The organism is Bradyrhizobium sp. 61 (assembly GCF_023073075.1).
GTDB classification, from domain to species: Bacteria; Pseudomonadota; Alphaproteobacteria; order Rhizobiales; family Xanthobacteraceae; genus Bradyrhizobium; species Bradyrhizobium barranii.
Map to the genome: position 1 here is coordinate 1 of NZ_JADPIU010000047.1, position 56582 is coordinate 56582.

At 64.8% G+C, this 56582-nt stretch carries 54 protein-coding genes (1 of these 54 running past the window's edge); 26 read left to right on the forward strand and 28 right to left on the reverse strand.

What is annotated here, in order from left to right:
* Positions 1-271: 271 nt before the first annotated feature.
* The 7 genes from fabD to gmk all read left to right on the forward strand — a co-directional run bounded on the left by fabD (position 272) and on the right by gmk (position 6972).
* Entirely contained in the window at positions 272-1231 is a 960-nt protein-coding gene (gene fabD, locus IVB46_RS13405; protein ID WP_038931867.1) for an ACP S-malonyltransferase, read from the forward strand.
* A 12-nt stretch (positions 1232-1243) separates the two neighbouring features.
* Positions 1244-1981 (forward strand): 3-oxoacyl-[acyl-carrier-protein] reductase, encoded by a 738-nt coding sequence (fabG, locus tag IVB46_RS13410; RefSeq protein ID WP_028147729.1) that lies wholly within the window; start codon positions 1244-1246, stop codon positions 1979-1981.
* A gap of 307 nt (positions 1982-2288) precedes the next feature.
* Entirely contained in the window at positions 2289-2528 is a 240-nt protein-coding gene (locus tag IVB46_RS13415) for an acyl carrier protein (protein WP_008130699.1), read from the forward strand.
* Positions 2529-2636: 108 nt separating this feature from the next.
* The gene (fabF, locus tag IVB46_RS13420) at positions 2637-3902 is read left to right on the forward strand and encodes a beta-ketoacyl-ACP synthase II (RefSeq protein ID WP_247311400.1); all 1266 of its coding nucleotides are present in this window, start codon (positions 2637-2639) and stop codon (positions 3900-3902) included.
* 125 nt (positions 3903-4027) lie between these two features.
* A complete protein-coding gene (gene mltG / locus IVB46_RS13425) occupies positions 4028-5305 on the forward strand; it encodes an endolytic transglycosylase MltG (protein ID WP_208086427.1) in 1278 nt (425 codons plus the stop codon).
* A 116-nt stretch (positions 5306-5421) separates the two neighbouring features.
* Positions 5422-6309, forward strand: coding sequence for a YicC/YloC family endoribonuclease (locus IVB46_RS13430; protein WP_063983695.1), 888 nt, complete (start codon positions 5422-5424; stop codon positions 6307-6309).
* Positions 6310-6312: 3 nt separating this feature from the next.
* A complete protein-coding gene (gene gmk, locus IVB46_RS13435; protein WP_166095982.1) occupies positions 6313-6972 on the forward strand; it encodes a guanylate kinase in 660 nt (219 codons plus the stop codon).
* Here the strand turns inward: gmk and IVB46_RS13440 are convergent.
* The 17 genes from IVB46_RS13440 to lptF all read right to left on the reverse strand — a co-directional run bounded on the left by IVB46_RS13440 (position 6905) and on the right by lptF (position 21738).
* Positions 6905-8152, reverse strand: a complete 1248-nt coding sequence (locus IVB46_RS13440; protein WP_247342951.1) for a hypothetical protein — start codon at positions 8150-8152, stop codon at positions 6905-6907. The genes gmk and IVB46_RS13440 overlap by 68 nt on opposite strands.
* A gap of 151 nt (positions 8153-8303) precedes the next feature.
* Complete coding sequence (locus IVB46_RS13445; RefSeq protein ID WP_247311394.1) at positions 8304-8804, reverse strand: hypothetical protein; 501 nt, start codon at positions 8802-8804, stop codon at positions 8304-8306.
* Positions 8805-8832: 28 nt separating this feature from the next.
* Positions 8833-10179, reverse strand: a complete 1347-nt coding sequence (locus IVB46_RS13450) for a caspase family protein (RefSeq protein ID WP_247311389.1) — start codon at positions 10177-10179, stop codon at positions 8833-8835.
* Positions 10180-10365: 186 nt separating this feature from the next.
* Positions 10366-10587: a hypothetical protein gene (locus IVB46_RS13455; RefSeq protein ID WP_247311386.1), complete on the reverse strand. Its 222-nt coding sequence runs from the start codon at positions 10585-10587 to the stop codon at positions 10366-10368.
* 60 nt (positions 10588-10647) lie between these two features.
* Positions 10648-10824 (reverse strand): hypothetical protein, encoded by a 177-nt coding sequence (locus IVB46_RS13460; protein ID WP_166095994.1) that lies wholly within the window; start codon positions 10822-10824, stop codon positions 10648-10650.
* A gap of 36 nt (positions 10825-10860) precedes the next feature.
* Positions 10861-11052 (reverse strand): hypothetical protein, encoded by a 192-nt coding sequence (locus IVB46_RS13465; RefSeq protein WP_063983688.1) that lies wholly within the window; start codon positions 11050-11052, stop codon positions 10861-10863.
* A gap of 106 nt (positions 11053-11158) precedes the next feature.
* Positions 11159-11374 carry a hypothetical protein gene (locus IVB46_RS13470; protein ID WP_063983687.1) on the reverse strand — a complete coding sequence of 72 codons (216 nt, stop codon included), beginning with the start codon at positions 11372-11374 and terminating at the stop codon, positions 11159-11161.
* Positions 11375-11422: 48 nt separating this feature from the next.
* Positions 11423-12133, reverse strand: coding sequence for a Crp/Fnr family transcriptional regulator (locus IVB46_RS13475; protein ID WP_247311383.1), 711 nt, complete (start codon positions 12131-12133; stop codon positions 11423-11425).
* Positions 12134-12375: 242 nt separating this feature from the next.
* The gene (locus IVB46_RS13480) at positions 12376-12612 is read right to left on the reverse strand and encodes a hypothetical protein (RefSeq protein WP_028157550.1); all 237 of its coding nucleotides are present in this window, start codon (positions 12610-12612) and stop codon (positions 12376-12378) included.
* Positions 12613-12682: 70 nt separating this feature from the next.
* Positions 12683-12844 carry a Flp family type IVb pilin gene (locus tag IVB46_RS13485; protein WP_247311380.1) on the reverse strand — a complete coding sequence of 54 codons (162 nt, stop codon included), beginning with the start codon at positions 12842-12844 and terminating at the stop codon, positions 12683-12685.
* A gap of 168 nt (positions 12845-13012) precedes the next feature.
* Complete coding sequence (locus tag IVB46_RS13490; RefSeq protein ID WP_247311377.1) at positions 13013-14071, reverse strand: alcohol dehydrogenase; 1059 nt, start codon at positions 14069-14071, stop codon at positions 13013-13015.
* A 22-nt stretch (positions 14072-14093) separates the two neighbouring features.
* Positions 14094-14951 carry a 16S rRNA (adenine(1518)-N(6)/adenine(1519)-N(6))-dimethyltransferase RsmA gene (gene rsmA, locus IVB46_RS13495; RefSeq protein ID WP_247311374.1) on the reverse strand — a complete coding sequence of 286 codons (858 nt, stop codon included), beginning with the start codon at positions 14949-14951 and terminating at the stop codon, positions 14094-14096.
* The gene (pdxA, locus tag IVB46_RS13500; protein WP_247311371.1) at positions 14951-15985 is read right to left on the reverse strand and encodes a 4-hydroxythreonine-4-phosphate dehydrogenase PdxA; all 1035 of its coding nucleotides are present in this window, start codon (positions 15983-15985) and stop codon (positions 14951-14953) included. Before pdxA ends, rsmA begins: the two co-directional genes overlap by 1 nt.
* Complete coding sequence (locus IVB46_RS13505; RefSeq protein WP_247342955.1) at positions 15985-16920, reverse strand: SurA N-terminal domain-containing protein; 936 nt, start codon at positions 16918-16920, stop codon at positions 15985-15987. The genes pdxA and IVB46_RS13505 overlap by 1 nt, the downstream gene beginning before the upstream one ends.
* Before the next feature lie 68 nt (positions 16921-16988).
* Positions 16989-19475: an LPS-assembly protein LptD gene (locus IVB46_RS13510; RefSeq protein WP_247311365.1), complete on the reverse strand. Its 2487-nt coding sequence runs from the start codon at positions 19473-19475 to the stop codon at positions 16989-16991.
* The gene (gene lptG / locus IVB46_RS13515) at positions 19475-20572 is read right to left on the reverse strand and encodes an LPS export ABC transporter permease LptG (RefSeq protein WP_063983680.1); all 1098 of its coding nucleotides are present in this window, start codon (positions 20570-20572) and stop codon (positions 19475-19477) included. Before lptG ends, IVB46_RS13510 begins: the two co-directional genes overlap by 1 nt.
* Complete coding sequence (lptF, locus tag IVB46_RS13520) at positions 20569-21738, reverse strand: LPS export ABC transporter permease LptF (RefSeq protein WP_135215292.1); 1170 nt, start codon at positions 21736-21738, stop codon at positions 20569-20571. The genes lptG and lptF overlap by 4 nt, the downstream gene beginning before the upstream one ends.
* Positions 21739-22079: 341 nt before the next feature.
* Between lptF and IVB46_RS13525 the strand changes: the two genes are divergently transcribed.
* The 7 genes from IVB46_RS13525 to IVB46_RS13555 all read left to right on the forward strand — a co-directional run bounded on the left by IVB46_RS13525 (position 22080) and on the right by IVB46_RS13555 (position 32762).
* Positions 22080-23579: a leucyl aminopeptidase gene (locus tag IVB46_RS13525; RefSeq protein WP_247311362.1), complete on the forward strand. Its 1500-nt coding sequence runs from the start codon at positions 22080-22082 to the stop codon at positions 23577-23579.
* Positions 23580-23585: 6 nt separating this feature from the next.
* Positions 23586-24038 carry a DNA polymerase III subunit chi gene (locus IVB46_RS13530; RefSeq protein WP_014495779.1) on the forward strand — a complete coding sequence of 151 codons (453 nt, stop codon included), beginning with the start codon at positions 23586-23588 and terminating at the stop codon, positions 24036-24038.
* Between the two features lie 166 nt (positions 24039-24204).
* A complete protein-coding gene (locus tag IVB46_RS13535) occupies positions 24205-24693 on the forward strand; it encodes a hypothetical protein (RefSeq protein ID WP_223153590.1) in 489 nt (162 codons plus the stop codon).
* A gap of 481 nt (positions 24694-25174) precedes the next feature.
* Complete coding sequence (locus tag IVB46_RS13540) at positions 25175-28024, forward strand: calcium-binding protein (RefSeq protein ID WP_247342958.1); 2850 nt, start codon at positions 25175-25177, stop codon at positions 28022-28024.
* 27 nt (positions 28025-28051) lie between these two features.
* On the forward strand, positions 28052-30184 hold the full coding sequence (locus tag IVB46_RS13545; protein WP_247311355.1) for a type I secretion system permease/ATPase: 2133 nt from the start codon (positions 28052-28054) through the stop codon (positions 30182-30184).
* Complete coding sequence (locus tag IVB46_RS13550) at positions 30171-31619, forward strand: HlyD family type I secretion periplasmic adaptor subunit (RefSeq protein ID WP_247311352.1); 1449 nt, start codon at positions 30171-30173, stop codon at positions 31617-31619. Before IVB46_RS13545 ends, IVB46_RS13550 begins: the two co-directional genes overlap by 14 nt.
* A gap of 177 nt (positions 31620-31796) precedes the next feature.
* The gene (locus IVB46_RS13555) at positions 31797-32762 is read left to right on the forward strand and encodes a tripartite tricarboxylate transporter substrate-binding protein (RefSeq protein ID WP_247311349.1); all 966 of its coding nucleotides are present in this window, start codon (positions 31797-31799) and stop codon (positions 32760-32762) included.
* Between the two features lie 83 nt (positions 32763-32845).
* On the opposite strand, the gene IVB46_RS13560 is transcribed toward IVB46_RS13555, so the two are convergent.
* The 3 genes from IVB46_RS13560 to IVB46_RS13570 form a co-directional block, all read right to left on the reverse strand.
* On the reverse strand, positions 32846-34708 hold the full coding sequence (locus IVB46_RS13560) for an ABC-F family ATP-binding cassette domain-containing protein (RefSeq protein WP_247311346.1): 1863 nt from the start codon (positions 34706-34708) through the stop codon (positions 32846-32848).
* A 57-nt stretch (positions 34709-34765) separates the two neighbouring features.
* Positions 34766-34939 carry a hypothetical protein gene (locus IVB46_RS13565; RefSeq protein WP_166096073.1) on the reverse strand — a complete coding sequence of 58 codons (174 nt, stop codon included), beginning with the start codon at positions 34937-34939 and terminating at the stop codon, positions 34766-34768.
* A gap of 216 nt (positions 34940-35155) precedes the next feature.
* Complete coding sequence (locus IVB46_RS13570) at positions 35156-35410, reverse strand: sulfur globule protein precursor (RefSeq protein WP_212480965.1); 255 nt, start codon at positions 35408-35410, stop codon at positions 35156-35158.
* A 311-nt stretch (positions 35411-35721) separates the two neighbouring features.
* On the opposite strand from IVB46_RS13570, the gene ndk reads away from it, so the two are divergent.
* The 4 genes from ndk (at position 35722) to IVB46_RS13590 (ending at position 40906) form a co-directional block, all read left to right on the forward strand.
* On the forward strand, positions 35722-36144 hold the full coding sequence (ndk, locus tag IVB46_RS13575) for a nucleoside-diphosphate kinase (RefSeq protein WP_027535388.1): 423 nt from the start codon (positions 35722-35724) through the stop codon (positions 36142-36144).
* Positions 36145-36185: 41 nt separating this feature from the next.
* Positions 36186-37046 carry a TerC family protein gene (locus IVB46_RS13580; protein WP_135215298.1) on the forward strand — a complete coding sequence of 287 codons (861 nt, stop codon included), beginning with the start codon at positions 36186-36188 and terminating at the stop codon, positions 37044-37046.
* 635 nt (positions 37047-37681) lie between these two features.
* On the forward strand, positions 37682-39727 hold the full coding sequence (locus tag IVB46_RS13585; RefSeq protein ID WP_247311343.1) for a TonB-dependent siderophore receptor: 2046 nt from the start codon (positions 37682-37684) through the stop codon (positions 39725-39727).
* 24 nt (positions 39728-39751) lie between these two features.
* Complete coding sequence (locus tag IVB46_RS13590; RefSeq protein WP_247311340.1) at positions 39752-40906, forward strand: PepSY-associated TM helix domain-containing protein; 1155 nt, start codon at positions 39752-39754, stop codon at positions 40904-40906.
* Here the strand turns inward: IVB46_RS13590 and ppx are convergent.
* The 4 genes from ppx to IVB46_RS13610 form a co-directional block, all read right to left on the reverse strand.
* Positions 40903-42405 (reverse strand): exopolyphosphatase, encoded by a 1503-nt coding sequence (ppx, locus tag IVB46_RS13595; RefSeq protein WP_041957841.1) that lies wholly within the window; start codon positions 42403-42405, stop codon positions 40903-40905. The genes IVB46_RS13590 and ppx overlap by 4 nt on opposite strands.
* 15 nt (positions 42406-42420) lie before the next feature.
* Positions 42421-44613 carry an RNA degradosome polyphosphate kinase gene (locus IVB46_RS13600; RefSeq protein WP_247311566.1) on the reverse strand — a complete coding sequence of 731 codons (2193 nt, stop codon included), beginning with the start codon at positions 44611-44613 and terminating at the stop codon, positions 42421-42423.
* 144 nt (positions 44614-44757) lie between these two features.
* The gene (locus IVB46_RS13605) at positions 44758-45435 is read right to left on the reverse strand and encodes a DnaA/Hda family protein (RefSeq protein ID WP_247311338.1); all 678 of its coding nucleotides are present in this window, start codon (positions 45433-45435) and stop codon (positions 44758-44760) included.
* A 112-nt stretch (positions 45436-45547) separates the two neighbouring features.
* Positions 45548-46090 carry a CDP-alcohol phosphatidyltransferase family protein gene (locus IVB46_RS13610; protein ID WP_071914606.1) on the reverse strand — a complete coding sequence of 181 codons (543 nt, stop codon included), beginning with the start codon at positions 46088-46090 and terminating at the stop codon, positions 45548-45550.
* A 154-nt stretch (positions 46091-46244) separates the two neighbouring features.
* Here IVB46_RS13610 and purM point away from each other — a divergent pair, with 154 nt between their 5' ends.
* Entirely contained in the window at positions 46245-47318 is a 1074-nt protein-coding gene (purM, locus tag IVB46_RS13615) for a phosphoribosylformylglycinamidine cyclo-ligase (protein ID WP_247311335.1), read from the forward strand.
* A gap of 29 nt (positions 47319-47347) precedes the next feature.
* Positions 47348-48001 carry a phosphoribosylglycinamide formyltransferase gene (purN, locus tag IVB46_RS13620; RefSeq protein WP_038957360.1) on the forward strand — a complete coding sequence of 218 codons (654 nt, stop codon included), beginning with the start codon at positions 47348-47350 and terminating at the stop codon, positions 47999-48001.
* Between the two features lie 95 nt (positions 48002-48096).
* On the opposite strand, the gene IVB46_RS13625 is transcribed toward purN, so the two are convergent.
* Positions 48097-48303 carry a cold-shock protein gene (locus IVB46_RS13625; RefSeq protein ID WP_007591938.1) on the reverse strand — a complete coding sequence of 69 codons (207 nt, stop codon included), beginning with the start codon at positions 48301-48303 and terminating at the stop codon, positions 48097-48099.
* Positions 48304-48675: 372 nt separating this feature from the next.
* Here IVB46_RS13625 and IVB46_RS13630 point away from each other — a divergent pair, with 372 nt between their 5' ends.
* On the forward strand, positions 48676-49824 hold the full coding sequence (locus IVB46_RS13630) for an autotransporter outer membrane beta-barrel domain-containing protein (RefSeq protein ID WP_247342961.1): 1149 nt from the start codon (positions 48676-48678) through the stop codon (positions 49822-49824).
* A 20-nt stretch (positions 49825-49844) separates the two neighbouring features.
* Here IVB46_RS13630 and IVB46_RS13635 read toward each other — a convergent pair whose 3' ends face one another.
* Positions 49845-50885 carry a LysR family transcriptional regulator gene (locus IVB46_RS13635; RefSeq protein ID WP_071914600.1) on the reverse strand — a complete coding sequence of 347 codons (1041 nt, stop codon included), beginning with the start codon at positions 50883-50885 and terminating at the stop codon, positions 49845-49847.
* A gap of 71 nt (positions 50886-50956) precedes the next feature.
* Between IVB46_RS13635 and IVB46_RS13640 the strand changes: the two genes are divergently transcribed.
* The 4 genes from IVB46_RS13640 to IVB46_RS44885 all read left to right on the forward strand — a co-directional run bounded on the left by IVB46_RS13640 (position 50957) and on the right by IVB46_RS44885 (position 52975).
* On the forward strand, positions 50957-51574 hold the full coding sequence (locus IVB46_RS13640; RefSeq protein WP_063983665.1) for a hypothetical protein: 618 nt from the start codon (positions 50957-50959) through the stop codon (positions 51572-51574).
* Positions 51561-52181 (forward strand): GNAT family N-acetyltransferase, encoded by a 621-nt coding sequence (locus IVB46_RS13645; RefSeq protein WP_063983664.1) that lies wholly within the window; start codon positions 51561-51563, stop codon positions 52179-52181. The genes IVB46_RS13640 and IVB46_RS13645 overlap by 14 nt, the downstream gene beginning before the upstream one ends.
* A 25-nt stretch (positions 52182-52206) precedes the next feature.
* Positions 52207-52770 (forward strand): isochorismatase family protein, encoded by a 564-nt coding sequence (locus tag IVB46_RS13650; protein ID WP_063983663.1) that lies wholly within the window; start codon positions 52207-52209, stop codon positions 52768-52770.
* Between the two features lie 73 nt (positions 52771-52843).
* Positions 52844-52975, forward strand: a complete 132-nt coding sequence (locus IVB46_RS44885) for a hypothetical protein (RefSeq protein WP_256468603.1) — start codon at positions 52844-52846, stop codon at positions 52973-52975.
* Positions 52976-53005: 30 nt separating this feature from the next.
* Here the strand turns inward: IVB46_RS44885 and IVB46_RS13655 are convergent, their stop codons facing one another.
* Positions 53006-54598, reverse strand: coding sequence for an FAD-dependent monooxygenase (locus IVB46_RS13655; RefSeq protein ID WP_346016127.1), 1593 nt, complete (start codon positions 54596-54598; stop codon positions 53006-53008).
* 98 nt (positions 54599-54696) lie between these two features.
* Positions 54697-55488 carry an IclR family transcriptional regulator gene (locus IVB46_RS13660; protein WP_346016128.1) on the reverse strand — a complete coding sequence of 264 codons (792 nt, stop codon included), beginning with the start codon at positions 55486-55488 and terminating at the stop codon, positions 54697-54699.
* Between the two features lie 107 nt (positions 55489-55595).
* On the opposite strand from IVB46_RS13660, the gene IVB46_RS13665 reads away from it, so the two are divergent.
* Positions 55596-56582: the 5' portion of an MFS transporter gene (locus tag IVB46_RS13665; RefSeq protein ID WP_247311326.1), read on the forward strand. 345 nt of this gene lie beyond the right edge of the window; 987 of the gene's 1332 nt are visible here — the first part of the coding sequence; it begins with the start codon at positions 55596-55598; the stop codon falls past the right edge of the window.

Below are 56582 nucleotides of genomic sequence, written 5' to 3' on the forward strand. Positions count from 1 at the left end.
CCACAACCTCGTCAAGCTCGGCAACCTCGCCAGTACCGCATGAGCGGGCTATCGTAATGAAATCTAACCAGCCAAAACGATAACTGGACGGGCTCCTAGGGCCGGCGTTCCCCGTTGAATCCCGGGCGAAGTTCCTATCTTGGCTTGACATTCCGGCCCCGGACAGTGTCTACGGCCCCCTTTGGAGCATGATCCGGAACCATGGCCTAAGGCCGTGCGTCATCGGCTGCCGGTTCTCGCAGGGATCACGCCCGACAAGCAGGGAGCGCCGATGACGGCAGCATTCACATTTCCAGGGCAGGGGTCCCAGGCGGTTGGCATGGGCAAGGCCTTGGCCGACGCCTTTCCGGTGGCGCGCGCCGTGTTCGACGAGGTCGATGCCGCGCTTGGGGAGAAGCTGACGGCGATCATCTGGGATGGTCCGGCAGAAACTCTCCAGCTTACAGAGAACGCCCAGCCGGCGCTGATGGCGGTATCTGTTGCCACCCTGCGCGTGCTGGAGGCCGAAGCCGGGTTTTCCGTGGGACGGGACGCGGCCTTCGTCGCCGGCCACTCGCTCGGTGAATATTCGGCGCTGGCTGCGGCCGGCAGCCTGACGATCTCGGATACCGCGCGGTTGCTTCGCACCCGCGGTCTCGCAATGCAAAAAGCCGTGCCGGTCGGCGCCGGCGCGATGGCCGCTCTCCTTGGTCTCGACTACGAGGCCGCGATGGAGGTCGCGGGCGAGGCGGCACAGGGCCAGGTCTGCCAGGCCGCCAACGACAATGGTGGCGGGCAGGTGGTCGTCTCCGGCGACAAGGCTGCGGTCGATCGCGCCGTCGAAATCGCCAAGACCAAGGGCGCCAAGCGCGCAATGCTGCTGCCGGTGTCCGCACCGTTCCATTGCAAGTTGATGCAGCCCGCCGCTGACGCCATGGCGGAGGCGCTGGCGAAGGTCACGATCAAGGCGCCGGCGGCGCCGCTGGTGTCGAACGTGCTGGCGAGCGCCATCAGCGATCCCGACGAGATCCGTCGCCGCCTGGTCGAGCAGGTCACCGGCACGGTGCGCTGGCGCGAGTCGGTTGCCTATATGGCAGGGCAGGGCGTCAACCGCTTCTTCGAGATCGGCGCCGGCAAGGTGCTGTCGGGTCTCGTCAAGCGCATTGCGGATGGCGCTGTCGGCGTGTCTGTCGGTGGTCCCAACGACATTGCCGCCGCCAAGGATGCATTGGCCGCTGCGAAGCAGGCCTAGAGGAGTTTTTCAATGTTCGACCTGACTGGCAAAAAGGCGCTCGTCACCGGCGCGACCGGCGGCATCGGCGGCGCGATTGCGCAGGCGCTGCACGCGCAGGGTGCTACCGTTGCGATCTCCGGAACGCGCAAGGAAGTGCTGGATGAGCTCGCCGGCAAGCTCGGCGAGCGTACCCATGTGCTGCCCTGCAATCTCTCCAAGGCCGACGAGGTCGAGGCGCTGGTGCCCGCTGCGGAAGCCGCGATGGGCCAGGTCGACATTCTCGTCGCCAATGCCGGCATCACCCGCGACAATCTCTTCGTCCAGCTCCGTGACGAGGACTGGGAGGAGGTCATCAACATCAATCTGACCTCGACCTTCCGCCTGGCGCGCGCCGCGACCAAGCTGATGATGCGCAAGCGCTTCGGCCGTATCATTGCCATCACGTCGATCGTCGGCGTCACCGGCAATCCCGGGCAGGGCAACTACACGGCATCGAAGGCCGGCCTGATCGGCATGATCAAGACGCTCGGTGCCGAATACGCCAAGCGCGGCGTGACCGCGAACTGCATCGCGCCGGGCTTCATCAAGACGCCGATGACCGATGCGCTCAACGACAAGCAGCGCGAGACGATTCTGGCCAAGGTTCCGGCTGCCCGCCTGGGGACGCCGGAGGACATCGCAGCCGCCGCCGTCTACCTGAGTTCGAACGAAGCGGCCTACGTCACAGGACAAACCATCCACGTCAACGGCGGCATGGCCATGATCTGACGTCTCCTTCTGCACTGCCCACAAGGGCGGTGCGGAATGCGGCAAACGGCCGTTTCCGGTGCGAAATGAGGCTTGTAGTCAAGGCAGTTGAAGTATGATAACCGGACGCTCAACGGATGGGCAAAGAACGCCATTGCAGGTTTTTGAAACCCTGTATATTGGCGATGCGGAGCCTTGGCCGTCTCGCCGGGCCTGCATCGGTTAAGATGGGGCCAATCAAAGTTCGTAAGCGAAGGCAGTCAACGACCACGACGGCTCGTATCGTCCCGGGGGGTCGGGTCTACAGGGAACAACACGAGGTTATGCAATGAGTGACATTGGCGAGCGGGTTAAGAAGATCGTGGTCGAACACCTTGGTGTTGAACCCGAGAAGGTTGTCGACGCTGCGAGCTTCATCGACGACCTCGGCGCCGACAGTCTGGACACCGTCGAGCTGGTGATGGCGTTCGAAGAAGAATTCGGTTGCGAGATTCCGGACGACGCCGCGGAAACGATTCTCACCGTCGGCGACGCCACGAAGTTTCTCGAGAAGAACGCGAAGAGCTAAGGCTCTTCATTTTCGCGGGGACAACATTGAAACCGGACGGGCCGCTGACCAGCGGTCAGCCGGTTTCTTGTTATTGGCCGTGAATCTTTCGATGCGGAGTTTTCGAACATGAGGCGGGTTGTCGTCACTGGTCTCGGCATGGTGTCGCCGCTCGGCTGCGGCGTCGAACCGACCTGGAAACGCATCCTCAACGGCGAAAGCGGCGCACGCAGGATCGAGAGCTTCGATGTCTCCGATCTTCAGACCAAATACGCCTGCACCGTCGTGCGCGGCGACGGCACGAACGATACTTTCAATCCCGATACCTGGATGGAGCCGAAGGACCAGCGCAAGGTCGACGACTTCATCATCTTCGGCATGGCCGCAGCCGGCCAGGCGCTCGATGATGCCAACTGGCATCCCGAGACCGAAGAGGACAAGTGTGCGACCGGCACAATGATCGGTTCCGGCATCGGCGGCCTCACCGGCATTGCCGAAACCGCGATCCTCCTGAAGGAGCGCGGACCGCGCCGGGTGTCGCCGTTCTTCATTCCGGGCCGCCTCATCAATCTTGCCTCCGGCTACGTCTCGATCGCGCACGGCCTGAAGGGGCCGAACCATTCGGTGGTCACGGCCTGCTCGACCGGTGCACATGCGGTGGGCGACGCCGCCCGTCTGATTGCGCTGGGCGATGCCGACGTCATGGTTGCCGGTGGCGCCGAGTCGCCAATCAGCCGTATCGGTATTGCCGGCTTCAACGCCGCGCGCGCGCTCTCGACCGGATTCAACGAAACGCCCGAGAAGGCATCGCGTCCCTACGACAAGGACCGCGACGGCTTCGTGATGGGCGAGGGCGCCGGCGTCCTCGTCCTGGAAGAACTCGAGCACGCTCAGCGCCGCGGCGCCAAGATCTACGCCGAGGTGATCGGCTACGGCCTTTCGGGCGATGCCTATCACATCACCTCGCCGTCGCCCGATGGCGATGGCGGCTTCCGCAGCATGGCGGCAGCGCTCAAGCGCGCCGGCCTCACGGCATCCGATCTCGACTACATCAACGCCCACGGCACCTCGACACCGCTCGGCGACGAGATCGAGCTCGGTGCGGTCGAGCGGCTGCTCGGCAACGCCGCTTCCAAGGTCGCGATGTCCTCGACCAAATCCTCGACCGGCCATCTCCTCGGTGCCGCCGGCGCGATCGAGGCGATCTTCGCCATTCTCGCGATTCGCGATAATGTCGTGCCGCCGACCATCAACCTGGACAATCCGTCGGTCGAGACTGCGATCGATCTCGTGCCGCACATTGCGAAGGAGCGCGAGGTCAACGTCGCGTTGTCGAATTCTTTCGGTTTTGGCGGTACCAACGCGTCGGTGATCTTCCGCCGCCTGGTTCATTAGTTTGCGTTTGAAACGAATCCACCGTTTTGCCGTATTCAGCGATAGTCATACCCCGTGGGCGCGTGCATTGGCTCGACAAGCGATTGTCTGGCCGCGATTGAACCGGCAGGATTCAGGTTGCTTCGATGAGTGAAAGGCCGCCCATTTCGCCCCGGAGTCCGCGGGCAGCGCTGGAGCCCGAGCAGGTCCCGCCGCCGCCGAGGCGATCGGACCGGGCGCGCAATCCCTTCGTGATCGTCGGCAACGCCATCATCACCCTTCTGCTGATCGCCATGCTGGGCGCCGGCGGCGTCTACTATTACGGCCGGCAGTTGCTCGAGGCGCCGGGGCCGCTGAAGGAAGACAAGATCGTCAACATCCCGCAGCGGGCCGGCAAGCGCGACATCGCCGAGACGCTGAACCGGGAGGGCGTGGCCGACGTCAATCCGTGGGTGTTCATCGCCAGCGTCGCCGCGCTGAAGGCGAGCTCGGACCTGAAGCCGGGTGAGTATTCGTTCCAGAAGAACGCCTCCTTGCGCGACGTCATCGCCACCATCGTCGAGGGCAAGGTGGTGCAGCATTCCGTCACGATCCCGGAAGGCCTGACCTCCGAGCAGATCGTGGCGCGGCTGTCCGACAACGACATCTTCACCGGCAGCGTCCGCGAGTTGCCGCGTGAAGGCACGCTGCTGCCCGAGACCTACAAGTTCCCGCGCGGGACCCCGCGTGATCAGGTGATCCAGCGCATGCAACAGGCGCACAAGCGCGTGCTGGCCGAGATCTGGGAGCGCCGCAGCCAGGACATTCCGGTGAAGTCGCCGGAGCAACTGGTGACGCTGGCCTCGATCGTCGAGAAGGAAACCGGCAAGCCGGACGAGCGCAGCCGTGTCGCCGCCGTATTCGCCAACCGGCTCAAGCAGAAAATCAAGCTGCAGTCCGATCCGACCATCATCTACGGCCTTGTCGGCGGCAAGGGTACGCTCGGCCGTCCGATCAAGCGCAGCGAGATCACGCAGCCTTCGCCCTACAACACCTATGTGATCGAGGGACTGCCGCCCGGTCCGATCTCCAACCCCGGCCGCGCCTCGCTGGAAGCCACCGCCAACCCGGCCCGCACCCGCGACCTCTATTTCGTCGCCGACGGCACCGGCGGCCATGCCTTCACCGAGACCTACGACGCGCACCAGAAGAACGTCGCCAAGCTGCGCGCGATGGAGAAGCAGATCCAGAACGACACGGTCGAGCCGGCCGAGGATGCGCAGCCGCCGGCGGCCGCCGCGCCCGGCGCTGCCGCGGATCCGCCGACCGCGACCACGCCGGCGCGGCCCAATCAGCAGAAAAAGCCGCCAGCCGCTCGCCCCGCTGGTCCCGCGCCCGCCCGCCAGGGCGCGGTGCAGCCGTCGCCGCCGGTGGTCCAGCGCTAGGTTCGCGCAGACCTGCCTGCGGGACTTTGCGGATTCCACTTTCCTGCAAAATAGTCTTAAGATTCGCGTGGCCTGATGGGCCTCGCGAATCCTGAGTTTCCGGAGAAATTGACCTGATGGCGCTGTCGTCCATGACCGGCTTTGCCCGAAGCCACGGCGCTAGCGGGCCGTATACGTTCGAATGGGAATTGAAGTCGGTCAACGCCAAGGGCTTTGACCTCAGGGTGCGGTTGCCGCAGGGGTTCGACGAGCTCGAGGCCCACGCCAAGAAGCGCGCCGGCGAGCTTCTGTCGCGCGGCACCGTCTACGCCAATCTCAACGTCAAGCGCGCCAACGCCGCAGCCTCCGTCCGCGTCAACGAGGACGTGCTCAACGCCGTCCTGAAGGCGGCCGCGATGATCGCCGGCAAGGTCGACGCGGTCGCGCCGAGCGTCGACGGCCTGCTCGCCATCAAGGGCGTCGTCGAGGTCGCCGAGCCCGAGGGTGACGAGGAGGAGGACAAGGCCGCGCGTGCCGCCGCCGCGGAGGCCTTCGACAAGGCGCTCGCCGATCTCGTCGAGATGCGCAAGCGCGAGGGCACGTCGCTCGGGCAGATCCTGACCCAGCGGGTCGACGAGGTCGAGGTGCTGGCGAGGAAGGCGGAAGCCGCGCCGGGCCGCAAGCCCGAGGCGATCAAGGCGAGACTCGCCGAGCAGATCGCAACCCTGCTCGACACCTCCGACCGTTTCGATTCCGACCGCCTGATGCAGGAGGCGATCCTGATCGCCACCAGGGCCGACATCCGCGAGGAGCTCGACCGCATCGCCTCCCACATCGCGCAGGCGCGCGAGCTGATCGGCAAGGGCGGCCCAATCGGCCGCAAGCTCGACTTCCTGGCGCAGGAGTTTCACCGCGAGGTCAACACCTGCTGCTCGAAGTCGAACGACATCGAGCTGACCAATACGGGCCTGGCCATGAAGAACGTGGTCGAGCAATTCCGCGAACAGGTCCAGAATCTGGAGTGATCGATGACGACGGGCGGTCACGGAACTGACGGTGTCGAGCGGCGTGGATTGATGTTCGTGCTGTCCTCGCCGTCGGGCGCGGGCAAGACGACGCTGTCGCGTCTGCTGATCGAGCGGATGCCCGGCCTGCGGATGTCGGTCTCCGCGACCACGCGGGCAATGCGGCCCGGCGAGGTCGACGGCCGCGACTACCTGTTCGTCGACAAGGCCAGGTTCGACGCGATGGTGAAGGGCGACGAGCTGCTGGAATGGGCGACGGTGTTCGACAACAGCTACGGCACGCCGCGTGCGCCGGTCGAGGCGGCGCTGTCGGCCGGGCAGGACGTGCTGTTCGACATCGACTGGCAGGGCACGCAGCAGCTTCGCGAGAAGGCGCGCGCGGACGTCGTCAGCGTCTTCATCTTGCCGCCCTCGGCCGCCGATCTCGAGAAGCGGCTGCATTCGCGCGCACAGGATTCCGACGAGGTGATCCGCAAACGCATGAGCCGCGCCAGCCACGAGATGAGCCACTGGGCCGAGTACGACTACATCGTCATCAACCACGCGGTCGACGAGGCGTTTGCCGAGGTGCAGTCGATCCTGAAGGCCGAGCGCCTCAAGCGCGAGCGGCGGACTGGCCTCGTTGGTTTCGTACGAGGTTTGCAAGGCCAGCTTCAAGGTTAGGCTTCGCGAGGCGCGGTCCTTCCTGCGCCAGCCGTTCCAGCATCGCCGTGATCACGTCGACGTCGACGGCATCCTCGATCTGCACATCGTCATCGCGATCGGCCGACCCCTTGTCATTGATGTCCTTGGCCGCGAGCCGGGGGGCCGATGCCTCGATCTCGAACTCTCCGTTGAACATGTTGGCCTCGTCAAGCTCTGCGACCTCGTTGCGGGCTTGGGGCGCCCGCTGATCGACGGCATCGATCGCGTGATCGATCGCCTCGAGCTGCGCGGCTTCGCGCTGAGTGGCTTCGCGTTGGGGGGCTTGGCGACGCGCGGCCGCCTGGGGACGGGCGGCATCGAAATCCACCGGGCGTGGCTGCTGCGCACGCGGCGCGGCAGTCGGCATCGCCTCGAGCCAGGGCGCGCGACCGTCGTCGTGCGGCTCCCGATTGTCCCAATTGACGCGACGATCCTGGACGCGGACGCGTCGTCCGCCTGCGAAGCGATAGATGATGCTGGCGAGGAGGCCGGCGAGCGCCAGCGCGCCACCGATCACGAGCAGCAGCGTCTGGAGCGAGCCGGTCGCTTTATCGGTGGTGGCATCTGCCGTGGCAAGCGTGACCGGGGCAGGGGATTTTGACGGCTTTGCGCTCGGCGGTGCGGGCGAGGCAACAGGAGCGGGCGCAGTCTGCGGCTCGGGCGACGCGGCCGCGGCGGAGGCATCGGGCCAGCGCGTGGCGATGGCGGGCTGCTGCGCGTTGCTGTCGGCGGAGGGAGTGGCAGCTTGTTGTGTCGGCGCCGGTTTCGCGGGTGCGGGCGCATTCGGCGTCGCCGGCGCGGCATTGCCCTGCGGCGTCAGATATTCGGCGCGTGCGTCCTGCACTGGGTGCTGCTGCTGCGGCGCTGCTGAATCTGCCGTCGGTGCATCGGGCGCAGCCTGCGCGGTCTGCACGGCCTTGGCGCTGTCCTTGCCGCCTTCGGCGCGCAGATACCAGCATTGCCGCTTGGTCCCGCGCTCCAGGCGATAGTACCAATGCTGCCCCTGCGGCGCGACGCCCTTTGGCGAGGCGAGGCAGTCGCTGGCGGCATTTGCCGAGCTCGTTGCCTCCGGCGCATTCTGCGACACGGCGGCCAGTGGTGCGCCGGCGATGATGCTGCCGACAAGCGCAGATATGAACTTCGCGGTGCGGTTGCCCATCCTGGTCTCCCGATTACGCATAACGCAACTCTTTACCTTCCCTTTGTCATCAAAGACTTGGGTGGCAATGAGCCGCAAATCCGGAGAGGATGTGGCTTGAATCGGGCCTGCGCGGCGTTCGTTCCGCCGCGAATTCAGGCGTTTTCGAGGGCTATTGCTTCGCCGAACTCCAGGTTCCGCCGCAGCCGTCGGAGCGGCGCCACGTTCCGGAACCACTGCGGCCCGAGAGCCGGCCCGTGCTGGTAAAGGTCACGCCTTGGCCCTGGCCGAACGTGCTGACCGAGCCGCCCGTGCTGACGGTTCCGCGAACGCCTTCGCCGATGATCTTGCCCGAGCTCACGACGACAGCGCCGCTCGTGCTGCCGCCGCAACCAACGCTGACGACCGCCCAGGCACCGTCGAAACCACCGCCGCCACCTCCGCTTCGCCGAGGCGACGAGCGTTCCTCGGTCGCCGGCTTGCTCCGGCGTGAGGGCGCGGCCGGTTCGGCCGAGCGGCCTGAAGAAGTATCCTGGCGCGAGCCGGACAGCGACTTTTCGTCGTTGCCGATCGAGCCGCCGGCGCTGCCGGACTGCGCGAAGGCGGACGACGAGGTGAGGGCGAGGTTGAGGAGGGACGCAAGGGCGATCGTACGGACGACGGCATTGGGCATGAGGAAACAATCCGAAATGAAAAAGGTATCAGCGGCCGGAGCCGTCGGCGCAGACGGATCCGATAATGCGGCAAGCTTTGCCAGCCTTGCCGCATTCGTCAAGCGCGGCATCCCTGGCGTGCTGGATGCTGTCGCGCTGGACCAGCGACCAGGATTTGTCTGATATCGCGAACGCGCCGCAGCGGTTGCCGTAGAAGGAGAGCTCGATCGGACATTTGGCGCCGGCGCAATTGCCGCGCGCATCCGCCACCGCCGCGCGCCGCGAGGCGTGGTTCCACGATATGCCCCATTTGCTGCTGTCGGGACCGTACACGATCGAGCCCCACGGCTTCAGATCCTCCATCTTGCGCATCCGCAGCAGCAGGCCTTCGGTTGCCTCGCCCGTCGGCGCCATCGAGATCCGCTGCTGGAGCTTGGTGATCGCACGGGTCAGTCCATCGGGCGTGTCAGGATCGAAATTGAGCTCGTAGAGCCGCTCGCTCAATTCGCTCAGCAGCGCGGCATCGCGCAGCGGCACGCGATCGGGATCGGCGCGCAGCCGATCCGCCGGCAGCGGATCGGGCTGCATCGCGGCGACCTGCGGCGGCGGGCTTTGCGTCGGCGGCACGAAATAGAAGGTGCCGTCGATCGGCGAGGACGACACCCAGGGCTGCTGCGCGCCTGATGTGGCGCGCTTCACGGCGAGGCCGACCTGGTTGAAGGTCTGGAACACGTCGAGGCCCGCGGTCCGGACCGTCGCCGCCAGCGCCTTGGTGTAGGGGCTGTGGCCGTCGCTGCCGTCCTGCGCGACGTTGCCGGGCTGCGTCGCGTAGGAGATCAGCGTGCCCTCCGGCGCGCGCATCTGCGCAAGGCCGCCGTCGGAGGATCGCAGGCCGCGCGAGCCAAACGGGTTGTTGCGGCAGGCGTCGAGGATCACGAGGTTGAGGCGCGTACCCGATCCCTGCATCTGCCGCAGCACGAGGTTGACGTCGGTCATCTGGAAATCGACATCGGCCTCGCGCGTCGGATTGGCGCCGACAGGCACGAGATAGTTGGAGCCGGCGACTTGCACGCCGTGGCCGGCATAATAGAACAGCGCGACGTCGGCGCCCTGGACCTGCCGGCCAAAGCTCTGCACCGCGATATCCATCGCGCCCTTGTCGAGATCGAGCTGGGCGCGCCCGCCGACCAGTGTGAAGCCGAGCGCGGCAAGCGTCTCCGCCATCAGGCTCGCGTCCTTGGACGGGTTGTCGAGCGGCGTGATGTTCTTGTAGGCGGAGTTGCCGACGACCAGCGCAATGCGCTTCTCGGCCGAGGCCGGCGCCGCCCCGGCGATAAGCAGGGCTGCGGCCAGCGCCGCCAGCCCCACGACGCGATTGAAAATCCTCGCGCGCATGAAAACCCCCAAAGCGAAAATTCTTCAAGGCAATGACGCCAATCTACCAGCCCGGCGCGCCGGCGAAAAGCGGTGCGACATTCTGTGCAGGGCAATCGCATGGGAGCGTTACAGGCCGTCATGCCCGGGCTTATCCCGGGCATCCACCCCGGGCCACGCACGCCGGAATGATGAGGGGATCGGTGTTTACTTCCACACCCGCGCCAGCGTCAGCGCTAGACACCCCAGCGCAGTGCCGATCAGCCCCATCATCGCGTAGGACTGCGCGAACACGCCGGTCTGGATGAAGACCTGACAGGCGATGGCGATGCAGATCGCGGCCAGCAGCAGGCAGGCGCAGCCGACGATGGTCGACAGATAGCGCATCGCGGTTGCGACGGGCCCTGCGGGTGATGCGGGATCGTTCATGCGGGGATACAACGGCGCGGCCGGCGGCGGTTACTCCGCCGCGGTGTGCACGCAAGAGCATCAGTCGCGGGCGCAGCAATCGACAAGTGCGCGCCAGATGCGCTGAACTTCGATGGTCCGCTGCAGCTCAAGGACGTGGTTCTCGCTTGCATGAGAGGACTTTTCCTCCAGTCGTGATTCACGCGGTGCGATCCAGCGCTCGGATATCGGATCGTACCATTTGCCGAGATCGACCAAGTTCGTGTCTCCTCTCTTCGATCCCCCTGGTCCTGACTATCCCATGCGCCTGTTCGTGGTGTTCTGGGTGATGTTGCCGTGCTCGGCCTGTTCGCGAATGTTCTGCTTCTCGTCGTCGCGATGGCCCTTGGTGGTGTCGAGCGGAATTGACGGCGTGCTGCCGGGACCCTTGTGGCTCTGGTTCTCCGCGGGAACAGGCTTGACCGTTTTCGTCAGCGGCTTCGTCATGGGCTTTGACTCCGTCGTTGCCTCACGAGATGCCAACGCATGGGACATTCGCGGCGTTCCAATTGGTGGTCTGATGTGATCGGTGCGGAGGCGACGGGAAGGGCTGTCAGCGAAACCGCCGTGTCACCATTGCAAGCACGAAGACAGGCTCGCTTCCGTCAAACACGCTGAGCGTCCAGCTGTCGCCGGGGCGCAGCGCATGCTCGACGTCGCGGGAGAGGCGGACGGCTTCGCGCCAGGCGGCATCGTCGTCGAGGAGCGTTTCACCGGTCGTGTCGGTGTGAGGTTGCTGGCCCTCGAAATGAAAGAAGTACCGCGCCATGTCGGGCAATGAAGGCCACGCGAATATGTTCCGGCTGCGCGGATCGTTCTAGCCCGCCGCGCGTCCCAGCACTTCGCGAAAGTGCTTCTTCACCGCACCGTTGCAGGTGCAGGCGCTTGTCTCGAGCGCCGGCGCATCGAGGATCAGGATGGCGCCGCGGCGGGTCGCGAGGATGCGCCTGGCCTTGAACGTCTGGATGACGCGGCTGGCATAGCTGCGGGAGACGCCGAGCATGCCGGCGAGCTGCTCATGGGTGAGGCGGATTTCGTCGCTGCCGATATGCTCTCGGGCCGCGGTGATCCATTTCGCCGCGCGTTGTTCGATCGAATGCGCCGCGTTGCAGGCCGCTGTCTGGAGCAGCTGTGCGAACTGGCAGGCTGCGTAGCGCGAAAAAATCTCATGCATGCTGGGCGATCGCTGCTGCGCCTGCTCGAGCGCGCGCAGCGGCAGGCGGACCAGCGTGCCGCCGACCTTCACGACGACGCGGGAAAAGGCCGGGGACGGGCTGCGGCCTGCGGAAAGACCGACCCCGCCCTCGCGGCCCACCAGGAGACTTTCGACCTCGCGGTCATCCTCAACCGGCACCGCGAACGACACGAACGCAGGGCCGCAGGGGAAGTGGACCACGGAGATGCCGTCGCCGGCGTGATGCAGAACGTGGTTCGCGGCGACCTCGACCGATTGCAGGTGCGGCGCGAGCAGCTCGAAATCCTGGGCGCTGAGCCTTCGCAGCAGATCGTTCCTGGGCCGGCCGGTCACTCTTCTTGTCTCTGGGCTCTTCGTTGGCCGGGAATCGGCGTCTCTGGGAAAAACCCTACGTTTCCGCGCAGGAACCGACAGTTCCAAAGTGAACACAAGTGTTTGCGGGAAACCGAAAAGTTCGCAGCAGCGAGGCGTCGCGCCGTCCGGCGTTGCCCGCAGGACACGCTGCGAACTTTGTTCTCATCCGGAGAACTACGGAATTTCCAAATGAGCCAGCGCTTGTGGGGCGCCGCGGGCTCTTATCCGAGACGGATCTGGCGTTCGGCCAGGAGGCGGCTTTGGGCCACCTGCTTGCGGTAGGCACCGATCGCCTTGTTGGCGAGCATCAACTGCCGGCGTTCACCGGTCCTGAGCTGCGCTTCGATGGCATCCAGAATGGTGTTCGCGGTCTCGTCCGGAGGTCCGAGCTCGCCGCTCTGCTCCAGGAAGCTCCAGGCGATGAAGAATGCGCTTTCGACGGTGCAACGAATGGACATGCGCTGCCAACGCGGTGTGGTCGCGGCCGTTCCGCGCGGCGACGTACCTTCAGCGTGCGCAGGTTTCGCGCTACTTCAGCGAGGTGCTGATCGAGCCGAACTTCAACTTCAACGACGAGCCGAGATTGTTGACCACGGTGATGATCGCGAGCGCGATGCCGGCTGCGATCAGGCCGTATTCTATCGCAGTGGCTGCGGTTTCATCGGCCAGGAAGCGGCGGATGGTCTGCATGGCCTCACCAGAATTCCAAAGAGAAAGCTGGCGAGGACTTCAGTTCGCGGCTTGCCGGTTCCCCTATTTGGAACCGAGGCTTGCGTCAATTCCGGGTTAATTCGGCGGAGGAAAACGCGGCGGCGAGACCTCATCCCGCCGCCAAGCCTGTCCAGATTTTCCTGCGCGTCAGTTCTTCAGCACGATGCGGCCGACGACCTTGCCGGCGCGCAACTCGTCGATCCATTTCTGGACGTCGCCCATCGGCTCCTCGCGCATCGGCGTCGGCTTGATCTTGCCGGCGCGGGCGAGCGCCATCAGCTCCTGGGCTTCCGCGAGCGTGCCGACCATGAAGCCTTCGACGGTCAGGCGCTTGTAGACCCATTGCACCATCGGCAGAGTGAACTGGCCGCCCATCAGGCCGGAGACGACGACCTTGCCGCCGCGCGCGGCGACCGCCACGGCAAAGGCCATCGACTTCTCGTTGCCGGCGAAATCGACCACCTCGTCGAAGCCGCCCTCGGTTTCCTTCAGGATGCGCTTGATCACGTCGGGCTCGGACGGATCGTAGGCGACGGCTGCGCCGTTCTTCAGCGCGGTCTCGCGCGCTGCCGTCGAGAGATCGGCCACCGTGATCGGCTGCTTGAACATCGCCTGCGCGAACGACAGGCCCATCATGCCGACGCCGCCAAGGCCGATCAGCAGCAGATTGCGCTGGCGCGGACGCTCGACCAGGCGCTTGAGCGCGCCGTAGGCGGTCACGCCGGAGCACATCAGGGTCGCGGCCTGGTTGACGGGCAGGGGATCGTAGTCGAGCAGGTACTTTGCGTCGGGCACCAGCACGTGGGTGGCGAAGCCGCCGTCGATGGAGACGCCGAGGAAGCGCTGTTTCGCGCAAAGGTTCTCGTCGCCATTGGCGCAGTCGCGGCACTGGCCGCAGCCGATCCACGGAAACACCGCCTTCTTGGCTCCGACAAGGTTCGCCGGCACGTCCGAGCCGACTTCGTCGACCACGCCCGCGATCTCGTGGCCGAGCGTAAACGGCAGCGTCATGCCGCGCGTGGTGTCGAGCTTCTTGCCGCCGCCGAGATCGGCATAACCGTCCTGGATGTGCAGGTCGGAATGGCAGAGGCCGCAGCGCTCGATGCGCACCAGCACCTCGGCGCCCTGCGGCTTCGGCGTGTCGACGATGGTCTCGCACAAGGGCGCATCGAATTTGACCAGGGACTGCCGACGCATCAACGCCATATTCCTTCCTCCGAAATTCCTGTTATCCAGCTTGCTTTCGTATATCCGCCAATTCACGCGCCATGGCAACAAAGCCTGATATCGGAATGGTCTCGGCACGCCGCGTCGCATCGACACCTGCGGCCGCGGCAAGGCGAGCGGGATCCGCTTGAAGTGATTTCAGGCTTTGCCGCAGCATTTTTCGGCGCTGCCCGAAAGCGGCGGCTGCGACCTGTTCGAGCAGCTTGCGATCGCAAGGCAGAGGCTCTGCGCGCGGCACCAGCCGCACGACGGAGGAGGTGACCTTCGGCGGCGGCACGAAGGCGGAGGGCGAAATGTCGAACAGGATCTTCGTCTCGCAGCGCCAGTTGGCGAGCACGCCGAGGCGGCCATAGGCCTCCTCGTCCTCGCGTGCCACGATGCGCTCGCCGACCTCGCGCTGGAACATCAGGACCATCATGTCGTACCAGGGCGGCCAGGGGTCGGTGGTGAGCCAGCCGATCAGGAGCTGGGTCGCGATGTTGTAAGGAAGGTTCGCGACGATCTTTGCTCTTTCGCCATTGAGCAGCGGACGCGGGTCGAAGGTCATGGCATCGCCATGCACGATCTCGAGCCTATCAGGGTAGCGCGCGGAAATGTCCTCCAACGCAGGGATCGCGCGCTCGTCATGCTCGATGGCGATGACGCGCTTGGCGCCGAGCGCGAGCAGCGCGCGCGTCAACCCGCCCGGGCCGGGACCGATCTCGACGATGGTGGAGTCCTCGAGCGGCGCGGCGGCACGCGCGATGCGCGCGGTGAGATTGAGGTCGAGCAGGAAGTTCTGCCCCAGCGATTTGCGTGCCGACAGTGCGTGCTGGCGAATGACCTCGCGAAGCGGCGGGAGGTCGTCGATCGCGCTCATCAGCTTTGCGCAGCCGCCATGCGGCTTGCGAGCTTGAGCGCAGCGATCAGGCTTGCCGGATTGGCCTTGGCCGTGCCGGCGATGTCGAAGGCGGTGCCGTGATCGGGCGAGGTGCGGATGAAGGGCAGGCCGAGCGTGACATTGACCGCGTCGTCGAAGGCGACCGTCTTGATCGGGATCAGCGCCTGGTCGTGGTACATGCAGACGGCGCAGTCATAGGTGCTTCGCGCGGCTTCGTGAAACATGGTGTCGGCAGGGAGCGGTCCCTTCGCCTCGATGCCGTCGCTACGCAACGCCTTGAGCGCTGGCGCGATCACGGTCTGCTCCTCGTGGCCTAGCGAGCCGTCCTCTCCGGCATGCGGATTGAGGCCGGAGATCGCGATGCGCGGCCTTTCGATGCCGAAGCGGGATTTCAGCTCGGTCGCGACGATGCGCACGGTCGAGACAATGAGCTCGCTGGTGAGCTGGGCCAGCGCATCGCGCAAGGAGACGTGGATGGTCACGGGCACCACGGCGAGCCGCGGCGACCACAGCATCATCACCGGCTGCGGCACGCGGCCGTTCTCTGCGGCGAGCTCGGCGAGGTATTCGGTGTGGCCGGGATGGCGGAAGCCTGAGCGGTAGAGCACGCTCTTGGCGATCGGGTTGGTGACGACGGCGCTGGCGCGGCCTTCACGGACGTCGGCGACCGCCTGCCGGATCGAGGCGAGCGCGGCCGGCGCGCTCGCGTCATCGGGCTTGCCGGGCTCGGCTGTTGCACTCTCGCCCGTTGCGACCACGGGCAGTGCCTCGGTGAACGCGGCTGCGGCCTCGCCGGCGCTTACCGAGGCAATCCGGATATCGGCGCCGAGGGCCTTGGCGCGGCGAGCGACGAAGGCCTCGTCGCCGAGCAGATAGAAGGCGGGCAGGTTCAGTTCGCGGCGTCTGAGCCAGGCTGCGATCGTGATGTCGGGGCCGATGCCGGCGGGCTCTCCCAGGGTCAGGGCGAGGGGCTTCGAAGGCTTGATGGAAGGTTCTAAGGCGAAGTTGGCCATCAGCGGTTGCGATATTCGATCATCGCCGCTTTCCGGAGATCATCGAGATAGGCCTTCTGGGTCTTCTCGTATTTCTCCGAATACATCTTCTCGCGGACCTCGCGCTTTTTCGGCGTGTCGATCATGGTCGGCTTGCGCGAGCACAGCACGACCATCTCGATGCCCGCCTTGGTGACCTCCGGCGCGGTCAGGTGGCCGATCTGGGTGTCGTCGAGCACCTTGCGAAGCGCCTCGGGCAGTTCCGCGGTGGTCTTGGTGACGGTGTCGCGGATGGTGGCGTTCGGCGTTGAGCGGAACAGCGAATTGGCTTCCTCGCAGCTTCCGACACGCGAGCGATAGGTCTCGGCTTCCTTCTGCCGCGTCTCCAGGAACGCCGGGGACGAGCCGCGCGGCACGATCAGCACGATCGGCTGCATCTTGTACTCGGTGCCCTCGATCTGGAGCTTGTCGCCGGTCTGGGCCTGCACGGCCTGCGCGACGTCGCGCTCGCCGACCATCAGCTTCTCCTTGAAGCGTCCGCGTACGAGGCTGGTCCAGACCATCTCGGCCTTCATGCGGCCCTTCAGCGTCTCGGGGCGGACGCCCTTGACCTCGAGCGACTTGGTGAGCTGATCCGGCGTGATGCGCATGCGCTGCGCCATGCCCTCGTAGGACTGGTTGATGTCGGAGATGCCGGGGTCGACGCCGTATTTCTTGCCTTCCTTGAGCTTCACCTTGTCGTCGATCAGCTCGTTGATGACGTCCTGGCGGCTCGGGGTCTTCTGCGTGGTCAGCTGGTCGAGCTTGGAGCGCTGCTCGATGTCGAAATCGGTGATCGGGTCGCCGTTGACCATCACGACGATGTTCTGCGCGCGCGACGGCGCGGGCAGGCCGGTGAGGATCAACCCGGCACCGATGGCGAGGAGGAGGCGAAAAACAGGCAATTGGATCGTCATGATTATCGCTCGCATGTCAGCCGGGATGAGCTCGCTCTCGGGAGAGCCCGGCCGTCATTTCAGACGGTTCATTGGTAGCCGGCGGACGAGCTGGACCCCGTCGAGGTCGCCAGCGTGCGCAGGCCGATCTGGAACATGAACGCGTGGTTCAGTACGGGCGGCGCCGTGCCCGCAGAGTAACTATACGAAGTTACATAGTTCACGCCGAGCACGAAGCAATCGTCGACATAGCCCGCTCCGAGCACATACTGGTTGATCTTGTTGGCCTCGAGGTCCCAGCGCGCCGAGCCGGTCACCACCCAATTGGCCGCGACCTTGATCGAGCCCGAGGTCAGGATGCCCTCGCGCCGCGTCAGATAGCCGAGCTCCGGCTGCTCGGCGTAATTGCCGTACATCATGCTGACCGACCAGCGATTGAAGTTGGCGCGGCCTTCCGCCTCGAAGCGCTGCACGTTCCAGGTCTGCTCGTCCATGCGGGAGCGGACGCTGAACGTGTAGGTGCTGTTGGGCGAGTAGCTGGCGCTCGCCACGTAATCCGAGCGCGGCTTGTCGAGGCCGGAATCAAGGCCGGTGTTGATGGTGTCCTGGACCGTGTAGGAGTTCAGGCCGAACAGCTGGTAGGACTGGCCGAACAGCACCTTGACGGCGCCGCCCTTGTCGAACTGCGTGGTGGACTGCACGCCGACATTGGCGCGGCCGCCGCCCTCGACGCGGTCGTAACCGGAGAACTTGTCGACGCTGAACAGGTTCGAGGTGTCGAACACCATGCTCTGGGCGTCCTCGTTCGGGAACTTGCCGGCATAGGGCTCGTTCGGCCGGATGATGACCTGCGCGATCGGCTCGATGGTGGTCGAGCCCCAGGGCTGAACGTTGATGAAGGGATAGCGGTATTCGAGGCCGACGGTCGGCATCAGGCGGAACGCCTGGGTGTCGCCGACCGGCAGGTAGTTCGACACGCCCGGCTGGTTGGAGATCGAGGCGTTGATCGCGTCGGCGCGGAGGCTGGCGAACGGTGTCCAGATCTCGCCGAACGGGTCGGTGTAGGACTTGCGCCACTGCGCTTCCGCCGTGAGGCGGGTGTAGGTGCCGGGGACGCCGCGCAGCAAGCACTGCGACGGCGTGCGCGCGAGCGGATCGGCCGACGTCGTCGTGCACAGGCTGGCGGTATTGGCGAGCGTGGTGATCGGATCGAACACCGCCGTGTCACGCGACAGGTTGGTGAAGTTGGTCTTGTAGCTGAACTCGCCGCCGAACACCGGATAGTTGAGCACGTTCGAATAGTCGATCACGGGATAGACGATCGGCACCTGGCTCTGGTTGCCCGAGTAGCTCAGCCAGTACATCGTGCGCGCATCGAAGAAGCTGCGATTGCCGACGCCGGTCAGATAGAGCTGCGACAATGCGTCGGTCGGCAGATACAGGAACGAGCCCAGCGGATCGCGGTATTGCGACAAGCGGTAGTCCGAGAAGAAGTAGTAGTCGGACATGACGACGCCGTCCCAGCCCCAGACCCACTTGTCGTTCAGCGCGAACTGACCCTTGGTGTCGACGGCGCCGCGGAACTGGCGGTCGCCGGGCTGGCCGGCGAGTGCGCCGGGGTCGAGTTGGTCGATGCCGTAGACTCGGATCTGGTAGGCGCCGTCCATCAGGCGCTGGCGGTACTCGGCCTGGAACAGCACGCCCTGCCGGGAGGTGATGCGCGGGCTGAAGGTCATGTCCATATCGGGCGCGATCGCCCAGTAGAACGGAACTTCGACGCCGTAGCCGAACGGCGTGTTCGACGTGAAGCCCGGCATCAGGAAGCCGGTCTTGCGCTTCACGGTCGGGTCGGGCGTCGAGAAATAGGGCATGTAGGCGATCGGCACGCCGAAGAATTCGAGCTGTGCCGTCTCGAAATACAGCATCTTCTCCTGCTGGTCGTGGATGATGCGCGCACCCTTGACCTGCCACAGCGGCGGCTTCTTCGGATCGTCCTTACACGGCGCGCAGGCCGTGTAGACGCCGTTCTCGAACACCGTGTAGTTGCCGCTGGAGCGGTCGGCGCGGCTCGCGGCCATGCGGGTCTGGTCGGCGGTGTCCACGCGCAGCGAATCGACGAAACCGTCGCGGTAGTCGTCGGAGAGATCCAGGATCTCGGCATAGGTGATCTTGCCGTCGGCATCCGTCATGCGGACGTTGCCTTCGGCATGCAGCCGCTTGGTCTTCTGGTCGTAGATGACCTTGTCGGCCTCGACGCTCGTGCCGTTGTAGAACAGCTGGACGTTACCGACCGCGGAGACGCGCGAATTGTTGTAGTCGTAGTCGACCTCGGTCGCCTGAACCAGCATCTGGTTGTCGTTGGCGACCTTCGGCGGCTTCGCGCGCGGCGGCAGCGGATTGTAGGTGAAGCTCTGAGCGGAGGCCGGCGTCACGGCGGCAATGTCGATCAGCCCGCCGAGCGACGCCACGGCGGCGACAGCCAGCAGGAGCCTGCGAATGGACAAGCCGCATCCGTTCGCGCGCACCACAGTACGCTGCGTCAAACGAGACACGAGCCCTCGATGGACGGCAGTCACTAACCGTCCTCCTGATACAACAAGGCCAAAAAGCCGGTGAGGCCGCCCACCACCGCGGGCAACCACGCCGCAGCGATCGGATGCATCAACTCAGCCTTGCTCAAGTCTTCAGTCACTTTCGACAAAACGTAGAGCAGAAAGCCTGCGCCCACGCCACTCAAAACCATCTTCTGCACGCCGCCCATCCGGAAGAAACGCAACGACACGGAAGCCGCCAGCATCACCATGGCGGCCAGCAAAAACGGCTGTGCCAGGAGCTTGTGATACTGGAGTCGATAGCCGGCTGTCGCGAAGCCCGAGCTCTCCGAGGAGCGGATGTAGCTCGGTAGTTGCCAAAAGGACACAGTCTCGGGTGTGGAAAAGCTGTTGCGGATCTGGGCTTCGGTCAGCGTCGTCGGAATCTCCAACGTCGCCTGGTCGATCGGCGGCGAATCCAGCGAGAAGCGGCGCACCGATTTGAACAGCCAGTGACCGGACTCCAGCGCCGCCTCGCGCGCCTCGATCCGCTCCTTGAAATGCCAGTCAGTATCGAATCGGAACAGGGTCAGGCCGGTCAGCCGGACGCCCTGCTGTTCGCTGCGCGCCGCATTGATGATGACCTGGCCGTCATTGGTGACCTGGTTGAGCCAGAAGCCGGAGGCGTCCTGGATGCCGCCGCCGGGGGCCGAGCCGAACAGCTCGGCTTCCATGCGCTTGGACAGCTCGCGCAGGTTCGCCGACATCGGATTGTAGGCGACGGTCGCGATCACCCCGATCAGGAGCGCGCTGCCGAGAGCCGGCGAGATGAATTGCCATGCGGAGATGCCGGCGGCGCGCGCGACCACGAGCTCGAGCCTGCGGGAGAGGGCGAGATAGCAGGTCATGGCGCCGATCAGCATGCAGAACGGCGTCAGCTTCTCGAGCAATTGCGGGACCCGGAACAGCGAGGTCTCGGCCACCATGATCGCGGAGGCGGATGCGAGTCCTGAGGTCTTGCGCACCATCTCAATGTAGTCGACCAGCACCAGCAGCAGGAAGATGCCCGCGAACACGCCGAGCGCCGCGACGACGAAGCGTCCGGCGAAATAGCGCCCGAGGGTGTTGGTGAGCATGCTCATGCGGCGGCCGGCCGTCTGAACAGCCGCGCGATGCGCGCGTTCGACCTGTTGATGGCCTCCATGAGGCGGGGCGGCGGCTCGACCACGATGCCGCCGATGATCAACCACAGCCCGACGCCGATGGCGCCAAGGACCATCGCGTACTGGAACAGCACCGGGCCAGGCGACTTTACCGCCATCACCGAGCAGGCGAATCCTGCCATGCGCAGGCCGAACACGGCGATCACCGAGCCGCCGATCGAGAAGTTGCGGCTTTGGCGCGTGGTGCGCGGCGCGCCGAGGAAGGCGAAGGTCAGCACGGCAAAGGCGAAGGGATAGATCGGCGCCAGCAGGCTGTCGTGCAGAGCCGAGCGGAACTGGCCGGGAATCTGCTTGTAGACCGGATCGTCCTCGGACGGGGAGAACAGCTCCCAGAGATAGCGCTCGCGGATGCCGAGGGTGACGTCGTGACCCTGGCCCGAGAATTTCGACATGTCGAAGCCGTAGCGGCCGAACGCCACCAGCGCGGGATCGCGCTTGCCGGCCTCGAAGCGCTGCAGATTACCGTCCTTGAGCACCAGGAACGAGCCGTTGTCGTTCTTCACGACCTCGCCATGCTCGGCGACGATCGAGACGCGCTCGTTGGGATCGCGGCGATCGTCGATGAAGATCCCGGCGAGGATGCCACCGGGCTGGCGTTCGCGGATCCGGATCGTCAGGTTCTTGTCGAGCTGGGCGAAGCGGCCGGGCTGGAGGATGTTGGTGAGCACGTCGGCGGTGATCTCGGCGTCCCACTGCTTGATCCGCCGCATGCCGTCGGGGGCGAGATAGGCCGCGATGAAGGCGACCAGCAGCGCCACGACACAGGTGGCGTAGAAGAACGGATAGAACAGCCGGAACGGCGAGAAGCCGGCGGCATTCATCACGATGATCTCGGAATCGGTCGCGAGCTTGTTCAGCGTGTGCGAGATCGCGATCATCAGCGCGATCGGCGAGATGATCAGGACCAGTGCCGGCACGACGAGGCTGGTGATGCCGAGGAAGGTCAGGATGGTCTGACCCTGGCTCGTCATCAGGTCGATGCCGCGCAACGCCTGCGTAATCCAGATCACGCCGGTGAGGCTGACCAGGACCAGCGCAAACGACGCCAGCGTCGTGCGGAAGATATACCTATCGATTGACCCCATGCGCTACCGCACGAATCCCCACCAGCGCCCCAATGCAGGCCGGAAGTCCGGCTGCCCAACCAATCCCCGATCAGGGGATCCCCAAGGTCGGCCAACCACCTCTACCACCGGCTTACTCTCTCACTACCATCCCTTTGATCCATCAACAAAATGGCTGCCCCGTGGCGCCGTCAATATATGGTTAATATTTCCCTCGTTGTGGCCCGGCGGCCACGGGGGTGCTTGGCAGCCACCGCGCCAGTGGCCCATAGTGGGGAAAGTCCAGTGAATCGTCGTTCAGCTCCGGCCCGTGGCCGGGTCCGCCCAGCGACGAAAAGCCCGATGTTTTGAAGGAGTTACCCATGTCCGATGCCATCAAGGTCGGCTTTGTCCCGCTGTCTGCTGCCGCCCGTGGCATTCTGGTCGTGTTCTGCGACGACACTCTGAAGCTCGGCCCGGCGACGGCCAAGGCGCTCGGCGGCGCCACTGAGCTGGTCAAGCGGGCGGCCTCCGCCGCCGGCTTCAAGGGCAAAAGCGGCGCCGCGCTGGACGTCCTGGCACCGGAGGGGCTGAAGGCCACCCGCCTGGTCGTGATCGGCGCCGGCAAGGCGGCGAGCCTGAAGGCGAACGACTTCCTCAAATTCGGCGGCGTGGCGGCGGGCAAGCTTTCGGCCGCGGCCGCTGCCATGACCATCATCGCGGAACTTCCTGATGGCGCCATGACCAGCGAGCAGGCGGTTGCGATCGCCTCGGGCCTGCGGCTGCGCGCCTACAAGTTCGATCGCTACAAGACGAAAAAGAAAGACGGCGAGGAGGGCGGCTTGCGCGCCGACGTCTCGCTTGCGGTCGGCGATGCCACCGCGGCGAAGAAGGCGTTTGCCTCGGCCGGCCATGTCGTCGACGGCGTGATCATCGCGCGCGATCTCGTCAACGAGCCGCCGAACGTGCTTTTCCCCGAGGAGTTCGCGCGCCGCGCGGGCCTGCTCCGCAAGCTCGGCGTCAAGGTCGAGGTGCTCGACGTCAGGGCGATGGACAAGCTCGGCATGGGCGCACTGCTCGGCGTCGGCCAGGGCTCGTCGCGGCCGAGCCGCACCGTGATCATGCGCTGGGACGGCGGCAAGAAGGGCGAGGCTCCGGTCGCCTTCGTCGGCAAGGGCGTCTGCTTCGACACCGGCGGCATTTCGATCAAGCCGGCCGGCAGCATGGAGGACATGAAGGGCGACATGGGCGGTGCCGCCTGCGTCGTCGGCCTGATGCACGCGCTCGCCGCGCGCAAGGCCAAGGCCAACGTGGTCGGCGCCATCGGTCTCGTCGAGAACATGCCCGACGGCAATGCGCAGCGGCCGGGTGACATCGTCACTTCGATGTCGGGCCAGACCATCGAGATCATCAACACCGACGCCGAAGGCCGCCTCGTGCTGGCGGACGTGCTCTGGTACGTCGCGAAAAAGACCAAGCCGAAATTCATGGTGGATCTGGCGACGCTGACCGGCGCGATCATGGTCGCGCTCGGCACCGAGCATGCCGGCATGTTCTCCAACAATGACGAGCTCGCCGACCGTCTGCTCGCGGCCGGCATCGAGAGCGGGGAGAAGGTCTGGCGCATGCCGCTCGGCCCCGAATACGACAAGCTGATCGATTCCCAGTTCGCCGACATGAAGAACACCGGCGGCCGCCATGGCGGCTCGATCACTGCGGCGCAGTTCCTCCAGCGCTTCGTCGACGGCACGCCCTGGGCGCATCTCGACATCGCTGGTACCGCGATGGGGGCGCCGAAGACCGACATCAACCAGAGCTGGGGAAGCGGCTACGGTGTCCGTTTGCTCGACCGTCTGGTCGCCGACCACTACGAGCGCAAATGATCTGAGATGACCGAAGTCCTTTTCTACCATCTGCAAAACATGACGGTGGAGAACGTGTTGCCGCCGCTTCTCGAGAAGTCGCTCGAGCGCGGCTGGCGCGTCGTGGTGCAGTCGACCTCGCCGGAGCGCGCCGATGCGCTCGACGCGCATTTATGGACCTACCGCGACGATTCCTTCCTGCCGCACGCGACATGGCGCGTGAACGATGCCGCCGATCAGCCGATCGTGCTGGCGATCGAGGAGGACAATCCCAACGGCGCCAATGTCCGCTTCCTGGTCGACAACGCCGCGCTGCCGCAGGACGCGCAGGGCTATGAGCGCATGGTGCTGCTGTTCAACGGCGACGATCCGGACGCGCTGGCGTTTGCCCGGAGCGCCTGGACGGATTGCAAGGCGCGGGGATTTGATGTCACCTATTGGCAGGCCGACGAACGGGGCCGTTGGCAGCGCCGGAATTAGCGGTCGTTTGCAATTAATGATAATTTGCACTTTTCGGGCGATGCTGGCTTTTGTCACCTTCGTGCCGCAAAGTGATGTTGGGACAATCGCTTAGGGGCGGTCCTTCATGCGGGGAATTTAGTTTATCGTGCGACATCAAAAGCTTCCCAGCTCGCTCATAGTTGCGTTGGCTGCCGTAGCACCGCTGCTCGCGGGCTGCTCGGGGACCGACCTGTTGTCCAAGGATGCCCAGTGGTTCAACACGCCGAGCCGCCTGTTCATCAAGAGCATCTCAATCGAATCGCCACCGTTGACCCCCGACAAGCCCGTGACGGCCGAGGATCTGGTCAGCGCCGACGGCGCCTGTCCCGGCATGACGCCGCCCCCTGGGCCGGCTGACGCCAATGCTTCGACGACGGCGCCGGCGCCCATGGGCGGCACGGTCGCGCTCGGTCACACCGAATGCGATGTGGTGCGCGGCATCGGGGCGCCCTCGACCGTCAATCTCTCCAGTGACGCCGCCGGTCGGCGCGTTGCCGTGGTCACCTGGAGCACCGGTCCGCGCGCAGGCATCTACACCTTCACGTCCGGCCGTCTGTCCTCGATCGAGGGCACGCCGGAAGCGCCTGTCATGCCGAAGGCGACCAAGCAGAAGCCGAAGAAGAAGTCGGCGTAAGCCGAACTCTCGCGTCCCGGACGCGCTGCAGCGCCATCAGCGCGTCCACGCGCGTCTTCGACGCGCTATGCGCTGCTGCGCAGAGCCGGGACCTGGTCTCTCTCGATCCAGTCTCTCTCGATCATGAGCCCCGGCTCAGCAGCGCACCACTATCGTGCTGCGCTGTGTCCGGCGCACGAGAGCACCGATCGAATTCGCCATCTCATCAAAACGAATGCGTCGTCGCTTCGAGCTGTGGCTTCTGCGCGCGCAACAATGCGTTGGTGGGATTCGCGCGCCTTCGAAAGTCACGCTGCCGTTATACGTGATCGGCAATTCGTGATGTGAGAGCGTTTGCATCCGCTGTCGAAACCAGCCCGGAGGAAAACTGGAGGAAATCTCCAGAATAATCACGCGCGTCTAAAGCAGTGCTTCAAGTAAGACATCCGCACCACTGCTACGCATCGAGGGGAGGGGCTAGATCGATCGAAGGAATATTTGAATGTCTACTACCTCTGTTTTCTCCCCGGTTACGGGCCAGCTCACCATTTTCGGCGACAGCGCCAATAACGGCGTCGTGATCAGCCGCGACAAGTCGGGCCGCATTCTCATCAATAACGGGCAGGTGAAGACGATCGGTGGCGATCCCACTGTGGCCAACACCAATGAGATCGACATCTTCGGTCAGGGCGGCGACGACACGATCACCGTTAACGAATCCAACGGCCCGATGCCCGCGGTGCACATTTTCGGCGGCGACGGCAATGACAGGATCACGGGCGGCTCGGGTGCCGATTTGCTGTTTGGGCAGGCCGGCGACGACACGATCAAGGGCGGCGGCGGCAACGGTCTGCTGTTCGGCGGCGCGGGCAACGACACGCTGGACGGCGGCAGCGGCGACAACCAGTTGTTCGGCGAAGCGGGCAACGACCTCATGATCTGGAATCCGGGGGGCGGCACCAACCTGTTCGAGGGCGGTGACGGCAACGACACCGCGCAGGTCAACGGAAGCAATGACCCGGAGACGTTCACGATCACGGCGAACGGCACGCGCGTGCGATTCGACGGGACGGGCGCGGCGCCATTTTCGCTCGACATCGGCACGACGGAGAATCTCGTGCTGCACGCCGGCGGCGGCGACGACGTCATCACCGCAAGCAATGGACTCGCCAGCCTGATCTCGCTGACGCTCGACGGCGGCGCCGGCAACGACAGGATCACCGGAGGCGACGGCAACGACCTCCTGATCGGCGGCAGCGGCGACGACATCGTCAATGGCGGACGCGGCAACGACGTCGCGCAATTGGGGACGGGCGACGACACCTTCATCTGGAATCCCGGCGACGGCAGCGACACGGTCGAAGGCGGATCGGGCAACGACAAGCTTCTGTTCAACGGAGCCAACATCAACGAGACCATCGACATCTCGGCCAATGGTGGCCGGGTGCGCTTCACCCGCGACGTCGCCAACATCACGATGGACCTCAACAGCATCGAGCAGATCGAATTCGATGCACGCGGCGGCGCCGACAACATCACCGTCGGCGATCTCTCCGGGACCGGCGTCAAGCAGGTGCTGGTCGATCTCGGAGCCGTTCCCGGCGGCACGCAAGGCGACGGCGCGGCCGACACGGTGACCGTCAACGGCACTAACGGCGGCCAGCACATCGAGGTCACGTCCAACGGGACGACCGTGACGGTGACGGGCCTGCCCGAAGTCGTGACGATCGCGAATGCGGAAGCTGCCAACGACCGGCTGGTGATCCAGGCGCTCGGCGGCAACGACGTCATCGATGCATCGCTACTTGCTGCGGCGATTGGGCTGACCATCGACGGCGGCGCGGGCAACGATACCATCATCGGCAGTCAGGGCGCCGACACCCTGATCGGCGGCGACGGAAACGATAAGGTCACCGGTGGCCGCGGCAACGACGTCGCTCTTCTCGGCGCAGGCGACGACCTCTTCACGTGGAATCCCGGTGACGGTAGCGACACCGTCGAAGGTGGCGCGGGAACGGATACGCTGGTGTTCAACGGCTCCAATGTCGCGGAGAACATGTCGATCTCGGCGAATGGCGGCCGCGCGCTTCTCACCCGCGACGTCGGTGCCATCACCATGGATCTCAACGACGTAGAGCATGTGCAGATCGCTGCCGCCGGCGGCGCCGACAACATCACCGTCAACGATCTCTCCGGCACCGGCGTCACGCAGGTGGCGATCGACCTCAGTGCCGGCCCCGGCACCCAGAGTGGTGACGGTGCGGCAGATCGTGTGACCGTGAACGGCACCGCAGGCGATGACAACATCTCGGTCACGACCGCTGGCGGATCGATCGTTGTCAACGGCCTTGCGGCGCAGGTGACCATCGCTCACGCCGATGCCGGTGACGTCCTGACCGTCAACGGCAGAGGCGGTAACGACGTCATCAATGCCTCGTCCATCAAGGCGGGGCAGCCGTTCAGCCTCAACATCAACGGCGGTGACGGCAACGACACCATCACCGGCAGTGCCGGCAATGACATTGTGAACGGCGGCCGTGGCAACGACGTTGCCAATCTCGGCGCCGGCGATGATACCTTCGTCTGGAATCCCGGCGACGGCAGCGACATTGTCGAAGGCGGCAAGGGCACCGATACGCTGCTGTTCAACGGCGCCAACATCAACGAGAACATCAACATCTCGGCCAATGGCGGCCGGGTGCTGTTCACCCGCGATGTTGCTGCCATCGCGATGGACCTCAACGGCGTCGAGCATATCAACTTCAACGCCCTCGGTGGTGCCGACAACATCACGGTCGGCGACCTCTCCGGGACCGGCGTGAATCAGGTCAACCTCGACCTCGGCGCCAATGACGGCGCCGCGGATACGGTGACGATCAACGGAACCAGCGGCAGCGACGTCATCACGGTGACCGAGCACGACGGCATCATTACGGTGTCGGGGCTTGGCCAGGACATCAACATCACCGATGCCGGCACAGGCGACAGGATCGTGATCAACGGCCTCGATGGCGACGACGTCATCACGGCCTCCGGTCTGCACGGCGGCATCCAGCTCGTCGCCAATGGCGGCAATGGCGATGACGTCCTGATCGGCAGCCCCGGCAACGACACGCTCGCGGGCGGGGCGGGTGACGACGTGCTGATCGGTGGCGGCGGACAGGACGTCCTCGATGGTGGCCCCGGCAACAACGTCGTCATCAACGGGGGCGGGGCGATGGCGGCCGCGATGCTGCTCAACCAGGCCATGGCGGCGAACCTTATCCCGGCAGGTGACGGTCACGGCGAGATGCCATTGCCTGATCCGCACGCGGCGCAGAGCCAGACCCTCGCACCGCCGCAGCACGCCTGACACTTGGCTCCGGCCCGGAGAACGCCCATGACCACGAACGCGGTCTCGACCGATACGGGGTTGGACGCGCTGCTCACCCTGCTGCATTTGCAGGGTGTTGCGGCCGACCGCGACCAGCTCAGGCACCGGACCGGAACGGCTATCTTTGGCGCAGCGGAGATCATCCGCTGCGCCAAATCTCTCGGCCTCAAGGCACGAACCTATCGAACGCAGTGGAGTCGTCTGTCGGGCAGCCCGCTGCCGGCGATCGCGATACTGCGCGACGGCAGCTTCATGGTCATCGCGAAAGCCTCCGCCGACAAGGTGCTGGTGCAATCGCCGCAGACCCAGCGCCCGGTGCTGATGGAGCGCGACGAGCTGTGCGCGATCTGGGACGGCGGATTGATCCTGATGGCCCGGCGCGCCGGGCTATCCGACCTCGGGCGCCATTTCGATATCACCTGGTTCATCGGCGCGATCGGCAAGTACCGGCGGCTGTTCGGCGAGGTGCTGGCCGCCTCGTTCTTTCTGCAGCTCTTCGCGCTGGTCTCGCCGCTGTTCTTTCAGGTCGTGATCGACAAGGTGCTGGTGCATCGCTCGCTGTCCACGCTCGACGTGCTCGTCGTCGGCCTGGTCGTCGTCTCGCTGTTCGACACGGTGCTCGGAATCCTGCGCAATTATCTGTTTGCGCATACGACCAACCGCATCGACGTGGAGCTGGGGGCGCGGCTGTTCCACCACCTTCTGGCATTGCCGATGGCCTGGTTTCAGGCGCGGCGCGTCGGCGATTCCGTGGCGCGGGTTCGCGAGCTCGAGAACATCCGCAATTTCATCACCAGCTCGTCGCTGACGCTGCTCATCGACCTGTTCTTCACCTCGGTATTCCTGGCGGTGATGTTCGCCTATTCGCCGCTGATGAGCTGCATCGTGCTGGCATCGTTCCCGTTCTACATCGCGATCTCGGCGGTGGCGACGCCGCTGTTTCGCCGCAGGCTGGACGAGAAATTCCGCCGCGGCGCCGAGAACCAAGCTTTTCTGGTCGAGAGCGTCAGCGGCATCGAGACGCTGAAGGCGATGGCGGTCGAGCCGCAGATGCAGCGCCGGTGGGAAGAACAGCTCGCCGGCTATGTCTCGGCGAGTTTTGGTGTCACCAGCCTTGGCAACACCGCAAGCCAGCTCGTCCAGTTCGTCAGCAAGGTCGTGACCGCCGCCATTCTCTATGTCGGCGCGCGCCTCGTGATCGGCGACGCATTGACCGTCGGCGAGCTCGTAGCCTTCAACATTTTTGCGGGGCGCGTTTCGGCGCCCGTGCTGCGGCTGGCCCAGGTCTGGCAGGATTTTCATCAGGCGCGGCTCTCGATCGCGCGGCTTGGCGACATCCTCAACAGCGCGGCAGAGCCGGCTTATTCGGCGGCGCGTGCGGGGCTGCCGCCGATCCGGGGCAATATCCGGTTCGAGCACGTGTTGTTCCGCTACCGGCTCGATGGGCCGGAAATCCTGCATGACGTCTCGTTCGATGTTCCGGCCGGGCAAACCGTCGGCATCGTCGGATCGTCGGGCTCGGGCAAGAGCACGTTCGCCAAGCTGGTGCAGCGGCTCTACGTTCCGCAAGGCGGCCGCGTGCTGATCGACGGAATGGATCTTGTGATGACCGATCCGGCCTGGCTCCGCCGTCAGATCGGCGTGGTGCTCCAGGACAACATGCTGTTCAACCGCTCGGTGCGCGACAACATCGCGCTGGCCGATCCGACCCTGCTGATGGACCGCGTCATGGACGCAGCAAAACTTGCGGGCGCGCATGATTTCATTCTGGAGCTTCCCGAAGGCTACGACACGGTCGTCGGCGAGCGCGGCTCGACGCTCTCGGGCGGGCAGCGCCAGCGCATCGCGATCGCCCGCGCATTGGTGACCAATCCCCGCATCCTGATCTTCGATGAAGCGACCAGCGCGCTCGACTATGAAAGCGAACGGATCATCCATGAGAACATGAAGGAGATCGCGAGGGGCCGCACCGTCCTGATCATCGCGCATCGACTGTCCACCGTTCGCGGCGCCGATCGCATCTTCACGCTCGAGCGTGGCCGTCTGGTCGAGGACGGCACGCATGACGCCTTGATCAAGACCGGTGGCCGATACGCGGCCCTGCATCGTCTCCAGGGAGGGATCTATGAGGTCGGCTAGCGCGGCGCCGGCCCCGCGGCCGGAGCAGACCGTCGTTCCCTTCCGGAAAGCGAAGGGGCGGCGCACTGAAGAGATCGCCTTCCTGCCCGCGGCGCTTGAGATTGCCGAGGCGCCACCGTCACCGATCGGCCGGGCCATCGCGATCGCCCTGATGCTCCTTGTCTGCGCGGCACTCGCGTGGTCGGCATGGGGCACGATCGACATCGTGGCGTCCGCTACCGGGAAGGTGGTGTCGAGCGGGCGAAGCAAGGTGGTCCAGCCGTTCGAGACCGGGGTGGTGCGCGCCATCCACGTGCAGGACGGGCAGGCGGTCAAGTCGGGCGACGTGCTGATCGAGCTCGATCCGACCGTGAATGCCGCGGAGCGCGATCACCTGCACGACGATCTCATGGCCGAACGGCTCAATATGGCGCGTCTCCGCGCCGCATTGGCAAGCGGCGAAGATGCCTCCACCGATCTCGTCCCGCCTGCGGATGCCGATCCCTCGCTGGTCGCGACTCAGCGGCAGCTTCTTGCCAATCAGGTCAGCGAGCATCGCGCCAAATTGGCGTCGCTTGCGCGCCAGCAGGCGCAGAAGGAGGCCGAGCATCAGACCATTGCGGCGACGATCCACAAGCTGGATGCGTTGCTCCCGGTCACCCAGCAACGCGTCGATATCCGCAAGATCCTGATGGAGAAGGAAATCGGCTCGAAGCTGACCTATTACGAGACCCTTCAGCTCCAGATCGAGCAGCAGGAGGAGCTTCGCGTCCAGAGCAGCCATCTGAAGGCAGCCGAGGCAGCCGTCGCCGCGATCCGGGAGACCCGCACCCAGGCGGTGGCGGAGTATCGCAAGAGCCTGTCCGACGAACTCGCCAAGAGCGAGCAGAAAGCCAATGGCGTCGCGCGGGATCTGATCAAGGCGCAGCAGCGGACTCGGCTCCAGCAGCTGACCTCGCCAGTCGACGGCGTCGTGCAGCAGCTTGCGGTCCACACCGTGGGCGGTGTGGTCACACCCGCGCAATCGCTGCTGGTGATCGTGCCGTCAGATACGCGGCTCGAGGTCGAGGCGATGATCTCCAACCGCGACATCGGCTTCGTCGAGGCCGGGCAGGACGCCGCCGTCAAGATCGACACCTTCAACTTCACCCGCTACGGTCTGCTGGAGGGACGGGTGCTGAGCGTCTCGCAGGACGCCATCATCCGCGATCGTCCGCCGGGAAGCGACCGCGCGCTCGGGACGCCGCGCGACAGCAGCGAGCCCAACGGGCAGGAGCTGAGCTACAGCGCACGCATCTCGCTCGATCGCACGCAAATGCAGGTGGACGATCGCCTCGTCAGCCTGTCACCGGGAATGGCCGTGACAGTGGAGATCAGGACCGGCTCGCGCACCATTTTGAGCTACCTGTTATCTCCGCTTCAGCGCTACCGACAGGAGATCATGCGGGAGCGGTAGATCCCATTTTGCTCCAGCGGAGCCGTATCACGCCTGCCCACCATTCGTCTCGCCGGCGACGTCGCCATTCTCGGCGCGGATCATCGTGATTGCGACACTTTTGCAGAGGTCGCTTTCCTGATGGCCGTGCGGCCGGGGATGCGCTTTTATGGCGCGATAAAGAATCTTGGAGGGAACATGCGTTTCATCACGATCGTGTCGGCTCTGCTTCTGTCGCTCGGCGCAGCGGTCGCCCAGGACTATCCGTCCAGGCCCATCACCGTGCTGGTGCCGTACGCCGCGGGTGGACCGACGGACACCATCGCGCGCCTGACCGCAGCAAGCATGGCGAAATCCCTCGGGCAGCAGATGATCGTCGAGAACGCGACCGGCGCCGGCGGCACGATCGGCACGACGCGCGCCGCGCGCGCCCAGCCGGACGGCTACACGCTGCTGGTCCATCATGTCGGCATTTCGACCGCGGCCACGCTGTATCGCAACCTGAGCTACGACACGAAGACGGCCTTTGCGCCGATTGGGCTCGTGACCAATGCGCCGATGACCATCATCGCGCGTCCGGACTTCCCGGCCGACACGCTCAAGGAACTGGTCGCCTACGCCCAGCAGCAGGGCGACAAGCTGACTTACGCCAATGCCGGGTTAGGTGCGGCATCGCATCTGTGCGGCATGCTGTTCATGACGGCGATCCAGAAGCAGCTCACCACGGTGCCCTACAAGGGCAATGGGCCGATCATGAACGATTTGCTCGGCAAGCAGATCGATCTCACCTGCGACCAGGCGACGAACACGACCGGGCCGATCACGGCCAAGCAGGTCAAGGCCTACGCGGTCACCACCAAGGAGCGGCTGAAGAGCCTGCCCGATCTGCCGACCGCCGACGAGGCCGGCCTCAAGGGGTTCGAGCTCGGCGTCTGGCATGGCCTCTATGCCCCTAAGGGCACGCCGCCCGCGGTCGTTCAGAAGCTGACGGCGGTGCTCCAGGCCGCGCTCAGGGATCCCGCGTTGATCGCCCGGTTCAACGACATCAACACCGAGCCGGTCCCTCAGGACAAGGCGACGCCGGAGGCGCTCGGGGCGATGCTGACCAGCGAAGTCGACCGCTGGGCGCCGATCATCAAGGCGGCGGGGCAGTATGCCGATTGAGTAAAGGGCCAACTGCTGAGCGGCTTGCAGGCAGGTAATTTGTTACCCGTACTGTGCATGGGGTTGTTTTTCAGATTTTGAGTCTAGCCCGTCACCTCGTCGAACTGCGTGCTCGCCTCCAGCCACTGTTCCTCCGCACGCGCCAGCGCGTCGGCGGCGTTGGCGCGCGCCTTCGACAGTTGCGCGGCCTGCTTGGGATCCCGGGTGAAGATGTCGGGCAGGGCGAGCGCGGTGTCGATCTTGGTGATGATCTCGCTGACGCGGGCGATCTCGCTCTCGGCTTCCGCGATGCGCTTCTTCAGCGAGCCACGATTGTCCGATCTCGGGCGCTGCGGCTTCTCGCTCGCGGCGCTACGCTCGCGCGGGGCGGGCTCGCCGTTGCGCGCCGACAGCACCAGGCGGCGGTACTCGTCGAGGTCGCCGTCGTAATTGGTCACGGTCCGGTCGGCGACGATCCAGAGTTGGTCGGCGCAGGACTCAATCAGATAGCGGTCGTGCGAAACCATGATGACGGCGCCGGGGAATTCGTTGATCGCCTCCGCAAGCGCAGCGCGGCTGTCGATGTCGAGATGGTTGGTCGGCTCGTCCAGAATGATCATGTTGGGGCCGAAGAAGGTCGCCAGCCCCAGCAGCAAGCGCGCCTTCTCGCCGCCGGACAATTTCCCGACCTTGGTATCGGCCGCCTTGCCGGAGAATCCGATGGCGCCGGCGCGTGCGCGCACCTTGGCCTCGGGCGCTTCACCCATAAGCTTGCGGACGTGGTCGTAGGTCGAGGCATCCTCGTTCAATTCGTCGAGCTGGTGCTGGGCGAAATAGGCAATCGAGAGCTTGTCGGCACGCGTCACCTTGCCCGAGAACGGTGCGAGGCGGCCCGCGAGCAGTTTCACAAGCGTCGACTTGCCGTTGCCGTTGGAACCAAGGAGCGCGATGCGGTCGTCATTGTCGACGCGCAAGGTGACGCGGTTAAGCACGGGCGTGTTCGGATCGTAGCCGACCACGACGTTGTCGGCGGCGATGATCGGCGGCGACAGGATTTTCTCCGGCGCGGGAAAGCTGATTTCGCGCACGTCCTGGGTGACCAGCGCCGTGATCGGCTTCAGCCGCTCCAGCATTTTTACACGAGATTGCGCCTGGCGGGCTTTCGAGGCTTTCGCCTTGAAGCGGTCGACGAAGGCCTGCAGACGGGCGCGTTCGGCTTCCTGGCGCTTGACCGCTTTGGCATCGAGCAGTTCGCGCATGGCCCGTTGCTCCTCGAAGGAGGAATAGGTGCCTTTGTAGAGCGTGAGCTTGCCGCGCTCCAGATGCAGGATCTGGTCGACCGAGCTTTCCAGCAGGTCGCGGTCATGGCTGATCACGATCACCGTGCGCGGATAATGCGCAAGGTGATCCTCGAGCCACAGCGTGCCTTCGAGGTCGAGATAGTTGGTGGGCTCGTCGAGCAGCAGGAGGTCAGGGGCGGCGAACAGCGTGGCGGCGAGCGCGACGCGCATGCGCCAGCCGCCGGAGAATTCGGCGCAGGGGCGGAGCTGATCGGTGGCGGAGAAGCCGAGGCCGGACAGGATCGCGGCCGCGCGGCTCGGCGCCGAATGGGCGTCGATGTCGACGAGGCGGGTCTGGATCTCGGCGATCCGGTGCGGGTCGGTCGCGCTCTCCGCTTCGTGAAGCAGCGCGTCGCGTTCGAGGTCGGCCTTGAGCACGACGGAGATCAGGCTTTCGGGGCCGTTCGGGGCCTCCTGCGCGAGGCTGCCGACGCGCCAGCGTGGCGGCAGGGTGACCGTGCCGTGCTCGGCCGCCAGTTCGCCGCGGATCACCTTGAACAGGGTCGACTTGCCGGTGCCGTTGCGCCCGACCATGCCGACGCGCGCGCCGGGCGTGATCTGCACGGAACTCTGGTCAATCAGAAGGCGTCCGGCAAGGCGGATGGAGAGGTCGGTGATAGCAAGCATGCGGCCTTGTCACCGCAAGGCGCGTCGAACGCAACCCGTTTTTGCGTGAGCCTCACGTCAGTGCGAATCGCGGTCGCGCTGCTTCAACTCGTCGAGGAGCTGTTCGAGATGCGTCGGAAGCCGTGGTTCGGGGCGCAGGCTCTGCTGAAGCCGTTCGCCCACCGCATCGCAAATCGAGCGGCTGGTGCGCCGGTCGATCTGTTCGCTGTCGTTGGCAAAAAGGCCAGCCATTGTGGGGTTCCGTGTTCTCAAAGTGATGACACGGTACCAAGTCCTTGGCCCCCCAAATGGTTTCGCCGCTCGCGGACATTGCCCGGCACTCTAGTAAAAATTGCATGAAGCCGGGCAATAGCCGCCCAAATACAAAGCCCCGGCGCAGGGGAACGCCGGGGCTTCGCTTGGAAGGTACCTGGGGGGCCTAGGTACCTCAGGAAGGTGCTGACGGGCTCAGTAGCAGCGGTTGATCAGCCGCCAGCGGGGTCCCCAGGGGGGCGGGACCAGCCGGCGCACGTAGCAGCCGCCATAACCGTAGGAGACGGGGCCGCCGGCATAGAAGCGCGGTCCACCCCAGCCATGATGCCAGCCACCGCCGCCGCCGTGCCAGCCCCAGCCGCCATGCCAGTGAGCGGAGGCGGAGGTCGGCGCCAGCGCGGCACCCAGCGCAACCGCGGCGACAGCGGCAAGCGAAAGTTTCCTCAACATGGTGATCTCCTAAAGACTGCCGGCGCGGGGCTATCGCGTCGATGGAAAGGCCGCCGAAACGGTCTGCCTGATGATCGGGCTTTCGGTTTCGATAGGCCCGACCTTACGCTGGCGAAGCTGAACCAAGCCCTGAACGGAGCCTTCAGATTGGGTTCATCTGGATGAAATCTCGGTAATCCATGACTAGATCCGGCGGGGCAGCCTGCGGCGAAGCGTCCGGGGGCGGTTTTGGCGGTCGCTTGCCGTCCGGCAAAGGCGCCGATATAAGCCCGGCAACTCCGAACCACCGCTTTCTTCTCAAGGACAAGATTATGGCCATCGAACGCACTTTCTCGATCATCAAGCCCGATGCGACCGCGCGTAACCTGACCGGTGCGGTCAACGCCGTGATCGAGAAGGCGGGCCTGCGCATCGTCGCGCAGAAGCGCATCCGCATGACCAAGGAACAGGCCGAGACCTTCTATGCCGTGCACAAGGCGCGCCCGTTCTTCGGCGAGCTCGTCGAGTTCATGACCTCGGGCCCCGTGGTGGTCCAGGTGCTGGAAGCCGAGGGCGCCATTGCCAAGTACCGCGACGCGATGGGCGCGACCGATCCGTCCAAGGCCGCCGACGGCACCATCCGCAAGCTCTACGCAAAGTCGATCGGCGAGAATTCCGCTCACGGCTCGGATGCGCCGGAGACCGCCGCGATCGAAATCGCGCAGTTCTTCTCGGGCAACGAGATCGTCGGCTGATCAGCCGATAGGTTAATATCGACGGGGCGAAAGGACGTATTGTGAACTGGCTCTGGCAGGTCTTCGATCCCGCTACGATCGGGGCATTCTTCACCCAGTTTCGCAACGAGATGGCCGAACCGACCTTCTGGATTGCGGTCGGCAAGATCATCTGGATCAACATCCTGCTCTCCGGCGACAACGCGCTTGTGATTGCGCTCGCCTGCCGCGGCCTCAAGCCGCGGCACCGGCTGTGGGGCATGATCTTCGGCGCCGGCGCAGCCGTGCTGCTGCGGATCATCTTCACCGGCATCGTCGCGAGCCTGATGGAGCTGCCGTACCTCAAGCTCGTCGGCGGTCTCGCGCTGATCGTGATCGCGGCGAAGCTCCTGGTGCCGGAAAACGAAGACGAGGAGGGCGTCGAGTCCGCCTCGCATCTGTGGCAGGCGGTGCAGATCGTCGTCGTCGCCGACATCGTCATGAGCCTCGACAACGTCATTGCGGTCGCCGCCGCCGCCAATGGCAGCGTGCCGCTGCTGATCCTCGGTCTCGCCATCAGCGTGCCGCTGATCGTCGCCGGTGCGGCCCTGATCATGGCGCTGCTCGCAAAGCTGCCGGTCCTGGTCTGGGCGGGTGCAGCACTGCTCGGCTGGATCTCGGGCGAGGTGATCGCGACTGATCCCGGCATCGCGCCGAAGCTGCACACGCTGTTCGACGGCCCGCTCGGCGCCTCGCTGGACAGCATGCTCGGCGCACTTCGCATCCCGCCCCAATTCGCCCATGGCGGCGGAGGCGGCGAATATCTCTGCGCCGCCCTCGGCGTCGTCGTCGTGCTGGTCGTCGGCTCCATCTGGCGCCGGCGCAGCCTGAGCGCGGCCGCGCTGGAGTCCTCAGAGCGCCACGCCAAGGCCTCGGCGGAGTAATCTCTACGGCATGATCTGGTTTTGCTTGCCTCTTCCTGGCGGGGAGAGGTGTTGCGCGCGATCATTCCGACAGACGTTGCGACAGCAGCCGTCCCCACTGAACCGGTCATCATAGCTCCGCACGCTGGCGCGCATTGCCGCCCCATGGCGGACTCGCGCGTCAGGCGGTCACGCACAGTGCGGTCCGGCACTTCGTAAGTGACCCACAGCGCTCTCAACCTCTGCGCGATTTAGACTTTGACTTATTATAAACTACTGAAAATAAAGGCGTTTTTATTGACTTGGCGGCTGATGCCGCGGCACGTCGCTCCGGTATTTATTCCTGTCAAACCGGAAGCTGTTGAGAAATGTCTTCGAGAGCCACCTGCCGCCCTGTTGCTATTCTTGCCGCTACCGTCAAATCACATCCGAAGTTCTCCAGACCGACGGCTTTCGCGGCCTCTCTGGTCTCCATCGCCTTGTTCGGCGACGGCTTCCTTCACCGCACCAGCGCGCAAAGCGCTGCGCCGGAGACGGCGACAGCCTTGCCGGCGGTGACCGTCACCGCCGACGTGCCGAGGCAGCGTGCACGCCCGCGTTTGAACCCAAGTCGAAGGGCGGGCCGTCAAAGCGCGCCCGCGAATGAGCGGGCCAGGATGCAGGCGGAAGCGAAGCCCGCTGCCGCAAGGCCCGGCGCACTCCCGCCCTCCTACCCAGGTGGGCAGGTCGCCCGCGGAGGCCAGGTCGGCTTGCTGGGCAACAGGGATTTCATGGACACGCCGTTCAACATCACCAGTTACACGGCGAAGAAAATCGAAGATCAACAGGCCAGCACGATAGCCGACGTTGTCAGCAACGACCCTTCGGTCCGTTTCACCGGCCAGACCGGCGGCATTCTCGACTCCTTCTTCATCCGCGGCTTTCCGATCGGCGAGGGGAATGTCGGAGAAATTGCCTTCAACGGTGTCTACGGTGTTGCACCGAACTACCGTGTCTTCACCGACTACGTCGAACGGATCGAGATCATCAAGGGCCCGACCGCGCTGCTTTACGGGATGGCCCCGAACAGCAGCGTCGGGGGCACCATCAATATCGTCCCGAAGCGTGCCTCTGATGTCGATCTCACACGGGTTACCACCGACTATGCGACGAACAGCCAGTTCGGCACGCATCTCGACGTCAGCCGACGGTTCGGCGAGAACCGCGAATTCGGAATTCGCGTCAATGGCAGCTATCACAATGGTGATACGCCGCTGGACAACCAGAACCGGGAGGCGCATGTCGGCGCCGCCGCATTCGATTATCGCGGTGAGAAATTCAGAGCATCGCTCGACTTCATCGATCAGGAAGAAAAGTTCGACGCGCCCACGAGACCGTTTCTGGTCGCAACAGGCGTAGCTGTCCCGACCGCGCCGGTCGGGAGGCGCAATGTCACGCAGGCCTGGGAATGGGCCAAGGTTCATGACAACTCGCTGCTGGCGCGCGCCGAATACGATGTGACGGATTCCGTGACGGTGTTCGCCGACGGCGGTGGGGGCAGGACCCAGGTCGATCGCTTGTTCGGCACGCCGACGATCCTGAACGCGGCCGGCAACACCACGTCGACACCGGGACGCTTCAAATTCGATATCGACAGGAATGTCGCCGACGCCGGTGTGCGCGCCCGGTTTGAAACCGGCGCGATCAGTCACGCCGTGAGTTTCCAGGGCAGCTACTACACGGATCAGATCTCACGCGGCTCTGTGTCCGGGACGCCGGTTCTGTCCAACATCTATGCGCCGATCACCCGTCCTGAGCAGCTCGTTGCTGCTCCCGCGACTGTTCCGAAGCTTTCGGATACCGAATTGACCGGCCTTGCGCTGGCTGACACTTTGTCGGTTTTTCAGGAGCGCCTTCAGCTGACCGTCGGCGTGCGCCAGCAGGGGGTGAAGTCCAACAACTTCAATACCACCACGGGAGCGGTCACGTCCTCCTATGACCAGACGGCGCTCACGCCGATGGTCGGCCTCGTCGTCAAGCCCTGGAGCAACGTTTCGCTCTACACCAACTACATCGAAGGGCTCAGCAAGGGCGACGTCGCACCGACGATCGCGAGCAATCAGGGGGAAGTTCTTGCGCCTTACTTCAGCAAGCAGCACGAGGCAGGCGTGAAGGTCGACTTCGGAATGCTGGCCACCACGATCAGCGTGTTCCAGATCACCAAGCCGTCGGGACAATTGGGTGTCGACAAGATCTTCCGGGCCGACGCCGAACAGCGCAATCGCGGCCTGGAGTTCACCGTATTCGGAGAGGTGCAGCCGGGCATACGTGTCCTTGGCGGCGTGACGTTGATCGATGCAGAGCTGACAAAGACAAGCACGCCAACCAATCTCGGCAAGACGCCGATCGGTGTGCCTCAGGTGCAGGCAAACCTGTCCGCCGAATGGGACACCCCGTTCGCACCCGGACTGACGCTGGTCGCAAACACCATCTATACGGGACACCAATATCTGGACGCGGCGAACACGCAGGTCGTTCCGGCCTGGACGAGGCTCGACCTGGGTGCCCGCTACAACACGCGGATCAACAACCGACCGGTGACGCTGCGGGCCCTGGTTCAGAACGTGTTCGATACCAATTACTGGGCCGGCGTGGCGAGCTTCTCCGCATTGTCGCAAGGTGTACCGCGAACCCTGCTATTGTCGATGTCGACGGATTTCTGAGGCGGGTCGGCTTTGACGCGCGCAATGGCGATGTTGCCGGCCCCGAACCTCACCGGACGTGCACGGCGCGGGCTTCTGTGGGCTCATCGCTGGCTCGGATTGCTCGGCGGCATCGTCGTGGTGCTGATCGGCCTCACGGGTAGCTTCATCGTCTTCTATCGGGAAATCGACGCCGCCCTGAACCCCGCGCTTTACACTCCCGCCGGTCGGGAACGAGAGGCTGCGCTGAGGGAGGTGATGCGCGCCGCCGCGGCAGCGGATCCCGCGCCGATTGCCACGATCCTCGCGCCGGATCGGACCTGGCCGGTCTGGGTCGTGATACACGCGCATGAAACTGCGAAAGGCCGCTACCCGAATCGCTGGACGACCATGGTCGATCCTTCGAACGGGAAGGTGCTCGGGCGGCGTGACTACGTCAACGCGTTCTCCCTCAAGGTTTATCGTCTGCACTACACGCTGCTGCTCTACGAGTGGTGGGGCAGAGAGCTGGTCGGCGTTGTCGGGTTCATGCTGCTCGGCCTGGCCATGTCGGGCCTCATCTTGTGGTGGCCGAGGCCGGGTCGATTCTGGCGATCGGTGTCGGTCCGGAAGGACGTTTCGCTGCTTCGATTTGTTTTCGACGTCCACGGCACGGCCGGCTTTTGGGCGCTGCTCGCGCTCACGGTGATCTCGATGACCGGCGTCGGGATCATTTTTCCCGACGTCGTGCGTCCCATCGTTGGCCTCGTGTCGCAACCGACAGCCGATCCCTCGCCGCGGATCGAAGCGCCGCCCCCCACGGGGACACCGCCGCTATCACCCGATGCGATCATGCGGAGCGCGCAAGCGGCCAAGCCGGGCATGGCGGTTGCCATGCTGAGCCCGCCCACCGAAACGCGCAACACGTGGCGGGTGCAGTTCCGGGCCGCGGGTGCTGATCCCGCGGTACGTGCCCGGGGGGCGATCTGGCTCGATCCATGGAGTGGCGCAGTGGTGCACGATCGCACTTCGGCCGCGATGTCGATGGGGGATCGCTATCTGGCCGAACAGCTCTGGATCCATAACGGCGCGACGTTCGGGCTGATCGGGCGCCTGTTCGTGTTCGCAACCGGCTTCGCACCTCTCGCCCTGTTCATCAGCGGCGCGATCATGTGGCTCAAGAAGCGTCCAGGGAGAATCAGAACCGGCTGGCGAGTCTAGCGCCGCACGATCGAGCCGGAGCGGCCGATCAGGCGGGCGAGGGCGCGGAAGCGGCTGCCGACGCGGTCGGCGACGAGGTCGACGAGCCGGTGCTCGAACACCAGCATCAGATTGCGGCCTTGGCTGCGGAAATGCGTGGCCGGCAGCACACCCGGACGTGCCGCCGAGATCAGATGGGCGACGCGGAACGCCGCGCCCAGCAGACGGGCGCGTTCGAGCTGGGCCGGTGTCAGCAGTTCCTGCATGGTCACCGGCGGCTGGTTTTCCTCGCTCAGGCCGGCATAGCGGTAGAACACGGACAGGCCGACGAAGGCGCGCTCGGTGTGGGTGATTGCGCCGAAATTGCCGTTGACGACCAGGCTCAGCGTCTGCTCGCCGCGATGGTCGGGATGCACGCGCCAGCCGATGTCGGAGAGCAGGCACGCGGTGTGGCGCAAGCGGCGGTCCTCTTCGGTCTCGCGCAGCTTCACCACGCGCGCGAGGCGGTCGGTCCAGGCGATCAGCTCGCGGGCGTGCTTTGCGGAACGCGACAGCAGCTGATTGAGCTCTTCCGCGGCGCAGATCAGCCCGTCCTTGTTGCGCTCGGATTCCGACAGCTTCTCGTGCAAGAGGCCCTCGCGCACGCCGAAGGTCGAGAACACGATGGACTTGGGTTTCGCCACGCGGATGATGTGCTCGAGCACCAGCGCCGCATAGGTGAGGAGCGGGCGCCTGGCATCCGCGACGATCTCGATGTCGGCCAGCATGTCGGCGGCCGCAAGCCGGCGGAGCCGACGCGAAAAGTCGAGCGCTTCAGCTGCGGAAATGGAGTAGCCGTGCATCACCTGGAGCGGATAGCCGCTCTGGATGATGTGGATGCGCGCGAGCGCGCGCCAGGTGCCGCCGACGGCGTAGAAGGTGCGGCCGCGGCCGGCGGTGAGCTGCGGCACCTCGTCGAGCTCCTCGCGCACGATGCGGTCGGCGCGCTTGAGCGATTTGTGCGCGAGGTCCTGGAGCGCGAGGCCGCCGAGCGGCAGCGTCACGCCGCTGCGCACGCTGTTCTTGCGCACGTCGATCAGCTCGAGCGAGCCGCCGCCGAGATCGCCGACAATGCCATCGGGATGATGGATGCCGGAGATCACGCCGAGCGCCGACAGCCGCGCCTCGCGCGGGCCCGACAGGATCTCGATCTTCACGGCGCAGATGCGCTCGGCTTTCGCGATGAAGTCGGGGCCGTTGGAGGCATCGCGGCAGGCTGCGGTCGCAATCGCAAACACGCGACCGACCTGCATGACGCGGCACAGGGCCCGGAACCGCTTCAGCGAGGTCAGCGCCTTGTCGACGGCATCGGGCGCAAGCAGGCCCGTGCTCTGCACCTCGCGCCCGAGGCCGCACAGCGTCTTCTCGTTGAAGATCGGAATGAGGCTCCGCGTCAGTCCCTCGTAGACGACGAGACGGACCGAGTTGGAACCGATATCGATGACCGCGACGCTCGAGCCGCGCTTACGCGGCCGCTTCACGTCCTCGATCCCGGATCAAGATTGATGACGTTCATTACGGCGCGTGAGACGGCGCGGCGAGGATTCCTTGAGCGACTTTCCACGGCCAGATAGACTCGGATTTGTCATGAAGTAGTTGTGGACGTTGAAAGGCTCCTCGCCCTTCGCGGTCTTCATACGCGTCGAGGACCCGTCCGGCAACAATTGCCAGCTCTGCTCATTGTCCTTCAGATTCGCGACCATGATCTGTTCGAGAACCTGCTGATGCACCGTGGGATTTTGCAGCGGACACAGCACCTCGACGCGGCGGTCGAGGTTGCGTGGCATCATGTCGGCCGAGGAGATATACACAGCCGCTTTCGCGCTCGGCAGGCCCTGGCCCATGCCGAAACAGTAGATTCGGCCGTGTTCGAGGAAGCGCCCGATGATCGACTTGACGCGGATGTTCTCCGACAGGCCTGGAATGCCGGGCCTGAGGCAGCAGATGCCGCGCACCACGAGCTCGACCTGGACGCCGGCTTGTGAGGCCTCGTAGAGCGCGTCGATGATGTCGGGGTCGACCAGCGCATTCATCTTCATCCAGACCGCGCCGGGGCGGCCATGCCGCGCATGCGCGGTCTCGCCTTGGATGTGCTCGATGATGCGCTTGCGCAACGTCAGCGGCGACACCGCCATCTTTTCCAGATCGCTCGGCGCGGCATAACCGGTGATGAAGTTGAACACGCGCGCCGCGTCGCGGCCGATGGTCGGATCCGAGGTGAAGTAGGAGAGGTCGGTGTAGATACGTGCGGTGACGGGGTGATAATTGCCGGTGCCGGTGTGGACGTAAGTGGTGAGGCCGCCGCCCTCGCGGCGCACCACCATCGAGAGCTTCGCGTGCGTCTTCAGTTCGAGGAAGCCGTAGACGACCTGCACGCCGGCGCGTTCGAGGTCGCGGGCCCAGCGGATGTTGGCCTCCTCGTCGAAGCGCGCCTTCAATTCGATCAGCGCGGTGACGGACTTGCCGGCTTCGGCGGCTTCCGCCAGCGTGCGCACGATCGGCGAATTGTTGGAGGTGCGGTAAAGCGTCTGCTTGATCGCGACGACATCGGGATCGCGGGCGGCCTGCTGCAGGAACTGCACCACCACGTCGAAGGATTCGTAGGGATGATGGACGACGAGGTCCTTCTGCCGGATCGCGGCAAAGATGTCGCCGCCATGCTCGCGCACGCGCTCGGGATGGCGCGGTACGTAAGGGGTGAATTCGAGATCGGGCCGGTCGAGGCGGGTGAGCTGCGAGAGCTCGTTCATGGCGAGCACGCCGTCGACCAGGAAGACCTCGTCGTCGGCGGCCGACAGCGCATGCTGCACGAAGCTGCGCAGCTCCTCCGGCATCTTGCCGTCGATCTCGAGCCGGATCACCGACCCGCGGCGGCGGCGCTTCAGAGCGGTCTCGAACAGGCGGACGAGGTCTTCGGCCTCTTCCTCGATTTCGAGCTCGGAGTCGCGGATGATGCGGAAGGCGCCCTGGCCGTGGAGATTGTAGCCGGGGAACAGGCGGTTGATGAACAGCCCGGTCGCCTGCTCGAGCGAGATCAGCCGCACGACCTTGCCCTCGGCCGGCAACCGGATGAAGCGGTCGATCTTGCCGGGCATACGAATCAGCGCGTTCATCTGCTTGCCGTCGGCGGCGCGCGTCAGCTGGAGCGCGATGGTGAAGCCGAGGCTCGGAATGAACGGGAAGGGGTGAGCCGGGTCGATCGCGAGCGGGGTCAACAGCGGAAACACGTTGTTGAGGAAGTAGTCCTCGATCCAGGTCCGTTCCGCCTTGGTGACGTCCTTGCCGTCGACCAGTGCGATGCCGACGTCGGCCAGCGTGCTGCGCAGGTCGCGCCAGATCGCCTGCTGGTCGGAGGCGAGCTGCGAGACGGTGCGGTTGATCAGCGCGAGCTGCTCGGACGGCGTCAGGCCATCGGGCGCGCGCTCGGCAATGCCTTCGCGCACCTGGGCCTTGATGCCGGCGACGCGAACCATGAAGAATTCGTCGAGGTTATTCGCTGAAATCGACAGGAATCGCACCCGCTCCAGCATGGGGTGGCTGGGATTGACCGCTTCCTCCAGGACGCGGCGGTTGAAATGCAGCCAGGAGAGCTCGCGATTGATGAAGCGCTCGGGACTTGAGGCAATCGCCGGCAGGCCCTCGGTCTCCGGGGCTTTTTCTTTAATTTCAACAGCTTGCGCAGAGTCCATCAGAAGTCGATCCATCCAGTTCGCCCCAATTTGCGACTTATGCGCAAAACCGGCGGGAGCATGTGTTAGTCCGATGACGTTTCGATGACATTGATGTTCCGCCGCTGCGCCGCGTCAAGCGGCCTTGGAGCCAGGGCGGAAGGGTCAGGCGTCCCGAAACAACTCGGCGGCCAGCGCCCGCGTGACGGGGCGACCGAGGCGCAGGGCCTCGCTGTCGAGCAGCTCAACGGCCTCCCGTGCGGCCGCCGAAGACCGCTCCAGGCGGGTGGCGAGGTAGCTGACCACGCTCTCATCCACGGCGAGCTGGCGGTCGGCGCAGAACTTGACGATCAGGCCGCGGAAGAGCTGGTCGTCGGGCGGCAGCAGCGAGATCACAGGCACCGCGCGCAGCCGCGAGCGCAGGTCGCGCAGCTCGATCTCGAGCGACGCCGGTACCTCGCGGCCGGTGAAGAGCAGGTAGGCCCCATCCTCGCGGGCGAGGTTCATCAGATGAAACAGGGCCCGCTCGTCGAGCTCTTTTGCCCTGAGATCCTCGACCACCAGCGCGCCGGTGGCGAGCGCGCCCGGGACGTTTTCGGCGGTCAGCCCATTGGCTGTGGTCGAGCGGGCGCCGGAAGCCTCGGCCCAGATCGCGGCGAGATGGCTCTTGCCGCTTCCTTCCGGGCCGGCCAGCCACATGATCCGGTTCGGCCATTCAGGCCAGGCATCGATGAGGGCAAGACCGGCTTCGTTGGCGGGGCCTTCGAGAAAATTGTCCCGGCTGAGGCTTTCCGCGTGCGGAAGCGAGAATGCCAATTGTCGGGGATGAACGCGGCCTGCCACGCTTGCTGTGCTCCGTGCCGGCGCGCCGGCTTCGTTTGAAGAGATTCGACTTCATCGAGCGGGAGTTGGCCTTTTAGGGGGCCGCATCCCGGTTCATTTGGCCTCGATTGTGCTACTTGGCTTCGATCGTACTCATGTGCCGCAGCCACTCGACGAGATAGAGCGACACGGAAGAGAGCGTGAAGACCGTGACGAGGCCCATCAGGATCATATCATAGGGCGCTGGTTTGAAGCCGAAGGCGAGGGAGGCTAGCACCAGCGCCGCATAGGCCACCTGGGCGGCGGTGTTAAGCTTCGACACCTTCGACGGCTTCATCTCGACCGGCTTGTCGAACAGCCAGGACACCATCACGGCGGCGACGATCATGATGTCGCGCGACACCACCAGGATCACGATCCAGCGCGGGATGTCCCCCCAGATGCCCAGCGCCAGATAGATCGAGACCAGCAGCGCCTTGTCCGCGAGCGGATCGAGCAGGGCGCCGAGCTCGCTGGTCATGTTGAAGCGCTTGGCGAGGAAGCCGTCGACCGCATCGCTCACGCCGGCAATGAGGAAGACGGCGAACGCAACCTCCATTTGGCTCGACACGATGGCCCAGACGATGATTGGGACCAGCATGATGCGGCCCAGGGTAATGATATTCGGAATACTCACGCGGCGCTTCCTGGCACCCGGCCTGACCTCGAATCCGGCCCGTTTGAAGGCTGAACCGGTTGATATCTACATAGTATAGGGCGGGGCGCCACGCTTGCCATTGCGCGTCCCCGGAATTCGACGTAACCAGCCGCAAACCCACTGGAAATCGGGCATGACCGACCGCAAAAACGGCCTCACTTACGCCGATTCAGGCGTCGATATCGACGCGGGCAACCGCCTGGTCGATCTGATCAAGCCGATGGTGCGCGCCACCGCGCGGCCCGGCGCCGACGCCGAGATCGGCGGATTCGGCGGCCTGTTCGACCTCAAGGCGGCCGGTTTCAAGGACCCCGTCCTGGTCGCCGCGACCGACGGCGTCGGCACCAAGGTCAAGATCGCGATCGAGACCGGCCTGCATGGCGGGATCGGCATCGACCTCGTCGCCATGAGCGTCAACGACCTCGTGGTGCAGGGCGCCGAGCCGTTGTTCTTCCTCGACTATTTCGCCTGCGGCAAGCTCGACCCGGAGGCGACCGCCTCGATCGTCGCCGGTGTCGCCGAAGGCTGCCGCGAATCCGGCTGCGCCCTGATCGGGGGCGAGACCGCCGAGATGCCCGGCCTCTACAAGGACGGCGACTACGACCTCGGCGGCTTTGCCGTCGGCGCCGCCGAGCGCGGTACCTTGTTGCCGCGCAAGGACATCGCCGCGGGCGATGCCGTGATCGGCCTTGCCTCTTCTGGCGTGCACTCCAACGGCTTCTCGCTGGTGCGCAAGATCGTCGAGCAGTCCGGCCTCAGCTTCGAGGCGCCGGCCCCGTTCGCGCCGGTCATGACGCTCGGCGGCGCGCTGCTGACGCCGACGCGGCTCTACGTCAAATCCTGCCTGCGTGCGATCCGCGAGACCGGCGCGGTGAAGGGGCTCGCCCACATCACCGGCGGCGGTTTCACCGACAACATTCCGCGCGTGCTGCCGAAAGATCTCGGCGTCGGTATCGATCTGGCGCGCCTGCCGGTGCTGCCGGTGTTCAAATGGCTGGCCGCCCAAGCCGGTATCGCCGAGCTCGAAATGCTGCGCACCTTCAACTGCGGCATCGGCATGATCGCGATCGTCGAGCCCGACAAGGTCGATCAGGTCGTGCAGGTCTTCAGCGATGCCGGTGAGACGGTGGCGCAGCTCGGTACCGTGATTCCGGCCGAGGGCGAGCACCGCGTCGTCTACAACGGCCACCTCGATCTGGCACAGTGATGACTGGCACAGTGATGACTGGCGCTGTGATGAAGCGCCGCGTCGCCATCCTGATCTCCGGCCGCGGCTCCAACATGTCCGCGCTGATCAGGGCCGCTGCTGCGGCGGAGTTTCCGGCGGAAATCTCGCTCGTCATCTCGAACAAGGCCGACGCTCTAGGGCTCGAACGCGCCAAGGCGAGCGGCGTGAACACGCTGGTGATCGAGAGCAAACCGTTCGGCAAGGACCGGGCCGGCTTCGAAAAGCTGCTGCAGGCCGCGCTCGACCAGCACGGCATCGAGCTGATCTGTCTCGGTGGCTTCATGCGCCTGTTCACGGCCGAGTTCACCAAGGCCTGGTACGGTCGGATGCTCAACATCCATCCCTCGCTGCTGCCGTCGTTCCCAGGGTTAGACCCGCACGGTCAGGCTTTGCGCGCCGGCGTCAAACTGTCTGGCGCGACAGTGCACTTTGTCATCCCTGAGACCGATGCCGGCCCGATCGTGATGCAGGGTGCGGTCCCCGTCAGCGACCACGACACGGGCGCTACGCTGTCGGAGCGCATTCTCGAGGTGGAGCACCGCATCTATCCCGAAGCGCTGCGGCTGCTTGCGACCGGCAAGGTCCGGATCGAGGGCGATGTGTGCAAGACGGCGGGTAGCGGGCCGTCGGAGAACTTCCTGGTTTCGCCGGTGGTGCGCTGAAGCGCCGTCGCACCGTGTTTCCTCTTCGCAAACAAAATCCCCCGGCAGAGCCGGGGGCATCGTCATGATCTCTCGCGCGAGAGCTTTGAGAGAAATCAGGAGACCTTGAGGTTCTCCGCGGATGCTTTGCCGCGGTTCTCCACGAGGTCGTATTCAACCACCTGGTTCTCATTAAGGGTCGAGAGTCCGGCACGCTCGACGGCCGAGATATGGACGAACACGTCCTTATCGCTGCCGTTCGGCTTGATGAACCCATAGCCCTTGGTCGGGTTGAACCATTTGACGGTGCCCTTTTGCGGCATCGCTCATCTCCTCCACTAGATACAAAAAAGACGCGGCCGCAGTTTCGCGTGCCACGCCACAAACGGGCTTCCGGTAGTCTGTTCGAGTCTCAATGTCGCGAAACGCACAGCCGAGCGGCCAATTCCGATTGTGTCCAATATTGCAACATGAAATTCGCGCGTTAGCAAGCGGCGCACGGCTTTCAAGATCGCGGCGGGTGTCGCTGTCTGCAATTTGCGACCTGTGGCAAGGGAACCACAATCGAGGCAATAGCCCCGCTCCAGCGCGCCAACCGGTTGACCCTGCGTGGCAGTTCGGCACAAATCGCCGCAAGCGCGCGCCGTTCGTGTTGCATTTTTGCGCTCCGCCACTTTGCTTCGGGATTAGTCGTCATGCGCTGCGCCTTGCAGCTCTCCGGGACACGGCAGACGGTTGGGCTGGGCCGTGTCCGCCGGATCGCGGCTGCGCTCGTCATGGCGCTTGGACTCGTCGTGATGATGTCTGCGACATCAGCCTTCGCGCAGAGTCCGACGCCCACGCCGACCCCGACACCCACGGCGTCACCGACCCCCATGCCGACCGCGACCAATTACGACCAGTCGGCCGGCAACAGTGCGCTCAATCTTGGCTCCAATTTCCTGGAGCGGCTCGGCAACCAGGCCTCTAGCGGCGTCAACCGTGCATCGCGCACCAATCCCGGTGGGGGCGGCGCCTCGGCGAGCACGGAGGATCCGCTCTACCGCACCTGGTTCGAAGGCTATGGCATCTCGGTCCGGACCGACGCGCAGGGCGACTTCGTCGGAGACAAGCGCAAGACCTTTGGCGGCGTCGCCGGTTTCGGCGCGCGGGTCGCGCCGGGCGTCAATCTCGGCTTCTCCGTCGACCAGAGCCATACCGACATCGACGTACCGCTGGCACTGCAATCGGCGACGCTCGACCTGACGCAAATCGGTTTCAACGGCTCGGTCGACAAGGGACCGTGGACCTGGGCGTTCGCGGTGGTGCACGGTTTCGGCAAGGTCCGTTCCAGCAGGGACACCGGCGTTGGTCTTGCGACCGCGGGTTATCGTGCCGCGATCGACGGTGGCCTGACCGAGATCAGCTACTACTGGACCAAGGACCAGATGCGCATCGTGCCCAAGGGCGCGCTCGAATATGTGCGCGCCACCAGCGCTGCGTTCCAGGAGGCCGGAGGGCTCGATCCAATGAACGTCGGCTCCACGGCACTCTCACGCGCGCGCGTGATGATCGGCGCGGAGATCGGGCGGTACTTCATCTACGACCAGAAAATCCTGGACCTGTCGGCCTACGGCAAGTTCGTCGACAATTTCTACCAGAACCTGGGAGCGGTGCAGGTCAGCCTGGGAACCCAGAGCATCGTCGTTCCCGGCATCGGGGAGAGCCGTTACGGCATGGATGCCGGCGCTTCGGCCTCGCTCAGCCTCACCAGCGTCGCGCGCCTCTACATCAACTATGACGGCAAGTTCCGCAACGAATTGACGTCACACCAAGGCACGGTCGGCTTCGAATACAGATGGTGAGGGCGAAGCGCGCCCTGCGTCTAAGTCGGCGTTGCCGCGACATAACCCGTTAGCCCAAAGCCCTCGCGCGCGGCCGTCATCATTGGCACCAGCGCATTCGGATGGATGAACTCGTCGCGGAAGCAGGGATAGGTCTTGGCATCGAAGATCTTCTTCAGCCAGTCGACCACGATCTTGTGGCGCTCGGAGTTGCGGAATTCCTTGTGATAGGTGAGCCAGAGATCGGCGTGGTGGCTGACACCGAGATCGACGGCAACGAGCGGTGCGCCGAGCGCGATCGACACGGTCGGCAGGAAGCCGATGCCGGCGCCGCGCTCCACCGCATAGAGCACGCCGACCGAGGAGTTGGTCTTGATCCCGACGATGCCTTCGAGCGACTTCAGTCCAAGCACGCGGGCGTAGGCGCCGTCGTCGACCTGCGGCGCGCTCTGCTTGATGATGCGATGGTTCTTCAACTCGGCGAGGGACGCCGGCACGCCGTAGAGGTTCTCGTATTCCCTGGAGACGAAGGGATAGATGTGCAGGCGGCCGAGCTTGGCGACGATCAGGTCGGGATTGGTCGGCGGCTCGAGCTGGATCGCGATGTCGGATTCAAGCCGGGCGACGTCGGCCTGCTCCATCGCGCAGCGCAGATCGACGGTGATCTTGCGATAGGTCTTCTGGAAATCGATCAGCCGCGGCAGGATCCAGAAATTGCCGGGGCCTTCCGTCACCGCGACGCGCACGGTGCCTGACGTGTCGTTCGACGATCGCGAGGCACGCCGGAAGACGTTGAAGGCATGACGCTCCATATGCGCGACGTCGGCGATCATCGCGGCGCCTTCATCGCTGAGCGTCAGTCCGCTCTGGTCGCGCAGGAACAGCTTGCAGTCGATGCTCTCTTCGAGCCGGTCGATCCTGCGCATCAGCGTGGTGGAGGTGAGGCCGAGTTCTTCGGCCGCGTTGCGGAAACTTTTATATTTTGCGCACGCTAAAAAGAGTTTCAAATCGTCCCAGGACGCGTCCAGGGCTTCTTCACGGTGCTGCATCAAAGCAGCACCCCGGTGCAATAACTGCTGCATACGCCAGATCCCCAACCGCTAAGGTCATCGTCATAGCGGGGCACTAAATCCTCGGACGATAGAGGGGTGACATGAGTATGGAAAGGGGCTCCTTTGCCGCAAGGCATGATTTCGATGCATTGCCGCTCAGTCCGGACGTCGATGTCCGATGTGCGCAATCTTCCGAAATTGCTGCGCTTTCCGACATGGCGCACCGGCTGGTGCCGGGTGTGCAGATCGGAACGGCAGAGCTTGCACGATATTTCACGTTCGATCCTCAGAGCATCCTGACGTTCAGTCGCAAGGGCAATCTGGTCGGCGGCATGGCCTTCTTGTTCCTCAACGACCGCGGACATGATGCGCTGCTGCTCGACGAGATCTGCCTGACCGCACCCGAGACACGCTATCTCGCTTCCGCGAAGGAAGACGTTGCAGCGATCTACATCTGGGCGATCGCGGCGACGGGCCGCGGTATCGCCGGTCTCGGCAAGGCCGCGGCTCATCTACGTCAGGTAAGGTTTCGCGGCGCGGATTGCTATGCGCAGCCGTCAACCGTGGCCGGACGCGACATCATGAAGGCGACGGGATTCGACCCCGTCCCGAGCTTCCAGCCCGATCTCTGGTGTTACGAGCGGCCCTGGCATCGGCAGCCGATGCGGATGCCGGGCGCGATCATCCAAACAAGGAGTTTTGCAGATGCACGGCACTAGGATTCCCCTCGCCAAGCCCGACTCCCGCGCCATCACCATTCGCCTCGCGCGCGATCCCAACGACCTCATGCTGGTCACCGCCATTCGCGCGGCGGTCTATCTCGCCGAGCAGGATTGTCCGTTCGACGAGGAGTTCGACGGCAACGACATGGTCGCAGCGCACTTCATCGGCTACGTCGGCAACGAGCCTGCGGGTTGCCTGCGGGTACGCTTCTTCGGGGATTTCGCCAAGGTGGAGCGGCTCGCGGTGCGTCATCAATATCGGCGCTCGCGCGTCTCGTTCAAGCTGGTGCAGGCGAGCGTCGACTATGTGAAGCGCAAGGGCTTTCGCAAGATCTACGGCCAGGCGCAGGACCGGCTGGTCGATTTCTGGGCTCATTTCGGCGCCAAGCCGCTCGGTCACAACCGCAAGATCACCTTCTCGGATTTCTCCTACACGGAGATGCTGCTGGAGATCGAGCCGGGGCCGGACGCCATCACGCTGGACAGCGATCCCTATGTGATCATTCGCCCCGAGGGCGATTGGGACCGGCCCGGCGTGCTCGACGCATCCGCGGGGCGGGCGGTGACCTCGCCGCTACGGGACCTCGCACTCGCCGATCACTGAAATTGGTGCAGCTCTGCGCAAGACAATGCTGGCTTCCATTACCGATGATCCGTCGATCCTGGTCTGTGCGGATCTCCAGGTCGAATATCTGACCCCCGGGCGTCGCCATGTCATCCTCGACGGCGAAGCCGCCACCGTGCGCTGCCTGGAGCTCCTGACACTGTGGCGCACCAATCTCTGGCCGGTGATGCATCTGAAGCGCATCGCCCAGGCGGCGTGGTTCAATCCGGCATCCAGGCTGACCGATTGGATCGCGGAGGCGAAGCCGCGACCCGGCGAAATGACTTTCGAGCACCCGCTGCCGTCGGCTTACAGCTCTTCGCGGTTCGTGGACTACATGTCCAATATCCGCAATGTGCGCTGCATTCTGGTCGGCTTTTCCCTGGACGAAACCATCCTGGCTACCGCCGTCGACGGGTTTCACCGCAGCCATCGCTACCAGATCGTCGCTGACGCCGTGGCCTGCCGGCAGCCGGGCACGGGCGATGCCGCCGTCTACAAACAGTCGGTGGTGAATGTGATCGGGAATTTTGCTACAGTCCATGCCAGCGCCGAACTGATCAGAACCAGCGGCGCCATCGCGGTCTAGGCGGCCGTGGTCGGCGGATGGATGGGGTGGGACATTGTCACGGGGGGACGAGCTCAAGGAGCTGGCAAGCGATTTGTCGCGTGCTGTGGAGACGGCGCGCAGCGTCGGCTTGCCCACGACGGTCTATCTGCTCTCGATGGCGCTGGTGGAGGTGAGGGAAGCCGCTCGCGCTGCCGACGAAGAGGATGACGACGGCGCGGCGTAGGGTTTCGGGCCTGCGGCGAAGGCGTTTCTCTCAGGATCGGCCGATGGCGCGCATCAGGATGTCGGATGCGTCATCAGCGCTGTCGCCCGCGTAGGCAACGAATTGATCGGGCCGCACCAGGATCAGCCGCGCCTCGTATTTCTCGCGGCCGCCTGATGCGGTGTCCCTGATCACCCTCAGCGGGATGGCAAGCCGCGCGGCGGCTTGCTCAAGAGCTGTAGCGGCGCCGCCGTCCGTCAGATCGATCAAGGTGAAGCCGTCGCCCAATTCCTCGAACACGTTCTTGCCTGACGACAGAGGTTGCGGCGTGAGGTGATGACCTGCGCGCGCCGGATAGGCGTGCGAGCCGATCGCGCTGCAGACAGCGCCGGCCGGACCAAAGACGATTGGTGACCCCTCGTAATTCGGCTCGAAGGCGTTGACCTCGGCGCGCGCGCCGGAGTGCCGCTCGTGCCAGGCGGCCTCGAAATCCGCCCGATCGCGCGCCGGATCGTGGCGGCGAAGAAAATCGCGGTCGCGGAAGATCGGCGTCTCGATGAAATCGCGCGCAGTGGACGCAAACACCGGACGCCGCTCGGCATCGTAGCTGTCGAGCAGACCGGCTGGCGCCCAGCCTTGCAGCGTCGCGGCGAGCTTCCACGCCAGATTTGCGGCGTCCTCGAAGCCGGTGTTGATGCCATAGCCGCCGTAGGGCGGATGGCTGTGCGCGGCATCTCCGGCGACGAAGACGCGGCCGGCGCGGTAGCTGTCCGCGACCGTGAAGCGAAGATCCCAGAATCCGATGTGCTCGAACTCGATGTCGAATTGTGCGCCGGCGGCATCGTGCAGCAAGCGTCGGAAATCGAAATTGTCGGCGGTGGTGTCCGCGGGAACGGGGGCATGGAAGAACCAGGTGCTGCCGAGATCGACCCGGCCGAAGAACTTCCAATAGCCCTCGAGGTCCGGATGCAACACGCTGTAGAACGACTTGCCTGGAAAGGCCTCGAGCAGTCGATGCAATTCGACGGAGCGAAACACCAGCAGCACCATCAGCCGGTCGTGGTCGGAGCGGGTCTGGGTGATGCCGGCGCGTTCGCGCACGATCGATCGGCTGCCATCGCAGCCGATCACGTAGTCGGCGCGAAGGCTCTGTATCATCCCGTCGCGATTTTCGATGTCGAGGCCCACGCCCTCGGCGTCAGGCCGGACATCCCGGCAGGTCCAGCCGTATCGCAGGTCAATGGAGGGAAGCTGTGCCGCCCGTTGCCGCAACACGGCTTCGGTCGCGTATTGCGGCAGGCGTTCGTTGTCGGTGAAATAGAAGGGGCGGACGAGTTCGCGCTGCAGCCAGTTGTAATTGTAGCCGCTGAGCAGCGTCCCGTAGCTGGTCATTCCGCCGATGCCATAGTCGGGAGGAATGGTGCGGGCCGCGCGCAGCGCTGCCTCCGCGCCCCAGAAATGGAAATGCTCCATCGTCCGCTGCGTGAGGTTCTGTCCCTTGGGGATCGGCTGCGGCTGTTCGTGGCGTTCCACGACGATGGTCCTGATGCCGCGCTGGCCAAGGCCGATCGCCAGACCCATCCCGACCGGTCCGCCGCCGACGATCACGACGGGCGCGTCGCTATCCGCTGAAGCCTGCCTCACATCGCTTCCCCACGATTGTCATCGCGCGAGGCGCGATCGCTCGTCCTCATGAGATGTCGCACGGATTTCGTCAAGTAAAATCTCAAATAGTGAGATTATCATGTCATTGCCTCGGAGATTTGCCGGGCCGCTTCGCTGACCTCCGCGCTGATGCGATCGATCAACTCGCCCTTGGCATGTGGTCCGGCGATCGTGATGCAGAGGCTTGCGATCGGGTAGCCCGCATCGAGGATCGGCGCGGCGATCCCGACCGCGCCCGGTGTCACTTCGCCAAAGGCAACGGCGACGCCGGCGCGCCGCACGCGTTTCAGCGCTGCCAGGATTTCGTCGGAAGTGTCGCCGACGCCGACGCTGCGCAGATCGGCGGCATAGCGCGTCACCAGCGGCATCACGCGTTGCTTGGGCAGAAAGGCCATGATCGAGCGCGCGATTGCGCCGCGTCCCATCGCCATCGGTCGGCCGCGCGGATAGCTGCTCACGGGATTCACGACGGAGGCGATTGAAGCCACGCACAGCATCTTTTCGCCATACCAGCGCACGACCAGGGCCGTACAGGGGTGCGCGGCCGACAGCCGCTCCAGATACGGGGTGGCTGCTGCGATCAGCGGATCGGAACGGCGGCTGAGATAGTCCATCTCCACCACGCGCGGGCCAAGCGCGAACCGGCCGCCGCGCGTCGGCATCACGAAGCCGCTGTCCTTCAAGCTCTTCAGATAGCGATACAGCGTCGGCCTCGTGTAGCCGAGCTCCTTCATGAGCTCTTCGGGCGACCATTGCGGCCGTGCCTCGGTGAAGAGATCGAGCACGGCAAGAACTCGATCCTGACTGTTTGCTTTGACCAAGTGAGATTCGATCCAGCTTCGCGTATCTGCCCTGTTACCCGCATTCACGCCGGCCGCAAAACGGCAAAATCCGAGTGGCTTGCCTTCGTTATAATCTCACTATAAGAGATTTTAGGAAGAATAATAGTGCATGAGCTGCCGGGGAGGGGTTGGGCATGGCCGTCACAGCTACGGATGAGATCGTGTCAGGCACGGTCGATGTTCCCGCCTATGTCGATCGTCAGCCGGTCGGCGCCTTCCAGATCCGGGTCCTGCTCGTCTGCGCCGCGGTGCTGTTCATCGACGGCTTCGACACCCAGGCCATCGGTTATGTCGCGCCTGCAGTCGCGCAGGAATGGAAGCTGGCACGCGGCAGCCTCGGTCCGGTGTTCAGCGCGGGGCTTCTGGGCCTCATGATCGGCGCCCTGATCTTCGGTCCGATGGCCGACAGGATCGGTCGCCGCCGCATCATCCTCGCAAGCACGCTGGTGTTCGGCATCGGGACGCTGCTCACCGTGTTCGCGGTGGATACGACCTGGCTGATCGCGTTGCGCGTTCTGACCGGTCTCGGTCTCGGCGGTGCAATGCCCAATGCGATTGCGCTGATCTCCGAGTTCAGCCCGCATCGCCGCCGCGCCACCATGGTCATGATCATGTTCGCAGGCTTTTCGATCGGTGCGGCCCTGGGCGGGCTGCTGGCGGCCGCCATGATCCCGGCTTTCGGCTGGCGCTCGGTGTTCCTCGTCGGCGGCCTCGTGCCGCTGCTGCTTCTGCCTTTCCTCTTCAAGGCGTTGCCGGAGTCGATCCGGTTCCTGGCGATGATGGGCGGCCGCGACCGCGAGGTGGCGAACCTCCTGCAAAAGATAGCCCCGGGGGTATCCTTCGCCGGCAATGCCAAATTCGTGGTCCAGGAGCCCAAATTGTCGGGATTGCGCGTCGCGCATTTGTTTGCAGAGGGCCGCGCATCGGTGACGGTTCTGCTCTGGGTCGTGTTCTTCATGAGCCTGCTCGACCTGTATTTGCTGTCGAACTGGCTGCCCACCGTGCTGAACGATCTCGGCGTGTCGGTTTCGGGGGCGGCCGCGATTGGTGCGATGCTCCAGGTCGGCGGTGTGGTCGGCACCTTCACGCTCGGCCAGTTCATCGACCGCTTCTCGTTTCGC

Bases quoted from the DNA above. Each gene is read 5' to 3' on its own strand.
- fabD (WP_038931867.1), top strand. From the start codon at position 272: ATGACGGCAGCATTCACATTTCCAGGGCAGGGGTCCCAGGCGGTTGGC.
- fabG (WP_028147729.1), top strand. From the start codon at position 1,244: ATGTTCGACCTGACTGGCAAAAAGGCGCTCGTCACCGGCGCGACCGGC.
- IVB46_RS13415 (WP_008130699.1), top strand. From the start codon at position 2,289: ATGAGTGACATTGGCGAGCGGGTTAAGAAGATCGTGGTCGAACACCTT.
- fabF (WP_247311400.1), top strand. From the start codon at position 2,637: ATGAGGCGGGTTGTCGTCACTGGTCTCGGCATGGTGTCGCCGCTCGGC.
- mltG (WP_208086427.1), top strand. From the start codon at position 4,028: ATGAGTGAAAGGCCGCCCATTTCGCCCCGGAGTCCGCGGGCAGCGCTG.
- IVB46_RS13430 (WP_063983695.1), top strand. From the start codon at position 5,422: ATGGCGCTGTCGTCCATGACCGGCTTTGCCCGAAGCCACGGCGCTAGC.
- gmk (WP_166095982.1), top strand. From the start codon at position 6,313: ATGACGACGGGCGGTCACGGAACTGACGGTGTCGAGCGGCGTGGATTG.
- IVB46_RS13440 (WP_247342951.1), bottom strand. From the start codon at position 8,152: ATGGGCAACCGCACCGCGAAGTTCATATCTGCGCTTGTCGGCAGCATC.
- IVB46_RS13445 (WP_247311394.1), bottom strand. From the start codon at position 8,804: ATGCCCAATGCCGTCGTCCGTACGATCGCCCTTGCGTCCCTCCTCAAC.
- IVB46_RS13450 (WP_247311389.1), bottom strand. From the start codon at position 10,179: ATGCGCGCGAGGATTTTCAATCGCGTCGTGGGGCTGGCGGCGCTGGCC.
- IVB46_RS13455 (WP_247311386.1), bottom strand. From the start codon at position 10,587: ATGAACGATCCCGCATCACCCGCAGGGCCCGTCGCAACCGCGATGCGC.
- IVB46_RS13465 (WP_063983688.1), bottom strand. From the start codon at position 11,052: ATGACGAAGCCGCTGACGAAAACGGTCAAGCCTGTTCCCGCGGAGAAC.
- IVB46_RS13470 (WP_063983687.1), bottom strand. From the start codon at position 11,374: ATGGCGCGGTACTTCTTTCATTTCGAGGGCCAGCAACCTCACACCGAC.
- IVB46_RS13480 (WP_028157550.1), bottom strand. From the start codon at position 12,612: ATGTCCATTCGTTGCACCGTCGAAAGCGCATTCTTCATCGCCTGGAGC.
- IVB46_RS13485 (WP_247311380.1), bottom strand. From the start codon at position 12,844: ATGCAGACCATCCGCCGCTTCCTGGCCGATGAAACCGCAGCCACTGCG.
- IVB46_RS13490 (WP_247311377.1), bottom strand. From the start codon at position 14,071: ATGGCGTTGATGCGTCGGCAGTCCCTGGTCAAATTCGATGCGCCCTTG.
- rsmA (WP_247311374.1), bottom strand. From the start codon at position 14,951: ATGAGCGCGATCGACGACCTCCCGCCGCTTCGCGAGGTCATTCGCCAG.
- pdxA (WP_247311371.1), bottom strand. From the start codon at position 15,985: ATGGCCAACTTCGCCTTAGAACCTTCCATCAAGCCTTCGAAGCCCCTC.
- IVB46_RS13505 (WP_247342955.1), bottom strand. From the start codon at position 16,920: ATGACGATCCAATTGCCTGTTTTTCGCCTCCTCCTCGCCATCGGTGCC.
- lptG (WP_063983680.1), bottom strand. From the start codon at position 20,572: ATGAGCATGCTCACCAACACCCTCGGGCGCTATTTCGCCGGACGCTTC.
- lptF (WP_135215292.1), bottom strand. From the start codon at position 21,738: ATGGGGTCAATCGATAGGTATATCTTCCGCACGACGCTGGCGTCGTTT.
- IVB46_RS13525 (WP_247311362.1), top strand. From the start codon at position 22,080: ATGTCCGATGCCATCAAGGTCGGCTTTGTCCCGCTGTCTGCTGCCGCC.
- IVB46_RS13530 (WP_014495779.1), top strand. From the start codon at position 23,586: ATGACCGAAGTCCTTTTCTACCATCTGCAAAACATGACGGTGGAGAAC.
- IVB46_RS13540 (WP_247342958.1), top strand. From the start codon at position 25,175: ATGTCTACTACCTCTGTTTTCTCCCCGGTTACGGGCCAGCTCACCATT.
- IVB46_RS13545 (WP_247311355.1), top strand. From the start codon at position 28,052: ATGACCACGAACGCGGTCTCGACCGATACGGGGTTGGACGCGCTGCTC.
- IVB46_RS13550 (WP_247311352.1), top strand. From the start codon at position 30,171: ATGAGGTCGGCTAGCGCGGCGCCGGCCCCGCGGCCGGAGCAGACCGTC.
- IVB46_RS13555 (WP_247311349.1), top strand. From the start codon at position 31,797: ATGCGTTTCATCACGATCGTGTCGGCTCTGCTTCTGTCGCTCGGCGCA.
- IVB46_RS13560 (WP_247311346.1), bottom strand. From the start codon at position 34,708: ATGCTTGCTATCACCGACCTCTCCATCCGCCTTGCCGGACGCCTTCTG.
- IVB46_RS13565 (WP_166096073.1), bottom strand. From the start codon at position 34,939: ATGGCTGGCCTTTTTGCCAACGACAGCGAACAGATCGACCGGCGCACC.
- IVB46_RS13570 (WP_212480965.1), bottom strand. From the start codon at position 35,410: ATGTTGAGGAAACTTTCGCTTGCCGCTGTCGCCGCGGTTGCGCTGGGT.
- ndk (WP_027535388.1), top strand. From the start codon at position 35,722: ATGGCCATCGAACGCACTTTCTCGATCATCAAGCCCGATGCGACCGCG.
- IVB46_RS13585 (WP_247311343.1), top strand. From the start codon at position 37,682: ATGCAGGCGGAAGCGAAGCCCGCTGCCGCAAGGCCCGGCGCACTCCCG.
- IVB46_RS13590 (WP_247311340.1), top strand. From the start codon at position 39,752: ATGGCGATGTTGCCGGCCCCGAACCTCACCGGACGTGCACGGCGCGGG.
- IVB46_RS13600 (WP_247311566.1), bottom strand. From the start codon at position 44,613: ATGGACTCTGCGCAAGCTGTTGAAATTAAAGAAAAAGCCCCGGAGACC.
- purM (WP_247311335.1), top strand. From the start codon at position 46,245: ATGACCGACCGCAAAAACGGCCTCACTTACGCCGATTCAGGCGTCGAT.
- purN (WP_038957360.1), top strand. From the start codon at position 47,348: ATGAAGCGCCGCGTCGCCATCCTGATCTCCGGCCGCGGCTCCAACATG.
- IVB46_RS13625 (WP_007591938.1), bottom strand. From the start codon at position 48,303: ATGCCGCAAAAGGGCACCGTCAAATGGTTCAACCCGACCAAGGGCTAT.
- IVB46_RS13630 (WP_247342961.1), top strand. From the start codon at position 48,676: ATGCGCTGCGCCTTGCAGCTCTCCGGGACACGGCAGACGGTTGGGCTG.
- IVB46_RS13635 (WP_071914600.1), bottom strand. From the start codon at position 50,885: ATGCAGCAGTTATTGCACCGGGGTGCTGCTTTGATGCAGCACCGTGAA.
- IVB46_RS13640 (WP_063983665.1), top strand. From the start codon at position 50,957: ATGAGTATGGAAAGGGGCTCCTTTGCCGCAAGGCATGATTTCGATGCA.
- IVB46_RS13645 (WP_063983664.1), top strand. From the start codon at position 51,561: ATGCACGGCACTAGGATTCCCCTCGCCAAGCCCGACTCCCGCGCCATC.
- IVB46_RS13650 (WP_063983663.1), top strand. From the start codon at position 52,207: ATGCTGGCTTCCATTACCGATGATCCGTCGATCCTGGTCTGTGCGGAT.